General features: G+C 70.8%; 54 protein-coding genes and 1 pseudogene (1 of these 55 cut by a window edge). 34 read left to right on the top strand and 21 right to left on the bottom strand.

Annotation, left to right across the window (positions count from 1 at the left end):
* The 6 genes in view from ACWCPF_RS27480 to ACWCPF_RS27455 are tightly spaced (at most 17 nt apart) and all read left to right on the top strand, a layout consistent with a single transcriptional unit that may run on beyond the window.
* Nucleotides 1-740: the 3' portion of a class I adenylate-forming enzyme family protein gene (locus ACWCPF_RS27480; protein ID WP_451047772.1), read on the top strand. It extends 757 nt beyond the left edge of the window; 740 of the gene's 1497 nt are visible here — the last part of the coding sequence; the start codon falls outside the window, past its left edge; the stop codon is at nt 738-740.
* Nucleotides 737-1975 (top strand): FAS1-like dehydratase domain-containing protein, encoded by a 1239-nt coding sequence (locus tag ACWCPF_RS27475; RefSeq protein ID WP_451047771.1) that lies wholly within the window; start codon nt 737-739, stop codon nt 1973-1975. The genes ACWCPF_RS27480 and ACWCPF_RS27475 overlap by 4 nt, the downstream gene beginning before the upstream one ends.
* A 17-nt stretch (nt 1976-1992) precedes the next feature.
* Nucleotides 1993-2757, top strand: coding sequence for a crotonase/enoyl-CoA hydratase family protein (locus ACWCPF_RS27470; protein WP_451047770.1), 765 nt, complete (start codon nt 1993-1995; stop codon nt 2755-2757).
* A gap of 2 nt (nt 2758-2759) precedes the next feature.
* Nucleotides 2760-3956 (top strand): CaiB/BaiF CoA transferase family protein, encoded by a 1197-nt coding sequence (locus tag ACWCPF_RS27465; RefSeq protein WP_451047769.1) that lies wholly within the window; start codon nt 2760-2762, stop codon nt 3954-3956.
* 15 nt (nt 3957-3971) lie between these two features.
* Nucleotides 3972-5117: a thiolase family protein gene (locus tag ACWCPF_RS27460; protein ID WP_451047768.1), complete on the top strand. Its 1146-nt coding sequence runs from the start codon at nt 3972-3974 to the stop codon at nt 5115-5117.
* Nucleotides 5114-6757, top strand: a complete 1644-nt coding sequence (locus tag ACWCPF_RS27455; protein ID WP_451047767.1) for a thiolase C-terminal domain-containing protein — start codon at nt 5114-5116, stop codon at nt 6755-6757. Before ACWCPF_RS27460 ends, ACWCPF_RS27455 begins: the two co-directional genes overlap by 4 nt.
* Here the strand turns inward: ACWCPF_RS27455 and ACWCPF_RS27450 are convergent.
* On the bottom strand, nt 6741-7979 hold the full coding sequence (locus ACWCPF_RS27450; protein WP_451047766.1) for an acyl-CoA dehydrogenase family protein: 1239 nt from the start codon (nt 7977-7979) through the stop codon (nt 6741-6743). The two genes, ACWCPF_RS27455 and ACWCPF_RS27450, sit on opposite strands and share 17 nt — an antisense overlap.
* Nucleotides 7980-8125: 146 nt before the next feature.
* On the opposite strand from ACWCPF_RS27450, the gene ACWCPF_RS27445 reads away from it, so the two are divergent.
* The 5 genes from ACWCPF_RS27445 (at nt 8126) to ACWCPF_RS27425 (ending at nt 13775) form a co-directional block, all read left to right on the top strand.
* Nucleotides 8126-9598 carry a FadR/GntR family transcriptional regulator gene (locus ACWCPF_RS27445; RefSeq protein WP_451047765.1) on the top strand — a complete coding sequence of 491 codons (1473 nt, stop codon included), beginning with the start codon at nt 8126-8128 and terminating at the stop codon, nt 9596-9598.
* 95 nt (nt 9599-9693) lie between these two features.
* Nucleotides 9694-10842 (top strand): acyl-CoA dehydrogenase family protein, encoded by a 1149-nt coding sequence (locus ACWCPF_RS27440; RefSeq protein WP_451047764.1) that lies wholly within the window; start codon nt 9694-9696, stop codon nt 10840-10842.
* A gap of 10 nt (nt 10843-10852) precedes the next feature.
* Nucleotides 10853-11620, top strand: a complete 768-nt coding sequence (locus tag ACWCPF_RS27435) for an SDR family NAD(P)-dependent oxidoreductase (RefSeq protein ID WP_451047763.1) — start codon at nt 10853-10855, stop codon at nt 11618-11620.
* Complete coding sequence (locus ACWCPF_RS27430; protein ID WP_451047762.1) at nt 11617-12795, top strand: acyl-CoA dehydrogenase family protein; 1179 nt, start codon at nt 11617-11619, stop codon at nt 12793-12795. Before ACWCPF_RS27435 ends, ACWCPF_RS27430 begins: the two co-directional genes overlap by 4 nt.
* Nucleotides 12792-13775 carry an NADPH:quinone oxidoreductase family protein gene (locus ACWCPF_RS27425; protein ID WP_451047761.1) on the top strand — a complete coding sequence of 328 codons (984 nt, stop codon included), beginning with the start codon at nt 12792-12794 and terminating at the stop codon, nt 13773-13775. The genes ACWCPF_RS27430 and ACWCPF_RS27425 overlap by 4 nt, the downstream gene beginning before the upstream one ends.
* Nucleotides 13776-13782: 7 nt before the next feature.
* Here ACWCPF_RS27425 and ACWCPF_RS27420 read toward each other — a convergent pair whose 3' ends face one another.
* The gene (locus ACWCPF_RS27420) at nt 13783-14646 is read right to left on the bottom strand and encodes a mycofactocin-coupled SDR family oxidoreductase (RefSeq protein WP_451047760.1); all 864 of its coding nucleotides are present in this window, start codon (nt 14644-14646) and stop codon (nt 13783-13785) included.
* Nucleotides 14647-14824: 178 nt separating this feature from the next.
* On the opposite strand from ACWCPF_RS27420, the gene ACWCPF_RS27415 reads away from it, so the two are divergent.
* Genes ACWCPF_RS27415 through ACWCPF_RS27400 form a run of 4 tightly spaced genes read left to right on the top strand, consistent with a single transcriptional unit; the run spans nt 14825 to nt 17214 of the window.
* Nucleotides 14825-15970 carry an amidohydrolase family protein gene (locus ACWCPF_RS27415; protein WP_451047759.1) on the top strand — a complete coding sequence of 382 codons (1146 nt, stop codon included), beginning with the start codon at nt 14825-14827 and terminating at the stop codon, nt 15968-15970.
* Nucleotides 15967-16194, top strand: coding sequence for a hypothetical protein (locus ACWCPF_RS27410; RefSeq protein WP_451047758.1), 228 nt, complete (start codon nt 15967-15969; stop codon nt 16192-16194). Before ACWCPF_RS27415 ends, ACWCPF_RS27410 begins: the two co-directional genes overlap by 4 nt.
* 2 nt (nt 16195-16196) lie before the next feature.
* Nucleotides 16197-17009 (top strand): mycofactocin-coupled SDR family oxidoreductase, encoded by an 813-nt coding sequence (locus ACWCPF_RS27405; RefSeq protein ID WP_451047757.1) that lies wholly within the window; start codon nt 16197-16199, stop codon nt 17007-17009.
* A 16-nt stretch (nt 17010-17025) separates the two neighbouring features.
* Nucleotides 17026-17214, top strand: coding sequence for a ferredoxin (locus ACWCPF_RS27400; protein ID WP_451047756.1), 189 nt, complete (start codon nt 17026-17028; stop codon nt 17212-17214).
* A 58-nt stretch (nt 17215-17272) separates the two neighbouring features.
* Here ACWCPF_RS27400 and ACWCPF_RS27395 read toward each other — a convergent pair whose 3' ends face one another.
* Nucleotides 17273-18145 (bottom strand): VOC family protein, encoded by an 873-nt coding sequence (locus ACWCPF_RS27395; RefSeq protein ID WP_451047755.1) that lies wholly within the window; start codon nt 18143-18145, stop codon nt 17273-17275.
* 135 nt (nt 18146-18280) lie between these two features.
* Here ACWCPF_RS27395 and ACWCPF_RS27390 point away from each other — a divergent pair, with 135 nt between their 5' ends.
* The gene (locus tag ACWCPF_RS27390) at nt 18281-19141 is read left to right on the top strand and encodes an alpha/beta fold hydrolase (RefSeq protein ID WP_451047754.1); all 861 of its coding nucleotides are present in this window, start codon (nt 18281-18283) and stop codon (nt 19139-19141) included.
* Nucleotides 19142-19238: 97 nt separating this feature from the next.
* Here the strand turns inward: ACWCPF_RS27390 and ACWCPF_RS27385 are convergent, their stop codons facing one another.
* From ACWCPF_RS27385 to ACWCPF_RS27375, 3 genes are read right to left on the bottom strand one after another with little or no spacing between them, the layout of a single operon-like run.
* Entirely contained in the window at nt 19239-20750 is a 1512-nt protein-coding gene (locus ACWCPF_RS27385) for a hypothetical protein (protein ID WP_451047753.1), read from the bottom strand.
* 38 nt (nt 20751-20788) lie between these two features.
* A complete protein-coding gene (locus ACWCPF_RS27380; protein ID WP_451047752.1) occupies nt 20789-21145 on the bottom strand; it encodes a hypothetical protein in 357 nt (118 codons plus the stop codon).
* Nucleotides 21106-21411, bottom strand: a complete 306-nt coding sequence (locus ACWCPF_RS27375; RefSeq protein ID WP_451047866.1) for a hypothetical protein — start codon at nt 21409-21411, stop codon at nt 21106-21108. The genes ACWCPF_RS27380 and ACWCPF_RS27375 overlap by 40 nt, the downstream gene beginning before the upstream one ends.
* Here ACWCPF_RS27375 and ACWCPF_RS27370 point away from each other — a divergent pair.
* A pseudogene (locus tag ACWCPF_RS27370) lies at nt 21353-21477 on the top strand (bifunctional 5,10-methylene-tetrahydrofolate dehydrogenase/5,10-methylene-tetrahydrofolate cyclohydrolase); the annotation flags it as partial. The gene ACWCPF_RS27375 and the pseudogene ACWCPF_RS27370 overlap by 59 nt on opposite strands.
* A gap of 8 nt (nt 21478-21485) precedes the next feature.
* On the opposite strand, the gene ACWCPF_RS27365 reads toward ACWCPF_RS27370, so the two are convergent.
* The 9 genes from ACWCPF_RS27365 to ACWCPF_RS27325 form a co-directional block, all read right to left on the bottom strand.
* A complete protein-coding gene (locus ACWCPF_RS27365; RefSeq protein ID WP_451047751.1) occupies nt 21486-22784 on the bottom strand; it encodes an aldehyde dehydrogenase family protein in 1299 nt (432 codons plus the stop codon).
* Nucleotides 22781-23107 (bottom strand): SDR family oxidoreductase, encoded by a 327-nt coding sequence (locus tag ACWCPF_RS27360; protein ID WP_451047750.1) that lies wholly within the window; start codon nt 23105-23107, stop codon nt 22781-22783. Before ACWCPF_RS27360 ends, ACWCPF_RS27365 begins: the two co-directional genes overlap by 4 nt.
* The gene (locus tag ACWCPF_RS27355) at nt 23073-23288 is read right to left on the bottom strand and encodes a hypothetical protein (protein WP_451047749.1); all 216 of its coding nucleotides are present in this window, start codon (nt 23286-23288) and stop codon (nt 23073-23075) included. The genes ACWCPF_RS27360 and ACWCPF_RS27355 overlap by 35 nt, the downstream gene beginning before the upstream one ends.
* Nucleotides 23289-23297: 9 nt before the next feature.
* The gene (locus tag ACWCPF_RS27350; protein ID WP_451047748.1) at nt 23298-23468 is read right to left on the bottom strand and encodes a hypothetical protein; all 171 of its coding nucleotides are present in this window, start codon (nt 23466-23468) and stop codon (nt 23298-23300) included.
* Nucleotides 23469-23564: 96 nt separating this feature from the next.
* Complete coding sequence (locus ACWCPF_RS27345) at nt 23565-23717, bottom strand: hypothetical protein (RefSeq protein WP_451047747.1); 153 nt, start codon at nt 23715-23717, stop codon at nt 23565-23567.
* A gap of 158 nt (nt 23718-23875) precedes the next feature.
* Entirely contained in the window at nt 23876-24607 is a 732-nt protein-coding gene (locus ACWCPF_RS27340; protein ID WP_451047746.1) for an ABC transporter ATP-binding protein, read from the bottom strand.
* Nucleotides 24604-27384 (bottom strand): ABC transporter permease subunit, encoded by a 2781-nt coding sequence (locus ACWCPF_RS27335; protein WP_451047745.1) that lies wholly within the window; start codon nt 27382-27384, stop codon nt 24604-24606. Before ACWCPF_RS27335 ends, ACWCPF_RS27340 begins: the two co-directional genes overlap by 4 nt.
* Nucleotides 27385-27414: 30 nt before the next feature.
* Nucleotides 27415-28683, bottom strand: coding sequence for an ABC transporter substrate-binding protein (locus ACWCPF_RS27330; RefSeq protein WP_451047744.1), 1269 nt, complete (start codon nt 28681-28683; stop codon nt 27415-27417).
* A 745-nt stretch (nt 28684-29428) separates the two neighbouring features.
* Nucleotides 29429-31072, bottom strand: coding sequence for an FAD-dependent oxidoreductase (locus ACWCPF_RS27325; RefSeq protein WP_451047743.1), 1644 nt, complete (start codon nt 31070-31072; stop codon nt 29429-29431).
* Between the two features lie 395 nt (nt 31073-31467).
* On the opposite strand from ACWCPF_RS27325, the gene ACWCPF_RS27320 reads away from it, so the two are divergent.
* From ACWCPF_RS27320 to ACWCPF_RS27305, 4 genes are all read left to right on the top strand, one after another.
* Nucleotides 31468-32301 (top strand): 2-keto-4-pentenoate hydratase, encoded by an 834-nt coding sequence (locus ACWCPF_RS27320; RefSeq protein ID WP_451047742.1) that lies wholly within the window; start codon nt 31468-31470, stop codon nt 32299-32301.
* Nucleotides 32298-33272, top strand: a complete 975-nt coding sequence (locus tag ACWCPF_RS27315) for an acetaldehyde dehydrogenase (acetylating) (RefSeq protein WP_451047741.1) — start codon at nt 32298-32300, stop codon at nt 33270-33272. Before ACWCPF_RS27320 ends, ACWCPF_RS27315 begins: the two co-directional genes overlap by 4 nt.
* Nucleotides 33269-34282 carry a 4-hydroxy-2-oxovalerate aldolase gene (gene dmpG / locus ACWCPF_RS27310; protein ID WP_451047740.1) on the top strand — a complete coding sequence of 338 codons (1014 nt, stop codon included), beginning with the start codon at nt 33269-33271 and terminating at the stop codon, nt 34280-34282. The genes ACWCPF_RS27315 and dmpG overlap by 4 nt, the downstream gene beginning before the upstream one ends.
* A 191-nt stretch (nt 34283-34473) precedes the next feature.
* Entirely contained in the window at nt 34474-35298 is an 825-nt protein-coding gene (locus ACWCPF_RS27305; protein ID WP_451047739.1) for an IclR family transcriptional regulator, read from the top strand.
* A 52-nt stretch (nt 35299-35350) separates the two neighbouring features.
* On the opposite strand, the gene ACWCPF_RS27300 is transcribed toward ACWCPF_RS27305, so the two are convergent.
* Entirely contained in the window at nt 35351-36121 is a 771-nt protein-coding gene (locus ACWCPF_RS27300; protein WP_451047738.1) for an SDR family NAD(P)-dependent oxidoreductase, read from the bottom strand.
* Nucleotides 36122-36124: 3 nt separating this feature from the next.
* Nucleotides 36125-37654, bottom strand: coding sequence for an acyl-CoA synthetase (locus tag ACWCPF_RS27295; protein WP_451047737.1), 1530 nt, complete (start codon nt 37652-37654; stop codon nt 36125-36127).
* A gap of 234 nt (nt 37655-37888) precedes the next feature.
* Here ACWCPF_RS27295 and ACWCPF_RS27290 point away from each other — a divergent pair, with 234 nt between their 5' ends.
* The 3 genes from ACWCPF_RS27290 to ACWCPF_RS27280 all read left to right on the top strand — a co-directional run bounded on the left by ACWCPF_RS27290 (nt 37889) and on the right by ACWCPF_RS27280 (nt 40950).
* Complete coding sequence (locus ACWCPF_RS27290) at nt 37889-38614, top strand: enoyl-CoA hydratase/isomerase family protein (RefSeq protein WP_451047864.1); 726 nt, start codon at nt 37889-37891, stop codon at nt 38612-38614.
* A 121-nt stretch (nt 38615-38735) separates the two neighbouring features.
* A complete protein-coding gene (locus ACWCPF_RS27285) occupies nt 38736-39794 on the top strand; it encodes an alcohol dehydrogenase catalytic domain-containing protein (protein ID WP_451047863.1) in 1059 nt (352 codons plus the stop codon).
* 1 nt (nt 39795) lies between these two features.
* Nucleotides 39796-40950, top strand: a complete 1155-nt coding sequence (locus ACWCPF_RS27280) for an acyl-CoA dehydrogenase family protein (RefSeq protein WP_451047736.1) — start codon at nt 39796-39798, stop codon at nt 40948-40950.
* 42 nt (nt 40951-40992) lie between these two features.
* Here the strand turns inward: ACWCPF_RS27280 and ACWCPF_RS27275 are convergent, their stop codons facing one another.
* The gene (locus tag ACWCPF_RS27275; protein WP_451047735.1) at nt 40993-41700 is read right to left on the bottom strand and encodes a TetR family transcriptional regulator; all 708 of its coding nucleotides are present in this window, start codon (nt 41698-41700) and stop codon (nt 40993-40995) included.
* Nucleotides 41701-41905: 205 nt separating this feature from the next.
* Between ACWCPF_RS27275 and ACWCPF_RS27270 the strand changes: the two genes are divergently transcribed.
* Nucleotides 41906-43915 (top strand): alpha-ketoacid dehydrogenase subunit alpha/beta, encoded by a 2010-nt coding sequence (locus tag ACWCPF_RS27270; protein ID WP_451047734.1) that lies wholly within the window; start codon nt 41906-41908, stop codon nt 43913-43915.
* Nucleotides 43916-44040: 125 nt separating this feature from the next.
* Here ACWCPF_RS27270 and ACWCPF_RS27265 read toward each other — a convergent pair whose 3' ends face one another.
* Nucleotides 44041-45087, bottom strand: a complete 1047-nt coding sequence (locus ACWCPF_RS27265) for a cyclase family protein (RefSeq protein ID WP_451047733.1) — start codon at nt 45085-45087, stop codon at nt 44041-44043.
* Between the two features lie 164 nt (nt 45088-45251).
* On the opposite strand from ACWCPF_RS27265, the gene ACWCPF_RS27260 reads away from it, so the two are divergent.
* Nucleotides 45252-45650: a nuclear transport factor 2 family protein gene (locus tag ACWCPF_RS27260; protein ID WP_451047732.1), complete on the top strand. Its 399-nt coding sequence runs from the start codon at nt 45252-45254 to the stop codon at nt 45648-45650.
* Nucleotides 45651-45674: 24 nt separating this feature from the next.
* Entirely contained in the window at nt 45675-46070 is a 396-nt protein-coding gene (locus ACWCPF_RS27255) for a nuclear transport factor 2 family protein (RefSeq protein ID WP_451047731.1), read from the top strand.
* A gap of 79 nt (nt 46071-46149) precedes the next feature.
* Here ACWCPF_RS27255 and ACWCPF_RS27250 read toward each other — a convergent pair whose 3' ends face one another.
* Nucleotides 46150-47787, bottom strand: coding sequence for a flavin-containing monooxygenase (locus ACWCPF_RS27250; RefSeq protein WP_451047730.1), 1638 nt, complete (start codon nt 47785-47787; stop codon nt 46150-46152).
* 178 nt (nt 47788-47965) lie between these two features.
* On the opposite strand from ACWCPF_RS27250, the gene ACWCPF_RS27245 reads away from it, so the two are divergent.
* The 6 genes from ACWCPF_RS27245 (at nt 47966) to ACWCPF_RS27220 (ending at nt 53023) form a co-directional block, all read left to right on the top strand.
* Entirely contained in the window at nt 47966-48358 is a 393-nt protein-coding gene (locus ACWCPF_RS27245) for a carboxymuconolactone decarboxylase family protein (RefSeq protein ID WP_451047729.1), read from the top strand.
* Between the two features lie 80 nt (nt 48359-48438).
* Entirely contained in the window at nt 48439-49179 is a 741-nt protein-coding gene (locus tag ACWCPF_RS27240; RefSeq protein WP_451047728.1) for an SDR family NAD(P)-dependent oxidoreductase, read from the top strand.
* 91 nt (nt 49180-49270) lie between these two features.
* Entirely contained in the window at nt 49271-50476 is a 1206-nt protein-coding gene (locus ACWCPF_RS27235) for an NAD(P)/FAD-dependent oxidoreductase (RefSeq protein ID WP_451047727.1), read from the top strand.
* 17 nt (nt 50477-50493) lie between these two features.
* Nucleotides 50494-50688 (top strand): ferredoxin, encoded by a 195-nt coding sequence (locus tag ACWCPF_RS27230; protein WP_450953602.1) that lies wholly within the window; start codon nt 50494-50496, stop codon nt 50686-50688.
* Between the two features lie 47 nt (nt 50689-50735).
* A complete protein-coding gene (locus ACWCPF_RS27225) occupies nt 50736-51974 on the top strand; it encodes a cytochrome P450 (RefSeq protein ID WP_451047726.1) in 1239 nt (412 codons plus the stop codon).
* Nucleotides 51975-52081: 107 nt separating this feature from the next.
* Nucleotides 52082-53023 carry an SDR family NAD(P)-dependent oxidoreductase gene (locus tag ACWCPF_RS27220; protein ID WP_451047725.1) on the top strand — a complete coding sequence of 314 codons (942 nt, stop codon included), beginning with the start codon at nt 52082-52084 and terminating at the stop codon, nt 53021-53023.
* A 288-nt stretch (nt 53024-53311) separates the two neighbouring features.
* Here the strand turns inward: ACWCPF_RS27220 and ACWCPF_RS27215 are convergent, their stop codons facing one another.
* Nucleotides 53312-54772, bottom strand: a complete 1461-nt coding sequence (locus ACWCPF_RS27215; protein WP_451047724.1) for an MFS transporter — start codon at nt 54770-54772, stop codon at nt 53312-53314.
* A 346-nt stretch (nt 54773-55118) separates the two neighbouring features.
* Between ACWCPF_RS27215 and ACWCPF_RS27210 the strand changes: the two genes are divergently transcribed.
* Nucleotides 55119-55733, top strand: coding sequence for a hypothetical protein (locus ACWCPF_RS27210; protein WP_451047723.1), 615 nt, complete (start codon nt 55119-55121; stop codon nt 55731-55733).
* The last annotated feature ends 98 nt before the right edge of the window (nt 55734-55831 follow it).

Here is a 55831-nt window from a genome sequence, read left to right as displayed (position 1 = left end):
CCGTACTCGACGCGGGCGTGCCGAAGGCGCGACTGGCCGGCCTTCAGGTCGTCACGTCCGGCACCGCGCCCTGCCCGGCCGAACTCGCCGACGCCTTCTTCCGCACGTACGGCATCCCCGTGCTGATGACCTACGGGGCCACCGAGTTCGCCGGAGCGGTGGTCGGCTGGACCCTGCCGCTGCACGAGCGGTGGTGGCAGCGGAAGGCGGGCAGCGCCGGACGGGCCTTCGACGGCGTCGAGTTGAGGGTGACCGGCGAGAACGGAGCCGAGCTGCCCGTCGGCAGGACCGGCCGCCTTGAGGTCAGGACCGAGCAGAGCACCCGGGGCGGCCGGGCGTGGACACGGACCAGCGATCTGGCCCGGATCGACACCGACCTGTTCGTCTGGATCGAGGGACGCGTGGACGACGTCATCGTCCGCGGCGGCTTCAAGGTCCAGCCGGAGACCGTCAAACGCGTCCTGGAGACCCACCCGGCCGTGCGGGAGGCGGCCGTGGCGGGGCTCCCGGACACACGGCTGGGCGAGGTGCCGGTCGCGGCGGTCGAGGTCGAACCGGCTTGGCCCGCCCCGGACATCGCCGAACTGATCGCCCTCTGCCGCGGCCGGCTCACCCCGTACGAGGTCCCGGCGCACATCGTCGTCCTGGACGCACTGCCCCGCACCCCGTCGAGCAAGGTCAGCCGCGTGGAGCTCATCGAACTGGTCCGCGCCGCACTCACCGAGGAGCCTCAGCGATGACGACCACCGAGGAACGCTTCGGCGTGCTGACCGACGAGGCCGTCGAGCGCTCCCGCCGCCGCCTCGGCATCCCCCAGCCCCAGCGCAACCCCCCGCACAACTACGAGGTGACCTGGGACGGCGTACGCCACTTCGCGTACGGCTACGGCGACGACAACCCCCTGTACTGCGACCCGGACCACGCGGCCGGAACCCGCTGGGGCTCGCTCGTCGCACCGCCCACCTTCCTCTACACGATGGGGGAGGACGCGGCCCCCGAGCCGGACCCGGAGACCAAGGCGCTGCTCAAGGGCGACCCCTTCGCCGGACTCGGCTCCTACCAGGCGGTGATGGAGTTCGAGTGGTGGCGGCCCCTCCAACTCGGCGACCGCTGCCGGGTGTTGCAGACCCAGGTGGGCGTCCACCTCAAGCCCAGCCGCTTCGGCGGGCGCACCGCGCACGTGGTCCGCGACTACTTCTACTCCAACGGACGCGGCGAGATGCACGCACTGAGGCGCGGCACCTGGATCAACGCCGAACGCCACACATCGAAGAAACGGGCCAAGGAGCGGCTTGCACAGGAGCCCTACACCGCCGGGCAGCTCGCTGAGATCGACGCAGCGTACGCGGCAGAGACCCGGCGTGGCGCCGAGCCCCGCCACTGGGAGGACGTCGAGATCGGCGAGGAGCTCCAACCCCGGGTCAAGGGCCCGCTGACCACCACCGACGTGGTCGTCTGGCATCTGGGCTGGGGCATGCAGCTCACCCCGCCGGGCACGTTCGGGATCGCCGCGAAGGTACGGCGCCGGGCCCCCGGCCTCTACCCGCCGAACCCCCTGAACATCCCGGACACCGTGCAGCGCCTGCACTGGGAACCCGAGCGGGCACGGGAACTCGGCCTGCCCGGCCCCTACGACTACGGCGGGATGCGCGAGACCTGGCTGTGCCATCTGCTCACCGACTGGATGGGCGACGACGGCTGGCTGTGGCAACTCCGCTGCGAGCACCGGAAGTTCAACTACCTCGGCGACACCACCTGGGTGCGCGGCACCGTCGTCGACAAACGACAGGTGGACGGGCGCGCCGAGGTGCACATCGAGATGCGCTGCGAGAACCAGCGGGGCGAGATCACCACCCCGGGCACGGCCGTCGTACTCCTGCCGACCCGCGACCGCGCCGTCGAGCTCCCGACGCCGCCCGCCGACGACCTGGACGGCATGGTCGCCCACGAACTGGCCAGGTTCGCCGTCAACTGACAATCCAGGAGGCATACGTGTCGGACGAAGTACTGGTGGAACGCCGTGGCGCGGTCCAGGTCATCACGATCAACCGTCCGGCGGTGAAGAACGCCCTGGACGCCGGGGTGGCCGCCGGAGTGGCGGCCGCGGTGGACGAACTCGACGAGTCGGACGAGCTCCGGGTCGGCGTCCTCACGGGAGCGGGCGGCACGTTCTCGGCCGGGATGGACCTCAAGGCCTGGCTGCGCGGCGAGACTCCCGCGATCGAGGGCCGCGGCCTGTGCGGGATCAGCATGACACCGCCGCGCAAGCCGCTGATCGGCGCGGTCGAGGGCTGGGCGCTGGCCGGCGGCTTCGAACTCCTGCTGGCCTGCGACCTGGTGGTGGCCGCCCGCACGGCGCGGCTCGGCGTGCCCGAGGTGACCCGGTCCCTGGTCGCCCGCGCGGGCGCCGCCCTCCACCTGCCCCGCCGGATCCCGTACGCGATAGCCCTGGAACTGCTGCTCACCGGCCGACCTGTCGACGCCGAACGGGCCGCCGCGTACGGCCTGGTCAATCGGCTCACCGACGAGGGCGGTGCCCTCGACGGCGCACTGGAACTCGCCGAGACCATCGCGGCGAACGGGCCCCTGGCCGTCGCGGCGACCAAGGAGATCGCCCGCTCCACCGCCGACTGGACGCTGGAGGAGGCGTGGGGCCGGCAGTTCGACATCGCCGAGCCGGTGTTCCGGTCGCAGGACGCCCGGGAAGGCGCGGCGGCCTTTGCCGAGAAGCGGTCGCCGGTCTGGAAGGGCCGCTGACGATGACGACCGGACCCCTCGCCGGCTGCCGGGTCGTGGAGCTCGGCGGCATCGGCCCGGGGCCGTTCGCCGGGATGCTGCTGGCCGACCTCGGCGCGGACGTCGTCCGGGTGGACCGGCCCGAGCGGGCGGACGAAGCCGACGCGGGCGGACCGGCGGACGTCCTCAACCGGGGCAAGCGGTCGGTCGTCCTCGACCTGAAGCACCCGGCCGGATCCGCCGCGCTCCTGCGCCTCGTCGAGCGCGCCGACCTGCTGATCGAAGGCTTCCGCCCGGGCGTCACCGAACGGCTCGGCATCGGACCGCACGACTGCCTGGCCCGCAATCCCCGCCTGGTCTACGGCCGGATGACCGGCTGGGGCCAGGACGGACCGCTGGCCGCGACGGCCGGACACGACATCACCTACATCGCGCTGACCGGCGCGCTCGCCGCCATCGGCGACGCGGACGGCCCGCCGCAGATCCCGCTCAACCTCGTCGGCGACTTCGGGGGCGGCGGCTGCTACCTCGTGATCGGCGTGCTGGCCGCCCTGCACGCCGCCGCGCGCACCGGCCACGGCCAGGTCGTCGACGCGGCCATCGTCGACGGCACCGCCCACCTGCTCGCCAGCACCTTCGCCAAACTCGCCCGCGACGAGTGGACCGACCGGCGGGGAAGCAACCGCTTCGACGGCGGCTGGCCCTTCTACGCCGTGTACGGAACGAAGGACGGCCGTCATGTGGCCGTCGGCGCGCTGGAACGCAAGTTCTACCGCAGCCTGGTCGAGCTGCTCGACCTGGGGGTGGATCCGGACCGGCAGCACGACCGGTCGACGTGGCCGGCGCTGCGGCGGCTGCTGACGAAGCGGTTCGCGCAGCGCACCCGGGACGAGTGGGCGGAGCTGTTCGAGGGCACCGACGCCTGCGTGGCACCCGTCCTGAGCCTCACCGAGGCCGCCGCGCATCCGCATCTCGCCGTGCGCGCAAGCCTGTTCACCCGCGACGGAGTGGTCCAGCCGGCCGCCGCACCCCGCTTCTCGGCCACCCCGTCGCGCCCCGGCCGCACGGCGCCGCCGGTCGGCGCCGACACCCGGGCCGTCTTCCGGGACTGGGGAGCCGACGCCCCCGTGCCGGACGCCCCCGTGCCGGACGCCCCCGTGCAGGACGCCTCCACGCAGGACACCCCCGTGCAGAACGCCCCCGTGCGGATTCCCGACTGAACTCAAGGAGCCTTCATGCGAGACGCCGTCATCGTCGACGCCGTACGCACCCCGATCGGCAAGCGCAACGGCTCACTGGCCGGCGTGCACGCGGCGGATCTCTCGGCACAGGTACTCAACGCCCTCGTCGAACGGACCGGCGTGGATCCCGGCACCGTGGACGACGTGATCTGGGGCTGCGTCACCCAGGTCGGCGACCAGTCCAGCAACGTCGGCCGGTTCGCCGTACTCGCCGCCGGCTGGCCCGAACACGTCCCGGCCGTCACGGTCAACCGGGCCTGCGGCTCCAGCCAGCAGGCGGTCGACCAGGCCGCGCACGCCGTCATGGCCGGCCAGTACGACCTCGTGGTCGCGGGCGGCGTCGAGACCATGAGCCGGGTGCCGCTCGGCTCACACCGGACCATGGGCCAGCCGTTCGGGCCCGGCGCGCTGGCCCGCTACGGCGGGGTCGAGTTCAACCAGGGCATCGGCGCCGAACTGATCGCCGAACGCTACGGGTTCAGCCGCACCCGCCTCGACGAGTTCGCCTCCGCATCGCACGCCAAGGCCGCCGCCGCGATCGACGCGGGCGTCTTCGACGACCACCTCGTGCCGATCGAGGTCGACGGCGCCAAGTTCACCCTGGACGAAGGGCTGCGGCGGGGGACCTCGGTCGAGAGACTGGCCGGCCTCAAACCGTCGTTCAAGGAGGACGGCGTCATCCACGCCGGGAACTCCTCCCAGATCTCCGACGGCGCCGCGGCTCTCCTCATCACCACCCCCGAGCGGGCCCGTGAACTCGGCCTCACCCCGATCGCCCGCTACCACGGCGGCGCGGTCAGCGGCGCGGACCCGGTCACGATGCTGCTCGGCCCGATCCCCGCCACCGAGAAGGCGCTGCGCCGCTCCGGGCTCTCCCTCGACGACATCGGCGTGTACGAGGTCAACGAGGCGTTCGCGCCCGTCCCCCTGGCCTGGCTGGCCGAGACCGGCGCCGACCCCGACCGGCTCAACCCGCTGGGCGGGGCCATCGCGGTCGGCCACCCGCTCGGCGGCTCGGGCGCCATCCTGCTGACCCGGCTGCTCGCCCGGATGCGGCGCGAGAACCTGCGCTACGGGCTCCAGACCATGTGCGAGGGCGGCGGCACCGCGAACGCCACGATCGTCGAGCTGCTGCGATGACCGGACGCCCACTGCCTCAACCGACTCTCGCCAGCGCCGAGTTCTGGCGCTCGGGGGCCGACGGCGTGCTCAGGATCTCCCACTGCGCCGACTGCGGGCGGTACTTCCATCCGCCGCTGCCGGTGTGTCCTTCCTGCCGCAGCCGCGCGGTGGCTCTCGCCCCCGTCTCGGGCCGGGCCGTGGTGGTCGGCTTCAGCGTCAACCACCAGACCTGGCTGCCGAGTTTCCCGCCGCCGTACGTCGTCGCCGTGGTCGCCCTGGCCGAGGACGACCGGGCGCGCCTCACGACCAACGTCGTCGGCTGCGCGCCGGACGACGTGTACGTCGGCATGCCGGTCAGGGTGCGCTTCGAACAGCAACAGGACGTCTGCCTACCGCTGTTCGAGCCGGATCCGGCCGCCGAGGGCCCGGGCCCACTGCCTGAGCCGCGCGACCTGCGCGCCTCGGTACGCCCCATGGCCTCGCCCCGGAAGTACGAGGACCGGGTCGCGCTGACCGGTGTCGGTCAGTCCCGCGTGGGCCGGCGCCTGATGGTCGACCCGCTGTCCCTGACGGTCGACGCCTGCCTGGCCGCCGTCGCGGACGCGGGACTCGAACTCGACGAGATCGACGGCCTCTCCACCTACCCCGGACCGAGCCCCGACGGCATGAGCGAAGGGGGGATCACCGCCCTGACCGAGGCCCTGCAACTGCGTCCCACCTGGGTCAACGGGGCCCGCGAAGTGCCGGGCCAGATCGGCTCGATCACCGCCGGCATGCTCGCGGTCGCCGCCGGACTGTGCCGGCACGTGCTGTGCTTCCGCACCGTGTGGGAGTCCTCGCACGGCGCGCTGCTGCGGTCCGGGCAGTGGCAGTCCCACAGCGGGCGCGCCACCGGAATGTTCGAGTTCCGGGCGCCCTTCGGCGCGATGTCCGCCGCCCAGTGGATCGGCTGCAACGCCTCCCACTACCTGCACCGCTACGGCGTCGGCCGCGAGGTCCTGGGCGCGATCGCCGTCACCGCACGGGCGAACGCGGCCCGCAACCCCGAGGCCCTGCACCGCGGCCCGATGACGCTCGACGACTACTTCGACGCCCGGATGATCACGACCCCGTTCGGCCTCTACGACTGCGACGTGCCGTGCGACGGCGCGGTGGCCGTCGTCGTCTCCGCGATCGAGACGGCGCGGGACCGCCCCCGACCGCCCGTCCTGGTGGAGGCCGTCGGCACGGCCGTCCTCGAACGGCTCAGCTGGGACCAGGACACCCTGACCCACCTCCCGCAGTCGCACGGCCCCTCCGCACACCTGTGGACCCGCACCGACCTCACCCCCGCCGACGTGGACGTCGCCCTGCTCTACGACGGGTTCACGTTCAACGCCCTGTCCTGGATCGAGGGCCTCGGCTTCTGCGGTCCCGGCGAGGCGGCCGACTTCCTCGCCGGCGGCAAGACCATCGCCCTGGACGGCGACCTCCCGCTCAACCCGCACGGCGGTCAGCTCTCGGCGGGCCGCCTGCACGGCTACGGCTTCGTCCGCGAGGCCATGCTGCAACTGCGCGGGGACGCCGACGGTCGCCAGGTCGAGGACGCCCGGGTCGCCGTGGTCACCGCGGGCGGGGGAGTGCCGTCCGGGGCGATGCTGCTCAGGCGCGCACCCTGAGAGCCTGTGTCGCAGGCTCTGACTGGCGGGGCTCTCTCGGGAGCCCCAACCCGCGCTCGGCGACCTGGGTGCGCAGCACCTCGTTCGCTCCGCCCGCGATCGTGTACGCGCGCGAGTACAGGTGTGCGTCCTGCCACCAGCCGTCCGCCACCGCCTCCGGGTCGTCCTCGGTGAGCAGGCCGTCCGTGCCCTGGAGGCGCAGCCCGAAGTCGGCCAGGTCGTGGTTGAGCTCGCTGAAGAAGATCTTGCCCAGGAGGGCGTCCGTCGGCCCCTCCGTGCCGTGCAGCATCCGTGACTGCGCGAGGCCGATCAGTGCGGCGTTCACCCGCACCCGCGCGGCGAGTTCACCGATCGCCTGCCAGGTGGCGGAGTCTTCCCGTGCCGGGCGGCCGGCGATCGTCGTCCCCTCGGCGAGCAGCAGCAGGTCGTCCAGCACGGCGGACAGTTCGGCGCCGCGCGCGGCCACGCCGGAACGCTCGCGGCCGAGGCTGCTCATCGCCACCCGCCAGCCGTCGTTCACCCGGCCGATGACGTTCGCGGCCGGGATCCGGACGCCGTCGAGGAAGACCTCGTTGAAGTCGGTGGTCCCGGTGATCTCGCGCAGCGGCCTGACGTCGACCCCCGGGCTGCGCATGTCCAGGGCGAACGCCGTGATGCCCTGGTGTTTCGGCGCGTCGGCGTCGGTGCGCGCGAGCAGGTAACCCATGTCGGCGTGCTGGCCGTTGGTGGTCCACACCTTCTGGCCGTCGACGACGAACACCGCGTCCCCGCCCTCGCCCTCGCGCCGGGCCCGGGTGCGCAGCGACGCCAGGTCGCTGCCCGCCTCCGGCTCGCTGAACAGCTGGCACCATACGTCCTCGCAGCCGCGGATGCGGGGCAGGAAGCGCGCCCGCTGGGCGTCGGTGCCGAAGTCGAGCAGGGCGGCCGAGGCCAGCGAGGCCGCGCCGACGGGCGGCCAGGTGCGGGCGCGGGCGATCTCCTCGGCGACCACGGACGCCTCCAGGGGATGGGCGTCGGGCCGCCCGCCGTGTTCGGCGGGCCAGTCGATCCCGAGGAAGCCCGCCTCGTACAGCTTCGCGGTCCACTCCCGGATCGCCGGCATCAGGCCGGGGCCGGGAGCCCGCACGCCGGAGTGTGCCTTGACGCCGGGCGCGTGCTCCGCGACGAAGGCGCGCACCTTCCTCCGGAACGCCTCGAGCTCGGGCGGGGACTCCAGTCGCATCGCTGTCGGCTCCCTGTCGTCGTGCGGTCGCGCGGGTAGCTGCTAAATGAGGATACTCTAAGTGTGGTGTGGGCCCGGATGCCAGTGTCCTGACCCGGTGGCGAATAGACTGGGGATCCGCAATATCCCCCTGGAGGAGTTGGCCCATGGCGACTGCCGTCGACCGCGAGCCCGCCGACGGCGAGACCGGCAACCCGGTCGACAAGCTGGCCGCGCAGACCGCCCGACGCATCGAGGCGACCGTGATCCGCCAGGGCTGGCCCGTCGGCGAGTCCCTGGGCTCCGAAGTGGACCTGCGCGAACACCTGGGAGTGAGTCGCGCGGTGCTGCGCGAGGCGGTGCGACTGGTCGAGCACCACCAGGTCGCCAGGATGCGGCGCGGCCCCAACGGCGGCCTGATCGTCTGCGCCCCCGACGCCGGACCGGCGACCCGGGCCATGGTGATCTACCTCGAATACGTCGGCACCAGCGTCACGGATCTGCTGGAGGCCCGCCAACTGCTCGAACCGATCGCCGCGGGACTCGCCGCCGACCGCGTCACCGAAGAGGGGATCGCCACCCTGCGCGCCACCCTCGACGCCGAACTCGCCCACCGGGACGACCCGTCGGTCCACTCGCAGGACCCGCTGCACCCGGTGCTCGGGCAACTGTCGGGCAACCCGGTGCTGCACCTGTTCATCGACGTCCTCACCCGCCTCACCGCCCGCTACGCGCACACCTCCCGGCGGATCTCCAAGGCGGAGATGCATGCGGCGAAGGACATTTCGCACCGGGCTCATCGTGCCGTCGTCGACGCCGTGATCGCCGACGACGGCGCACGCGCGCAGACGGAGCTCACCGCGCACCTGGAGTCGGTGGCCGCCTGGATCGAGAAGCACCGGGTGCGCCGTGGCCAGCGGATCGCGGGGAACGTGATCGAGCCCGAACTGGTCGAGGGCCCGCGCGCCAAGCTCGCGGAGGTCCTGGCCGCGCGGATCCACGACGACATCGCCGCACGGGGCTGGCAGATCGGGATGGTGCTCGGTTCGGAGTCCGATCTGCTGGCTCGCTACGGCGTCAGCAGGGCCGTTCTGCGCGAGGCCGTCCGGCTGCTCGAATACCACTCGGTCGCCCGGATGCGCCGGGGTCCCGGCGGCGGGCTGATCGTCACGAAGCCCGAGTCCCAGGCCAGCATCGAGACGATGGCGCTCTTCCTCGAATACCAGGGCGTCGCGGCCGACGACCTGCGGATCGTCCGCAACGCTATCGAACTCGGCATCATCGCCAGGGTGACCGCCCGGCACGCCGAGGGTGACCCGGAGGTCGCCGAGCGCCTGGCGAAGGCCGTCCGCTGGGCCACGGAAGGACCGGCCGACGACGCCCGCAAGGCCGACCTCTTCCACTCCGAACTGGCGGCCCTGGCCGACAACCCGGTGCTGTCGCTCTTCCTCGCCATCATCACCGAGCTGTTCCGCCGGCACGCCTCCGGCCATGACCGGCCGCTGCCCGGGGACACGGCCGCCGACGAGGTCCAGCACGTCCATCAGCGCATTCTCGACGCGATCGTGCAGGGCGACGCAGGTGTCGCCCGCCACCGGATGCGGCGGCATTTGGATGCACTCATTCCTTGGTGGCACTGACCCAAAGCCGGACGAATGCCCGATGTACGCGCGATCTTCTGGACCGGAGAGGGTAATTACGTATACTGAATAGGGTCAAGGTCGAAGGAGATCCGATGCGCCGGACCCTGTTCGAAGAGACCCACGAGGACTTCCGCCTGCTGGTCCGGGACTTCCTCGCCCGTGAAGTGCTTCCGGTGTACGAGGACTGGCGGCGCGCCGGTCTCGTCCCGCGTGACCTGTTCACCGCGCTCGGCAAGCTCGGCATCATCGGCACGGCCCTGCCGGAGGAGTACGGCGGGGGCGGCCAGGAGGACTACCGCTTCAACGTCGTCATCCAGGAGGAGTGCGCCCGCGTCGGGGTCACCCTGGGCGGCCTGCGGACGCATCTCGACATCGTCGTCCCGTACTTCACGGGCCTCGCCACCGCCGAGCAGCGTGCGCGCTGGTTCCCGGGACTGGCCTCGGGCGAGTTGTACACCGCGATCGCGATGAGCGAACCCGGCACGGGCTCCGACCTCGCGGGCATCACGACCCGAGCCGTCCGCGACGGCGACCACTACGTACTCGACGGCGCCAAGACCTTCATCACCGGCGGCCACCACGCCGACCTGGTGATCGTCGTGGCCCGTACCGCCGCCGACCCGGACGACCGGCGGGCCGGCCTGTCCCTGCTGGTGGTGGAGAAGGACATGCCCGGGTACACGGTCGGGCGCAGGCTGGAGAAGATCGGCCTGGCCGTCCAGGACACCGTGGAACTGTCCTTCGCCGGCGTCCGCGTGCCCGTCGCCAACCTCCTAGGCGAGGAGGGCGGCGCGTTCACCCATCTCGGCCGCAACCTGGCCCAGGAACGGCTGGCCATCGCGGTCGGCGCCGTCGCCCAGGCCCGCGCCGCGATCGAGCTGACCGTCGCCTATGTCCGCGACCGGACGGTGTTCGGCAAGCCGGTCGCCCACTTCCAGAACACCAAGTTCGAACTGGCCGCCATGGCCACGGAGCTGGCGGCCGCGACGGCGTTGCTGGACGCGGCGATCACGGCGCTCGTCGACGGCGGACTCAGCCCCGTCGACGCCGCGAAGACCAAGTTGTTCTGCACGGAGACGCAGGGCCGGGTCGTCGACCGCTGTCTCCAATTGCACGGCGGCTACGGCTACATCCTCGAATCGCCGATCGCCCGGCTGTACGCGGACGCCCGGGCGACCCGTATCTACGGCGGCACCAGCGAGGTCATGAAGACCATCATCAGCAAGTCCCTGGGCCTGTGAGGAGTTTGATGTGAACATCGACGGTGCCTCGGCACTGGTCACCGGCGGCGCCTCCGGACTCGGACTCGCGACCGCCCGTCGGCTCGTCGAGCGCGGCGGCCGCGTCGTCCTGGCGGACATCTCCGAGGAACAGGGCGTCAAGGCGGTGGCCGACCTGGGCGACGCCGCGCGCTTCGTCCACGCCGACGTCACCGACGAGGCCGCGGTCGACGCCGCCCTCGACGCCGCCCAGGAACTCGGCACGCTGCGCTGCGTCGTGCACTGCGCGGGGCGCGGCGGCGACCGGACCCGGATCATCGACCGGGACCGGACCCCCGGCGAACTCGCCACCTTCGCCGAGGTCGTCCGGGTCAACCTGATCGGCACCTACAACGTCCTGCGCCTCGCCGCCGCCCGCCTCTCCGGCAACGACGTGGTCGACGGCGACCGCGGCGCCGTCGTCCTGACCGCCTCGGTCGCCGCCTTCGACGGCCAGATCGGCCAGACCTCCTACACCGCCGCCAAGGCCGGGGTGCACGGCATCACCCTCGTCGCCGCCCGCGATCTGGCCAGCTGGCAGATCCGGGTGAACACCATCGCCCCGGGCGTCATGGAGACCCCCATGCTCGGCCGGCTGCGCGAGGACATCCGCGACGGGCTCGCCGCGTCCGTCCCCCACCCCAAACGCCTCGGCCACCCGGACGACTTCGCCCGTCTCGTCGTCGAGATGCTGGAGAACCCCTACCTCAACGGCCAGACCGTCCGCCTCGACGGCGCCATCCGCATGGCACCGCGATGACAGCCACCGCGACCGACGAACAGTTCCGTGCCGACCTGCGCGCCTTCCTGACGGAGCAGCACCCCGGCCGACGCCCCAGGGACCCCGCCGAGCGTCTCGCCTGGCAGAAGAAATGGCTCGCCACGCTGTACGACGCCGGATACGCCGGCCCGAGCTGGCCGCGCGCGTACGGCGGCATGGACCTGTCCTTCGCCCGCCAGGTCGGCTACCAGGAGGAGTACGCGCGCGCCCGGGTCCCCGGACCCCTGGGCACCGGACTCGGCATCGCCGCCCCCACCCTCATCACCTACGGCACGACAGAGCAGAAGGAACGCTTCCTGCGGCCCATGCTGCGCGGCGACACCGTCTGGGCACAGGGCTACTCCGAACCGGAGGCGGGCTCGGACCTCCCCGCACTGCGCACGACGGCACACCGCGCGGGCGCGGAGTACATCGTCAACGGGCAGAAGGTGTGGACCAGTTCCGCCGACATCGCCGACATCCTCTTCACGCTGGTGCGCACCGGCCCTCCCGACTCCCGCCAGGACGGCATCAGTTACCTCCTGATCGACGTCCACGCCCCCGGCGTGACCGTGCGCCCGCTGCGGGACCTGACCGGGGAGGCCCACTTCTGCGAGATCTTCCTCGACGACGTAAGGGTGCCGTTGGCCGACCGGATCGGGGCGGAGAACGGCGGCTGGCCGCTGGTCCGCACGAGCCTCGGCCATGAACGCGCGGCCGGCGCGATGAACCAGGCGGCCCGGTACCGGCGCGTGCTCGACGAACTGATCGAGCTGGCACGCGAACGCGGCGCGACGGCGGACCCCTTGGTGCGCGACCGGCTCGCGGACTTCGAGATCCGGGTGTCGATCATGCGGCTCACCGGGATGCGGACCATCGCCGACATCATGGCGAAGGGCGAACCCGGTCCCGCCTCCTCGACCGCACGGCTCTTCATCGCGACGTTCGAGCAGGAACTGCACGAGTTCGCCCTGGAGTTGCTCGGGCCGTACGCACTCCTGGGCCGACGCGATCCGCACGCCGTCCAGCGCGGCCGCTGGGTCTGGGGCTTCCTGCGCACCCGTGCCTCGACGATCGGCGCGGGCACCGCCGAGATCCAGCGCAACACCATCGCCGAGCAGGTGCTGGGTCTGCCCCGGGACCCGGCGATGCCGACCGCCGGGAGGGCGCGATGAGAGCCGCACGCTGCACGGAGTACGGGCCGCCGGGCTCCCTCTCGGTCGTCGAGCTCGACGACCCCGAACCCGGCCAGGGGGAGGTCCTGGTCCGGGTGCACGCCGCCGCGGTGAACTTCCCCGACGTCCTGCTCGTGGCCGACCGCTACCAACTGCCCGCGCCCCTGCCGTTCACGCCCGGCAGCGAGTTCGCCGGAGTCGTGGCCGCGCTGGGGCCGGGGGTGACGGGCCCTCCCGTGGGCTCACCCGTGGCCGGGGCGGTGCTGACGGGCGCCTTCGCCGAGCAGGTGGTGGTGCCCGTGTCCGGTCTGCGCCCCGTCCCCGACGGACTCGACATGGTCCATGCCGCCGCGTTCCACGTGACCTACGCGACCGCCTACCACGCCCTGACCACCGTGGGGCGGGGCGAGGCGGGGGAGTGGGCCGCCGTGCTCGGGGCCGCGGGCGGCGTCGGGTCCGCGGCCGTCGACGTCGCGACCCGGCTCGGGATGCGCGTGGTCGCGGCGGCGTCGAGCCAGGAACGGATCGCGGTCGCCCGCAAGCTGGGCGCGCAGGCGGGCGTCGACTACACCCGCGAGGACCTGAAGACCGGCATCCGGGAAGCGACCGGCGGCGAGGGCGCCCACCTCGTGGTCGACCCGGTGGGCGGCGACCATGCGGAGGCCGCCCTGCGCGCACTGCGCCGGGGCGGCCGGTTCGTCACCGTGGGCTACGCCGACGGGAAGATCCCGCGGATCCCGCTGAACCTGGTGCTGCTCAAGGATGCGGTCGTACGCGGCTTCGAGATCCGCATGCTGCGCCGGTACGCCCCGGACGCGGTGGCGGCCGGCGACCGGGCGCTCGCCGGGATGGTCCGGGACGGCATGCGCCCGCTCGTCTCCCGCGTCCACCCCCTCGCCGACGTGGCGTCCGCCCTGACCGACGTGGCGGAACGCCGCACGACCGGGAAGGTCGTCCTCGACATGACCGGCGGGGCGTGAACGCCCGTCAGAACGTGGGGAGTTGTGGACGCCGCTTGACGTAACCGGCGGCGTCCACCCGCATCTGCATGCCAGTGACGTAGCGGGACTCGTCGGAGACGAGGAACAGGACCATGTCGGCGATGTCCTCGGGTTCGACATAGGGGATGCCGAAACCGGTCGTCGCGGGGAAGGAGGGCAGCGCGTCCTCGCGGCTCGGGTTCTCCAGGTCGGGCCGGAACGAGCGGTACATGAGATCGCTGTTGAGCATGTCGGTGTTGACGTTCGTCGGGTGCAGCGCGTTGACCCGGATCCGCCGGGACGCGAGGACCGTCGCCAAGTCATGGACGAACGCGGCGACTTGGCGCTTGGCGAACGAATAGCCCAGCCCGCCGGGCCCGTTGGCCGGATTGTCGGTCGTCGCCGGGATCAGCCCGGCGATGGACCCCGTCGCGACGATCGAGGCGCCGTCGGGCAGCTGCGGCAGCGCCGCGTCCACCGCGTGGACCACGCCGTTGAAGTCGACGGTGATCGCGTCGAGGAAGGCCTGCGCGGACTGCCCGGGCCCCAACGGGCAGATACCTGCCTGAGCGACCACGGCGTCCAGGCGGCCCAGTTCGGCCACACCGTCGGCCACGGCGGCCTTGAGCGCCGCGGGATCGCGTACGTCGGCCTTCCGGGCGACGATGCGCCGGCCGAGCTTCTCGACCTGGCGCACGGTTTCGTCCAGGTCGTCCGCGGTGGCCAGCGGGTAGCCGTTGGTGGCGATGTCCTCGCAGAGGTCGACGGCGATGATGTCGGCGCCCTCCGCGGCGAGCCGGACCGCCTGGGCCCGGCCCTGTCCGCGCGCGGCCCCGGTGATGAAGACGACCTTGTCCTGCACTCGACCCATGGGGTCTCCTTCCGTCACATAAAAGAGTAGCCTGAATAGAGTGTCATGGAGTTGGTTCGTCGCCCATGATCCGCGCAGACCAGTGGGTCTTGGTGCCGCGCCTCCCATTCAGTGGGATGCGTTCAGTGCACGCAATCGACCTGCTGCTAGAGAGTCTCCGAGACCGAGGGAGCGCACGATGCCGTTGCAGCCATGGATGAAGTTGCTGTCGACCGACGACCATCTGATCGAACCCCCGCGCCTGTGGTCGGACCGACTGCCGGCCAGGCTCCGGGAGGCGGGCCCGCGGATCGTCGAACAGTCGCGCGGGGAGGGCAAGGCGCCCGCCGAGGTATGGGTCTACGAGGACCGGGTCTACCCCTACATCGGCCTGAACGCCGTCGCGGGAAAGAAGCCGGAGGAGTTCGGCCTGGAACCGACGCGCTACGACGAGATGATCCCGGGCTGCTACGACCCGAAGGCCCGCCTGCGCGACATGGACCTCGACGGGGTGTGGGGCGCCCTGTGCTTCCCGTCCTTCCCCGGGTTCGCGGGCACTGTCTTCCTGGAGGGCAAGGACCGCGAGCTGGCCCGGCTGTGCGTCCAGGCGTGGAACGACTTCGTACTGGACGAATGGTGCGCCACCGCCCCCGGCCGGCTCATCCCCCTGGTCGTCCTGCCGCTGTGGGACGTCGAGGCCTGCGTCGCCGAGATCCACCGGACCGCCGCCAAGGGCGCCAAGGCGATCTCCTTCCCGGAGAACCCGGCCCCGCGCGGCCTGCCTTCCTTCCACACCGACCACTGGGACCCCGTGTTCTCGGCGGCCGAGGAGACCGGGCTGCCGCTGTGCCTGCACTTCGGCACCTCGGGCAAACCGCCCGTCACCGCCCCGGAGGCCCCGTTCGCCGTGACGATCGCCCTGTTCGGCTGCAACGCCATGTTCGCCACCGCCGACCTGCTGTTCTCCCCGGTGCTGCACAAGCACCCCAAGCTCAAGATCGGGCTGTCCGAGGGCGGCATCGGCTGGATCCCGTATCTGCTGGAGCGCAGCGACGGCACCTGGGAGCGGCACCGCTTCTACCAGAACGTCAACCAGAGCGTGCGGCCCTCGGAGCTGTTCCACCGGCACTTCCACGGCTGTTTCATCGACGACCGGTTCGGCGTGGAGGTCCGCCACCACGTCGGCATCGACAAGATCACCTGGGAGTGCGACTACCCGCACTCCGACTCGTACTGGCCCAAGAGCCGCGCCTACGCCGCCGAGGTGCTCGCCGACGTGCCCGACGACGAGGTGCACCAGATCGTGGAACTCAACACCCGCCGCCTCTACAACCTCCCCGCATGAACCGCCGCCCGGAGTCCGAGCGGTCCGACTGGACCGACCTGGACCTGCTCACCCGCGAAGAGGCCCACGGCCGCCTCCGCGCGGAGATCACCGAGACGGACGCACGCCTCGCCGCGCTCGGCGACGCCGACAGGGCCGAACGCGAGCTCCTGCGGACCCGGCTGCGTGCTCTTCGCGAGGCCGCCGACGAACTGACCGACCACAACCCGGAAGAGCCGAGGTAGCCATGGGGCGTGTGGAGGGCAAGGTTGCGCTCATCACGGGAGCGGCCCGCGGACAGGGCCGCTCCCACGCCGTACGACTCGCGGAGGAGGGCGCGGACGTCGTCGTCACGGACGTCTGCCACGACATCAGCGCCGAGCTGCCCTACTCGCTGGCGTCGAAGGAACAGCTTCAGGAGACCGCGGAGCTGGTCAGGGCGACGGGCCGGCGCTGCGTCGCCGTACCGGCCGATGTCCGCTCGATCGCCGAGCTGCGGGCCGCCGTCGACGCGGCGCGCGAGGAGTTCGGCCGGCTCGACGTGGTCGTCGCCAACGCCGGCGTCATGAGCATCGGCGCCGCCTGGGAACTGTCCGAGGAGGCCTGGGACGTCGTCGTCGACGTCAACCTCAAGGGCGCGTGGAACACGGCACGGGCTGCGATCCCCTGGATGATCGAGGCCGCGGCGGGCGGTTCGATCGTCATCACCAGCTCGGCGGCCGGCATCCGCGGCCATGTGCCCTACGCCCACTACGTGGCCGCCAAACACGGGGTGGTCGGTCTGATGAAGGCCCTCTCCAACGAACTCGCCCCGCACCGCATCCGGGTGAACACCGTTCACCCCACCGGCGTCAGCGACACGGGCATCACCGTCGGCGTGCCGGTCGAGGAACTCGCTGCGCGGGAGCCGCTGTTCGCCCTGGCCGCGATGAACCCCCTCGCCCCCTATGTCGAGCCGCGGGACGTGTCGAACGCCGTCCTGTTCCTCGCCTCCGACGAGGCGCGGTACGTCACGGGCCTCCAGTTCACCGTCGACGCCGGGTCGACCAACAAGCCGTAGAACGGAGTCGGGCCGTATGAAGATCACCATCGACACGTCCTCGTGCTCCGGGCACGCCCGGTGCGCCGCGGCGGCGCCGGGGCTCTTCCGCCTCGACGACGACGGCTATGCGCTGCCCTTCGCCGGGGAGGTCCCGGAAGGTCGCGAACAGGCGGCCCATGACGGGGAGTCGGCCTGCCCGGAACGGGCGATCACCGTCGAATGACACGACTGAGCCCCACGGTCCGAAACCGTGGGGCTCAGTCGTTCCCCCGCTCGCCCACTCAGCCGGCCGGCTGAGGCGGTGGCGTGAAGTGGTGGCCCCAGAACGCGCCGTCCGTGATCTCGTAGACGGGCACCGGCTCCGGGACCTTCAGGCCGTTCCAGCCGAACTCGACGGCGTAGTTCTCCGGCGACCAGACGTAGAACGACACCATGTGGTCGTTGGTGTGCTTACCGAGCGAGTGCATCATCGGCACCTCGTACTTGGCGGCCCGGTCCAGGGCCCGCCCCACGTCGTCCAGGGTCGCGCCCTCGACCATGAAGTGCAGCAGCCGCCCGGGACCCGGCATCGGTGTGACACCGAGGGTGTGGTGGCGCGGGTTGCAGCCCATGAACCAGGTCGTGCCGCCGGGCGAGCGCATCGTGTTGCGCTCGATGAAACCGAGGACGTTGACATAGAAGTCGAACGTGCCGCGCGCGTCCTCGGCGGAGATGATGGCGTGTCCGAAGCCCATGTCGCCGGTGACGAACTTCGACACCAGCGGGGTGTGCACGGGCACATGGTCCAGGACGGCGCCGTAGAACAGCTCGACCGGGTTGCCGCCCGGGTCGTTGAACTTGACGAAGCCCGTGACCTTCCGCTCCGCCGCCTCGGCCTCGGTGCCGGCCGTCACCTTGATGCCGGCCTTCTCGACGTCCGCGACCAGCCGCGCCAGCTCCCGCTCGTCGAGGACCTCGAAGCCCAGGGCCGTCATCCCGGGCTGCGCGCCCGCGGAGACCACGATCCGGGCCGGAAGGTCGTCCATCCGGAACGACAGCGACTCCGAGTCGCCGCCCTCGACGGGCATCAGACCGAGGAAGTCGACTCCGAACGTCTTCCACTTGTCGAGGTCGTTGGACTCCAGACGCAGGTACCCGAGTGAGCGAACACCCATCAGGCCCTCCCCTCACAATCGGTGGTATCGGTACGTCCGCGACGGTAGACAGCCGGGACCGCCCGCCGCCGGGACCGTCCCACTGATCGGGAGACGTACGGCGACGAGCCCCGCGCGGGTGCGACGGTGACCGTCATGACACTCAGCTACGAGGACACCCTGCGCGAACTCCCCACCGACGACGGCACGTTGCGCTACCACGAGGCGGGCGACGGACCCCCGCTGCTCCTGCTGCACGGGTCGGGGCCGGGCGTCACCGGCTGGCGCAACTACCGGAGCAACCTGCCCGTTCTCGCCGAGCACTTCCGCTGCCTGGTCCTGGAGTTCCCCGGCTTCGGGGTGAGCGATCCGACGGCCGAGAACCCCATGGCGGCCGGCCCGAAGGCCGTCCTGCGCTTCCTCGACGGCCTCGGGCTCGACCGGGTCGACGTCATCGGGAACTCCATGGGCGGGTTCGTCGCGGTCGGGCTCGCGGTCGCCCACAAAGATCTGTTCCGCAGGGTCGTGACCATCGGCGGAGTCGGCCGCAACATCCTCTCCCCGGCGCCCAGCGAAGGGCTGAACCTGCTGATGGAGTTCGCCGAGAACCCCACTCGGGACAACCTTGTGCAATGGCTGCGCGCGATGGTCCACGATCCGGCCCTGCTCACCGAGGAACTGGTCGAGGAGCGGTGGGCGAGCGCCACCGAGCCTCGGACGCTGGAAGCGTCCCGCCGGATCTACGGCCGGCAGGCGATGGCCGCGATCTTGGCCGCCCAGGCCCACTCCGACCAGCCCGTCTGGGCCGCGCTGCACAAGGTCGCCGCACCCACGCTGCTGACCTGGGGCCGCGACGACCGGGTCACACCGCTGGAGAACGCCCTGCTGCCCCTGCGCACGATTCCCCGGGCCGAGTTGCATGTGCTGCCCGACTGCGGGCACTGGGCGATGATCGAGCAGAAGGAGGCCTGGGAGAGCACGGTACTGGCGTTCCTGACCCGCCCGGAGACCTCCTGAGCACGGTCCGCCGCTGCGAAGCGATCCCCCGGGCACGGTGACGCCGCACCGCGCCCGGCCACGGAATCGCCTGATGAACAGCGGAACCGAGGCTGAGCTACACAAGTGCGATGAGGAAGTCGCCCTGTCTCAGAAGAATAGGCATGCCGTGGACGGAATGGGCCTCGCGTTCCGCGAGTTCGACCTGTTCGTGCTCCAAGCCGAGCGCGCTTGCGAGGAAGTGAACATCGGATCTACGCATACTGAAGGTGTTGGCTATTCCGATGGCGGCAATAGCTGTGAGATTATCGACGTCTCCTTTGAGGAGTGTGAGGATACCCCGCTGGCGGAGGCACGGTATCACGAGAGCGCGAATTTCTTCCGATAGATGAATAGTTGCTGTCTGCTCCCAGATCTCGGCTATAACAGAGCGGCCGCTTTCTTGGAGGTGCCAGCGCCAGATATCGAAAGCCGGCCGCCTGATTGCTTTTTGGAAGGACGACTCCAGCATACTTCCGATGGAGCGGCGGACCTTGGTGAATTGAGCGTGCGCACGAAGACGAGCTTTGATCTCCGGGGAGCAGTCTCCCCAGTTGGCCACCTCGGACGCCTCGCCGGCTCTTGTGTCCCAAATGCTCAGCACCATCTCGCCGGAAGAGAAGAGGATGCTTTGCGTCTCCGACTCGCACACAGAAAATGTGCTGCGATCGTAGAGGGTGTTTATGCGGAGCGCCTTCACGGCCTCGGAGATCTGATCCCCGGACAGGTTGGGAACGTGATCAAGGTGTTCGTCCAGAACCCGCTGCAGGAGGGCATTTGCCCGGTCCAGATCATTATTGCTGATGTGTAGGCCGGCGTACATTCCGTAACCGCCTTTCCTGTCTCCGGCTCGCCACTCATGGACCGTCCGGTTCAGGTCACATGTGAGGAAGGTATTGATTCGTTGGCGAACGCGGTCGGCGATCGCATTGGCGACATCCACCCCGTGCACCGCCGGGTCCAACACGGCATTCACCAAACCGGCGTCCAGATAGAACCAGGAGCGCAGAAAACTAAGGAAGAGCTCTGCGTCCTCCAGTAGCTCGCATCGACCACGCGCGTTGTTCCAGAGTGCTTTAACAGCAAGATAGCCGAGGAGGTAGCCGTCATCCGGCTGTGCAGGCTTCGCCAGTAGGTCTGCCTTGCGATCGCAGAAATGTGGTACCCGTCGGGCAAGTTGCAGCGTATCCGCAACGATTTCGCTGTGCTCTCCCTGATTCCGGCTAGGGATGCCAAAGCATGCAAGAACAGCCTGGTAGAGCGGAGACATGGTTTTCGCCTTGCCAGGACGGAAGTCATATTCAGCGAATAGCGCGATCCCCTCCGACAAGGGTCGCAGCAAGTAGCTGGCCGCCCAGTAGCGGATGAGGTCGTCGGCTACCGCAGAGGCAACTTCGCGGCGGCTCAGGTCGCCAAGGAACGCGCGCTCACGTGCCCCCATGTACAGCCCCGCCAAGGTCGTGCCGACCAGAGAATCGAAACACCAGTGGTGGGTGAACTCGTGAAGAAACACGGGTACAACCGGATTCGCCGTAACAGAGCGATCATGCAACCATGCGCGGTACTCCCCGGCGTCCAGACCTGCGAGCATGGACTCATTGGTAATGGCGTCGACCCAGCTTCGAGAGGTCACAAAAGGCCGGTTATCTCGGGGGGAAGCTCAACACCCGTACCACTGGAGCTTTTTTTCAGGGTGGACACCTTGTACTCGATCTCTGTACCGTCCGGGTGCTTTATGTGGAGGGACGTGTGATGGCTGAGCCTATTTCGATTCTTCGCCAGCCACACCGAGATGGCCGCGACAGCAGGCGGCCCAATTTGGATCAGGGCCTCGACGAGAGATTGATCGCCATGCTGTTCCGCTTTCAATTCCCCGTCGGCGGATCGGATCTGAACCGTGGAGTCCGAGCCGATCGACCGGGTCAGGGACTCGGCTTGAAGAGTGGTCAAACCTGAGAGGCGCAACTGTTCGGCACGTAAGCCCATGGTGCCAGTCTTCCCGCCGAACTCACTGCGGGCAAGGTTCCTGGCAGTGATCCCGCGATGGCATCCGACAGCAGGACCCCGGGCTGGTCGGCCTGCGACATCGCCGGGCTGTTGAGCGCGGCAGGAAGTGGGCAAACCGTCGATTCATGGGGCTGCCGCAGCCGCAGGAACAGCAGATCGGTACCTGCCTGACCGTGTAGCGCACCTGTGGCGGCGCATTCCTTCGCCGCGATGTGCTTCGCGCTGACGGGCTTCGTGTCCTGCACCCCGGGCGGGATCATGCGGTTGCTCTGGAGGCGTACGACGCCGAACTCGCCGGCAAGCAGCTCGTCACGAGCCGTTACTGCGGCTCGATGATCGACACGGTTTTGTAGCGCAGGAACTCGTCGATGCCGGCTCGGCCGCCCTCCTTGCCGTAGCCGCTGACCCCGAGGCCGCCGAAGGGCGTGTGCGGGAGGTTCTGCCGCGCCCCGTTGACATAGACGCCACCGGACTTCAGACGTTCCGCGATCCGGTGGACGCGGGTGAGGTTCGTCGACTGGACGTTGGCGCCGAGGCCGTACTCCGTGTTGTTGGCGAGGGCGACCGCCTCGTCCTCGGTCGAGAACCTGAAGATCAGCAGCACGGGGCCGAAGATCTCCGTCTGCGCGATCTCGTGGTCCGGGTCGACGTCGACGATGACCGTGGGCTCGACGAAGTTCTTGTCGGCGAGGTCACCACCGGCCCGGTTGCCGCCGAGCACGATCCGGCCGGCCTTGTCCTGCCTGGCGCGGTCGAGCATCCCGCAGACCCGCTCGACGGCGGCCTCGTTGATGAGCGGCCCCACCTTGACCGCGGGATCGAACGGATCGCCCATCCGGTACGTCGCGGCGACCGCGGTGACACGTTCGACCACCGCGTCGTAGACGTCCGAGTGCACGATCAGCCGGGTCGGCAGCACACAGCCCTGGCCTGCCAGGATCCCGATGCTGTCCCGTACGGCACGGCTCGCCACCGCATCCAGGTCGCCCGCGTCGGGAAAGACGAGGCTGCCCGTCTTCCCGCCGAGTTCGAGCACGGCGGGCTTGAGCTGTTCGGCGCAGGCGTGCATGATGCTGCGCGCCGCGACGGGTCCGCCGGTGAAGCTCACCTTCTCCACCTTGGGATGGCGCACCAGTGCCTCCCCGGCCTCCGCGCCGCCGCTGAGGATGCTGCAGACGCCGTCCGGCACGCCTGCCTCCCGCAGCAACCGGCCGTACAGGTACGGCGCGAAGGGGGTGAACTCCGATGGCTTGACGACGACGCAGTTGCCCGCGGCCAGCGCCGGGACGACCTTCATCCCCAGCGAGACGACGGGGCCGTTCCAGGTGACGATGACGCCGACGACGCCGTACGGCTCGGGCGCGGTGTAAGAGAGGTATCCGCGGGTGTCGAGCGTCGAGAGCAGTTCGCCGGACAGTTTGTCGGCCCACCCGGCGTAGTAGCGCGTCCAGCCGATCGAGTTGTCGACGATCCGCAGGCCGAAGTGGGTCGGGATGCCGCCGTCGAGCGCCTGGAGGTCGACGAGCTCCTGACGGTGTTCGTCCAGCAGGTCGGCGAAACGCGTCAGGACGTCACGCCGTGCCTCCGGCGTCCAGCGGCGCCAGGCCTGCGCTGTCAACGGACGCTGAACCCTGCGTCGAGCGGGAGTTGGATACCGGTGACGAAAGCGGCCTGATCGGACACCAACCAGGCGACGGCGTTGGCGATGTCCTCAGCCTGGAGGATGTCGATCGGGAGGGCGTTCTTCATCTCACTCAGCGGGTTCTTCTCGCCCCGCGCGGCCTGCGCGTGGAGTTCCTCCATGGCCGCGTTCTGCGTCATGCCCGACACCACACCGGTGGGGTGGATGGTGTTGACCCTGATGCTCTCGCCCGCGTACTCGGTGGCGAGGTTCTGCCGTCCCCGCTCAGACCGCGACGTTGCCGGTGTGGAGCCGGGCAAGTCGCACCCCCTCCTTCGGCGTCGCTGCCTCGACGTTCCACTCCCCGCAGGAGCACCAGCACCGGTAACGGTCGCCGTCGGGAACGATGGCCTGGCCGTCACAGGAACCTCCGCTGTTCGCCACGCTCGCCAGGAATTCGAGCGGCTTCTCCTCCAGCGCGCTCTCGTGGTCGTCGCCCATGCCTCACTCCTACTCGGCGTCGGCCGCCACGCGGAACACGGGCAACAGCCAGCCATCGGTGATCGGATGGAAGTCGACGGTCAACTCCAGCCCGATCCGTACGTTCTCGGGTTCGACGTCGATGACATTGGTGACGAGCCTCGCCCCAGGCGCGTCCGGCAGTTCGACGACGGCGGGCACCAGGGTCACCTCCGGCAGGCCCGGCTACTTCGCCGACGGGGCCGACCGTCAAGACTTTCTGAGATGTGAGCATTACCTTTTACGGTCGGCCGGCGGTCAGGGCTGACCGGGCTTGAGGACGATGAACAGCCCCTCCGCCTCGGCGCAGAGCACTCCGCCGTGGCGGATCTCGGCCCGCAGAACCCGCTTCCTGCCCTCCTCGCTCACGAACCACCCGTGGACGTCGAGTTCGACTCCGATCGGAGTCACCGACCGGTAGTCGGTGTGCAGATAGGCGGTGCGGGCCCGGCTGCGGCCTCCGGAGCCCGAGAGCTTCGTTCCGTTTCCGTGTCGCGATTCCTCCAGCGATCCCTCCGTACCCGAGCCACCTGATGAGTATCCTCATTGTGGAGATCCTGGAAGGTCGGTCACGGCACGGGCTCGGGTGCCTGCTCGCCGAGGTAGGCCCGCTCCAGCAGCCCGGGGTCCGCCGCGAGTCTGGCCGCCGGTCCGCTCAGCACCGTTTCGCCGTGCACCAGGACCACCGCGTGGTCCGCCGTCTCCAGGGCCGGCCGCACATGCTGTTCGACGAGCACGACCGCCGTGCCGGAGTCCGCGGCGATCCGCCGGACGACCGGCAGCAGCTCCTCGACGATCACCGGCGCCAGCCCCATGCTGAGCTCGTCGATGAGCAGCACGCGCGGGTCCTGGATCATGGCCCGGCCCAGGGCCAGCATCTGCTGTTCCCCGCCGGAGAGCATCCCGGCCGCCGTCTTCAGCCGCTTCGCCAGCGCCGGAAAGAAGTCGAGCACCTGGTCCACGGTGCTGCCGTGTCGTCGACGGGCGAGCGTCAGGTTGTCCCGAACGGTCAGCTGGGTGAACAGCGACCGGTCGTCGGGGACCAGGACCAGCCCCCTCCGGGCGACCTCACGGGCCCGCCCGCTGCGGATCGGCCGGCCGTCGAGGGTGACCGTCCCGCCCAGGCGCGGCAGCAGGCCCGCCAGCGTGAGCAACAGGGTCGTCTTCCCGGCGCCGTTGGGCCCCAGCAAGGCGGTGACCTGGCCGGGGAACAGCTTCAGATCGAGCGCCCGCACCACGGGCCGCCCCTTGGTGTAGCCCGCGTCGACACCTTCGCAGTCCAGAAGTTCCCGACCGGTCACTGGACGACCTCCCCGCGCACCCGCTCCGAATCGACCCCGGCCGCACCGAGGTAGGCGGTGGCGACCCGCGGATCCGCCTTGATCTCGGCGGGAGTTCCGTCCGCGATCACCTTCCCGAGGTCCAGCACGACGATCCGGTCGCAGACGTCGAGCACCAACCCCATGTCGTGGTCGATCAGCAGGACCGTCATTCCCGCGCCGCGGACGGCACGCAGCCGATCGCCCAGCCACCGGCTCTCGGAGCTGTCCAGGCCGGCCGCGGGCTCGTCGAGGAGCAGCATCCGGGGACGCCCGGCCAGGGCGCGCGCGATCGACACCAACTGCCGTCTGCCCTGGGACAGTTCACGCGCCGGCTGGTTCCGGAACCGGCTCAGGTGCAGCGTCTCGAACAGCCGGTCGCGCAGCTCCGGTCCCTCCAGGGTGCCGACGTGGTCACCGCCGTGCCGGGCCGCGGCCTCCCCGACCAGCACGTTCTCCTCCACGCTGAGGTCCTCGTAGAGTTCGATGCCCTGGAAGGTGCGTCCGATGCCCGCCCGGCACCGCTGATGCGGCTTCAGCGACGAGATCGGGCGACCGTCGAACTCGACCGTCCCCGTGCTGCGGTGGTATCCGCTGATCGCGTCGAGCAGGGTGGTCTTCCCGGCCCCGTTCGGGCCGATCACACCGACGATCTCGCCTGACCGGACGTCGAAAGACACCGAATCCACCGCCGTCACGCCGCCGTAGCGCACCCCGATGTCGCGCAGCGAGAGCACCACCTCGCCCGGTTCGGGAACCGGCGGGCGGACGGACGGCCCTGTCCCGGTCAGCGTCTCGGCATCCCGGTCGTCGACGACGGCGGGTCGGCGTCTGCTGCGCAGCCTGTCCATCAGCTCGTGCACCGGGCCGACGATGCCTTCCGGGTTGGTGATCACGGTGAGCACCATGCCGATGCCCATGATGACGCCGTACCACTCGCCCATCGACAACGCCCTGTCCAGCAGAATGGGCAGCAGGCCTCCGGCACCCATCACCCCGGCCACCAGCCCGCCGGACAGGGCGGTGATGCCCGCCAGATACGCCGTGGCGAACAACCCCAGACCGCCGATCGCGGTGAACATCTCGGCGTCGGCGACGGTCTGCTGGTAGCCCACCAGAGCACCCCCGAGCCCGGCGACGAACGCTCCGATCGCGAAGGCGACGATCTTCGTCCGGGCGACGTCGATCCCGGCCGCGGCGGCCGACCGCTCGTTGGCCCGCACGGCCAGCATCGCCGCACCCAGCCGACTGCGGCGCAGCCACGCCACTCCCAGGCCGACCAGCAACAGCACCGCCAGACACAGCAACGCGAACGGGATGCGCGGATAGTCCTCTCCGGCGCCGATGCCGAGGTCGATCCCGAACAGGCGCGGCGCGGGGACCTTCGAGCCGTCCAGGCCGCCGTTGAGTTCGGTGTTGCGGAACCAGAAGGCCTCCAGAGCCACCGCCAGCGCGACCGTGACCACCGCCGCCGGCAGACCCCGGATCCGCAGGGCGGGAAGCCCGATCACCACACCGATCACCATCGCGGCCGAGGCCGCCAGCAACGGGGCGAGCGGGAAGGGGACCCCCCACGCCACGCTCAGCTTGCTGAGGCTGAACGCGCCGACCCCCGCCAGGGTCAGCTGCGCCAGCGAGATCTGGCCTGCGAACCCGGTGACGACCACCAGCGACAGCGAGACCACCGCCAGGGTCAGGGAGGTGATCACCGCGGCGCGGATGCTGCCGCGGGTGGCGAGAAGGACGACGACGGCCAGGGCCGTACTCACGAGAGCCGGGACCAGGATGCGGTCGGGCCGCGGTGCGCGGCCCAGCGCCTGCTGGATCAACGAGCCGCGGGTGGGCAGTGGCCGCCCGCGGACCACGAGGTAGGCCAGGATGACGGCCAGCGGCACCAGTTGCGCCAGACCGGCCTGAGGCAGCCACGACCACTTGCCTTGCAGGAACTGGAGTTCGGACTGCAGCATGCCGATGACCAGTCCGGCTCCCACGGCCGGGATCACCGCGGTGAAGTTGCCCACCAGCGCCGCCGCGAGGGCCGGCACGATGAACAGCGTGTAGGAGACCGGGACCAGGGGCACGATGGGCGCGATCAGGATGCCGGACAGACCGGCGATGGCGGAGCTCAACGCCCAGTTCGCCACCGCGATCCGCTCCGGCGACATCCCGCTGACCAGAGCGCCCTTCTCCGATTCCGCCGCCGCCCTGGCCGCCAGGCCGAACCGGGTCAGCCGGAACACCAGCGCCAGGGCGACGGTGAGCACCACGACGACCGCCGCGAACCACAGCCGGTCGCCGGGGATGCGCGACCCACCCCAGTCCACCGGGTCGTTGGGCAGAATGGCCTTGACCGAGACCTGTGCGGTACCCACCCGCGCGGCGAGCACCGCCTGGATCACCAGCATCACCCCGATCGAGGCGACGGCCTTCGCGACGGGCGGCGCGGACCGCAACTGCCGGAAGACCAGCCCGTACAGCAGCGCTCCCAACAGCGCGGCGAGCACCAGCGAGACCGTCATCGCCGGGACGAGCCCCAGCGGCCCGCCGAGCCCGACCGTGGTCGGCAGGCCCGGTATCGGCACCAGCAACTCACCCCGGCGCAGAAACGCGTACGTGTACGCGCTGTACAGCGCGATCGCCCCGGTGGCGAAGTTGACCACCCCGGAACTGCGGTAGGTCAGTACCAGCGCCAGCGCCAGCGCGCCGAACACCGCCCCGCTCCCCACTCCCAGCAACAGAAACACGATGTACTGGCTCATCGGCGAGACCGTTCCTTCCGGCTGTTCCGACTACCGCGCGAACAACGGACTGGGATCGATGACCCGGACCTCGTCCAGCTTGCCGCCGGACATCGTGCCGCTGATCACCTTCGCCGAACAGGCCGACTTCATCCCCGGTACCGCCGAGGAGTCACAGGTGAAGGTGGATCCGTGGCCCACGGGCAGCACGACGTCCTTGGCGGAGCGCAGAGCGGCGGCGATCGTCTTCGGCGTGACCTCGCCGGTCAGGCCGTGCAGCGCACGCACCAGACCGAGCACGCCTTGGTATCCGACCGCCGCGTAACCCTGGGTCGGTGTGTCAGGGCTGTACCGCTTCATCACCTGGCGATAGAGCTGGGCCTCCATGTGGTCACTGGCCGAGTCGAACCCGCTGAACACCTGAGCGCCGTCCAAGCCCGCGCCCACGGCGTCGACGACCTCCGGGGCCACACAGGACTGCACGAGCTCCCGCGGGGTGTCGCCGCCGAGCGTGCCCAGCGCCTGGAGCACGGAGGTGCACACGGTCGACTCGCCGATGACGGCGACGGCATCGGGTTTCTTCGCCAGCGCCGCACTGACCTGAGGCGACGCGTCCGGCGTACCGGCCGCTATCGTCACGAGCTGCAGGTCGATGCCGGCCTTGGCGAAGAACGGCTTGCCGATGGCCTCCATACCGCTCACCGCGGCCGGCACGTCGATCACGAACGCGGCGACCTTCTTGTACCCCTTCTCCTTCGAGTACGCGGCCATCGCCGTCATGTTCGCCGGGAAACCGCCCGTCCAGGAGAAGGAGTCGGCGCTGGTGGCCTCAGCGTTGCTGGCGCCGACAGCGGTTGCCCAGGGAATGCCGGCCTGGGTCACGATCGGCACCATGGAGTCACCCAGACCGCTGCTGGTCAGGACCACCGCGTCGACCTTCTGCTCGACCATCTGGTTCGCGCAGTCCCGTGCCGTCGCCGGCTCCTCCTTCGTCTTGCAGATCACGAACTCGATCGGCCTGCCCGCGATCCCGCCGAGGTGGTCATTGGCGTACTTCCGGGCCGCCTCGGCGGCCTCCCTGTTCTCGGGCTGGCTGGTGTTGGCACCGCCCTCATTGGTGATCAGGCCGATCCTGACCGGCTCGCCGGTGGCTTCCTTGCCCGCGAACGCGCTCGCCAGCGCCGTCGGTATCGCCGTGCCGGCGGTGGCGGCGACGTCACCACCGCCTCCGCATCCAGCCAGCAGGACCGCGGTGGCGGTGAGGGCGACCGATGCGCGTGACCGGCGCGAGGAGAGGACTTGTCTGACCGACTCGATCATGTGTGCTTCCCAAGATGTCGGCGAGCGCCGGGCACTCGCTGCGATCAGCGATCGGCTGCGCAGCGGGAGTCACGGCCACGCTGCCGTCTGAGAAAGTGAAGAGAGAGCCGCGAACGGAATCCGAAGGGCACATGGGCCAGGCGCTGCGGCAGACCGTGCCGACCGATGGGGCGAGAACCTCACGACCGGCGGTGTGGGTGACGCGGTCCCACGGAGTGGGTCACCCGATCGTTCGGATCGGTAAGGGGTTCGTCGTCCCGTCACTCCGCTCGACGTGCATCGGTCGGTGCACTCTGACCGCCTCCTTGTCGAGTTCGCTTGGATCCCGCCTGCGCAGGACACGGCCATCGCGTGCCACGAGGCGTCGACGGTTGGGGCTCGTGCTGGGGGGCGGCTCACTTGCGAAGCTGCGCGAACGGAGTCGGTCTGCCGACAGAAGGGAGAGTGGCCGTAACGCAGAAGAGTATACGTAATTGCCGCGGCGTGGAACCCGTCGAACACGCCCTGATGTGGCTCTCGCTCCCACAAGTACTGGCTGCTGCCGCGTAACGCCCATGGACGGAAGAGCCTCAATGCCTGAAATGAGGGTCCGGAATTCCTGCGCCCGGCCGAGTGTCCCGGCGGGCGCGCCGCCGGACGGCCCGCACCACGTCCTCGTGCAGCTCACTCTGGACACCGAACCCCGGGAGGCCGCCGCAGCGGTGTGCCCGGGACCCCTGCTCGTGTCCCGGGCACAGCCATGACGTCAGCCCGCGGCCCCCGCGATGTCCGTAGCCGCGGCCCCCGCGATGTCCGTCGCCCCCACGATGTCCAGTACCGCGAGGTAGGAGAAGGCGAGGCTGGAACCGATCGGGGTTCCCGCGCCCGGGTACACGCGTCCCGACATCGCCGCCGCGGTGTTGCCGCTCGCGTACAGTCCGGCGATCGGGCGGCCGTCGGGCCGCAGCACCCGCGCGTGGTCGTCGGTCTTCAGACCGCCCTTGGTGCCGATGTCGGACGGAAGGATGGTCGCGACGTAGTACGGCGGGGTGTCGATCGGCAGCAGCAGCGGGTTCGGCCAGTCGGGCGTGGGCGGCGCCGGGAAGCTCAGCTCGGGCAGGGCGGGGAAGCCCAGCACATGGTGAGCCATCCGGTCCCAGGGCGTCTCGCCGCGATGGAACTTCTCGTCGACCCCGGTGTGCGCGTAGCCGTTGAACTCCTCGATCGTCTCGCGCAGGGCCTCGAACGGGACGTCGATCAGCTTCGCCAGTTCCTCCAGGGTGTCGGCCTTCCTGAGCGCGCCCGAGGCGAACCACTCGGGGCGGACCGGCTGGTCGGCCGGGCCGCCGAAGCTGTCCCGGTCGAGCTGCCGCTGGTCGAATATCCAGTGGGCGGGGATGTGCGAGACGCCCGTGGTCGTGTGAAGCCGCACGATCTCGCGCCCGGCCTGGTCGTAGGGCCGTGTCTCGTTGACGAAGCGTTCGCCCGCCGCGTTGACCCAGATCCCGCCCCGGGTGCCCGTGTGGAAGACCGGGAGACCGTCCGGCCACACGAGACCCGGCACGTACCAGGCCTCGTCGAGCAGTTCGGTGGCGGCGCCGATCGCGACACCGGCCTGGAGCGCGTCGCCGGTGTTGCCGGGGGCGCCGTGGGTCCACTCGCCGGCGCGCGCGATCGGCAGGTGCTTCTCCCGGAGCTCGCGGTTGCGCTCGAAGCCGCCGGCCGCCAGGATCACACCCCGCTCGGCGCGGAACGTGACCCGTTCGCCGTCGCTCACCGCCACCACGCCGACGACCCGGCCGTCCTCCACGACGAGGCTCTCCAGCGCGGTGTCGAGCCGGAGCGTTCCGTTGCCGGTCTCCAGGAACGCCGCCAACGCCCTGCCGATCAGCGCACGGCCGCCGTTGAACACCGGACCCTGGTCCACGCCCCATCGCTCCATCGACAGGGGTTCGCGCACCAGTGGGGCGTGCTCTCCCAGCTCGGCCACGGGAATCTCCTGCGGGAAGACGGTGTGTCCGGCCGGGGAGGAGCCGGGGGCCGCCGCGTAGTACTCCGGCACGGGGCCGTACACGAACGACCCGAACCACTCGTTCCGCTCCAGCTCGTCGATCAGCCGCGCGCCGGCCCGCAGATAGGCGTCCTGGAGGGACTCCCGAGAAGGGTCGTCCACGAGAGCGCGCAGATAGGCCCGGGCGCCTTCGACACCGTCGTCCGCCCCGGCCCGCCGCAGCGGCGCGGAGCCCGGAAACCAGAGTCCGGCGCCGGAGTAGGCGGTCGTGCCCCCCACCCGGTCGGTCTTCTCGACGACGAGCGTGCGCAAGCCCCGCGATGCCGCCGCATACGCCCCGACCAGACCTCCGCCCGACCCCACGACGATCACGTCGTAGGCATCCTCGTTGATGCTCATCCGAACCTCCTCATGAGTGCCGACGTGCAGCGGGGCGCGCCGGAGAGACCGTGGCGGTACATCTGAACGCGACGCGCACCGGTCCCGGTCCGCGCCGCGTCGCGTCGCATCGCATGAAGTCGAGAAGGGCGGCCCCGCGCGGTCACGGGCGCCGCACACGGCCGTGACCGGCCGGTCGGGACGTCCCACGGTCCCGCCGGCCGCGGCCTCTCGCCACCCACCGCAGTTCGCGGACGACGGTAACGAGACCGAGCGGCCCTGCAGCTGTGCCATCTCGCTCAGCGAGACCCGCACAACTCCCGGCGCCCGGTCGCCGAGTCCCGGTGAGCGGAACGCTCTGAGCTGCCGTCCGGCACGGCGGCCAGGCTGAGAGCCGACACGAGTTGAGGATGGCAATGACAGACGTTTGGGAACCGACGGCCGTCGCGAACCGTGAGACCGCCGTGTCCGCCGCGGCCGCACGACTCGCCCGCGCCGCCCATGACCACCGGCCCTGCGCGCCCGTACGGGACCTGCTCGGCGCGAGCGACATCAGCCTCGCGTACGCCGTCCAGCGACGCGTCGTCGGCGACCGGATCGCCGCCGGAGCACGCGTCGTCGGGCGCAAGATCGGGCTGACGTCCGCGGCGGTGCAGCGTCAAGTGGGCGTCGACCGGCCCGACTTCGGGGTGCTGCTGGACGACATGGACGTCACCGGCCTGCCGGCCGTGCCCAGCGACCGGCTGCTCCAGCCCAGGGTGGAGGCGGAGATCGCGTTCGTGCTCGCTGCCGATCTCGACGACGACGATCTCGACGTCGAACGGGTCCGGTCGGCCGTCGGACACGCGGTGGCCGCGTTGGAGATCGTGGACAGCCGGGTCGCGGACTGGGACATCGCGATCACGGACACGGTCGCCGACAACGCCTCCAGCGGCCTGTTCGTCCTCGGCCGACAGCGGGTCGCCCTGGGGGAGTTCACCCCCCGGGACGTGACGATGCGGCTGTACGCCGACGGCGAGCTCGCCTCCGAGGGCGACGGCGCGGCCTGCCTGGGCGACCCGCTCGCCGCGCTGCTGTGGCTGGCGCGCACGGCCCGGGAGTTCGGCGATCCGCTGCGCGCCGGACAGGTCGTCCTCTCCGGCGCCCTCGGCCCGCTCGTCCCCACCCCGCCAGGCAGCACCGTCCGGGCCGAGCTGTCGGGCCTGGGTGCGGTGACCGCGACCTTCTCACCCGAGGAACGACAAGGATGACGAAGACCAAGGTGGCCGTAATCGGCTCCGGCAACATCGGCACCGACCTCATGATCAAGGTCCTGCGCCTGTCCGAGACCCTGGAGATGGCCGCGATGGCGGGCATCGACCCGGACTCGGACGGCCTGGCACGCGCCGCGCGCCTCAAGGTCCCCACCACCCACGAGGGCGTCGACGGTCTGATCCGCATGGACGGCTTCGACGACATCGAGATCGTCTTCGACGCCACGTCCGCGAAGGCCCACGTCGAGAACGCCAAGAAGCTCGCCGCGTACGGCAAGCGCCTCGTCGACCTCACCCCGGCGGCGCTCGGACCGTACGTGGTGCCGACGGTGAACCTGGACGAGCACCTCGACGCCACCGACAACGCTGTCGACAACCTCAACATGGTGACCTGCGGCGGCCAGGCCACCATCCCCATCGTCCACGCGGTCAGCCGCGTCACCCCCGTGCCCTACGCCGAGATCGTCGCCTCGATCGCCTCCCGGTCCGCCGGACCCGGCACCCGGGCCAACATCGACGAGTTCACCGAGACCACGTCCGGCGCCATCGAGAAGGTGGGCGGCGCCCGCCGGGGCAAGGCGATCATCGTCCTGAATCCGGCCGAACCGCCGCTGATCATGCGGGACACGGTGTACTGCCTGATCGGCGAGGCGGATCACGACGCGATCCGGACCTCCGTGACGGAGATGGTGGCCGCGGTCGCCGAGTACGTGCCCGGCTACCGGCTCAAGCAGGAGGTCCAGTTCACCGCGGTGCCCGCCGGCGACCCGGTCCACACCCTCCTCGCGGACGGCGCCTCCGTGCGGCCGGCCACCAAGGTCTCCGTCTTCCTGGAGGTGGAGGGCGCCGCGCACTACCTGCCCGCCTACGCCGGCAACCTCGACATCATGACCTCGGCCGCCCTGCGCGTCGCCGAGCGCATCGCCGAGCGCATCGCCGGGCGACCGACCACCGAGGTGACCAAGTGACCGCCACCCGCAGGCTCTACATGCAGGACGTCACGCTCCGGGACGGGATGCACGCCATCCGGCACCGGATCACGCCCGAGTTCGTGGCCAGGATCTCCGCGGCCCTCGACCGGGCCGGAGTGGACGCCATCGAGGTCGCCCACGGCGACGGACTGGCCGGCGGCAGCCTCAACTACGGGCCGGGCAGCAACACCGACTGGGAGTGGATCGAAGCGGCCGCGGACGCCATCGACCGCGCCGTCCTCACCTCCCTGCTCCTGCCGGGGATCGGCACGATCGCCGAACTCAAACGGGCCTACGCCCTCGGCGTCCGCTCGGTGCGCATCGCCACCCACTGCACCGAGGCGGACGTCGCGGCCCAGCACATCGCCACGGCCCGCGAACTCGGCATGGACGTCTCCGGCTTCCTGATGATGGCGCACATGGCCGCGCCCGAGACCCTCGCCGCCCAGGCCAAACTGATGGAGTCCTACGGCGCGCACTGCGTGTACGTCACCGACTCCGGGGGCCGGCTCACCATGGACGACGTGCGCGACCGCATCCGCGCCTACCGGGATGTCCTCGACGCGCAGACCCAGATCGGCATCCACGCGCACGAGAACCTCTCCCTCTCGGTGGCGAACTCCGTGGTCGCGGTGGAGGAGGGGGTGACCCGGGTCGACGCGTCCCTCGCCGGACAGGGCGCGGGCGCGGGAAACTGCCCGATCGAGCCGTTCGTCGCCGTCGCCAACCTCTACGGCTGGAAGCACGACTGCGATCTGCACGCCCTCCAGGACGCCGCCGAGGACCTGGTCCGCCCGCTCCAGGACCGGCCGGTGCGCGTCGACCGGGAGACGCTCACCCTGGGCTACGCCGGCGCCTACTCCAGCTTCCTGCGCCATGCCGAGGCCGCCGCCGAGCAGTACGGCCTCGACGCCCGCACCATCCTGGAGGAGGTCGGCCGACGCGGCCTCGTCGGCGGCCAGGAGGACATGATCGTGGACATCGCCCTGGACCTCACCCACGGCTGACGCCGAGAGCACGTACCCGCTCCCCGGGAAGATCTTCGCGGGGAGCGGGTACGTTTTTACGTCCCGTAAAGAATGGACCGAGCGTCCCAATAAATCGGTGCACGACTCTTTCTCTGCGGCCCGCGCCATTGGTACTTTGACGCCGGCGCTGAACTAGAATTTATTTCAGTTTGATCAGAGAGGCACCGACGATGACGTCTGCCCTTCGCCTGAGCTCGCGATCCTCCGAGGTCGACGGGCAGGTGCTGCCTCCGTCGATGATGGAGCGCGTGACGCTGATCATGGACCTGTTCGAACGTCCGCAGACCCATCTGACGCTCGAGACGGTCTCCCGCCGGACCCACCTGCCCCGCTCCACCACGCATCGGATACTCGACCAACTGGTCCGGCTGGAGTGGCTGCGCCATACCGTGGCCGGATACACGCTGGGACCCCGGGCGCTCGGCCTCGGAGGCCGGGAGACCGGACACGGCGGACTGCGGGCCGCCGCCGCTCCCCACCTTCTGGACCTGGCCGTACGCACCAGGATGGTCGTCCACCTGGCTGTGCTGGACGGGCCGGAGATCTACTACCTGGACAAGGTGGGAGGCCGCGCGGCGGTGGACATACCGTCACGGGTCGGCGGCCGCGCGGTCGCGCACTGCACCGGGCTCGGCAAGGCCATGCTCGCCTGGCTGAGCCCGGAGGAGATCGACCTGCGCTACGCCCAGGCGATCGAGCGCCGCACCCGGCACAGCATCGGCCGGCTCGACCAACTGCACCGCGAGCTGCGCCTGGTACGCCGCCGGGGCGGGCTGGCGATCGACCGGGGGGAGTGCTTCCCCGACCTCGGCTGCGTCGGCCTCGCGCTGCGCGGGCCGGAGGGACCGGTCGGGGCGATATCGGTGGTCGGAGACGGCCGCTCCTCGCTGGAACTCGTGGCCCCGCTCGTGGTCAACGCGGTCAAGGCCGTGACGGAGGAGCTCTTCGGAACCCCGAAGACGGAACGCCGGGACACCCGAAACCTCGTCGGCTGACGAAGCGATCGGGGGCCGGAGCGTCCGCTCCGGCCCCCTCGTCACGCCCCCTTCACCACGCCGTCCAGCCCCCGTCCACGGTGAGGGTCGTGCCTGTGACGAACCGGGAGGCGTCCGAGGCGAGGAACACCGCCGCGCCGCCCAGTTCCTCGACGTTGCCCACCCGGCCCAGGGGAGTGCCCCGGACGATCCGCGCGCCCCACTTGCTGTCCAGCAGGCCCGAGCTGAGGTCCGTCCGGAAGTAGCCGGGCGCGAGGGCGTTGACGCGCACACCGCGGTCCGCCCACTCGACGGCCAGCGCCTTGGTGAGCGCCTCGACCCCGCCCTTGCTGGCGGCGTAGGCGGCGATCCGCTCGAAGCCGGTGCACGCGTGCACCGACGAGACGTTGACGATCGAGCCGGAGCCCTGCTCCAGCATGACCTTGCCGGCCTCGCGGCAGCAGTAGAAGGCGCCCTGGAGGTTGACGTCCAGCACCCGCCGCCAGTCCTCGTCGGTGACGAACTCGCTGCGGGTGAAGTGCGGGCTGATGCCCGCGCAGTTGACGACGGCGTCCAGCCGACCCGTCGCCCCGGTGATCCGCTCGACCGTCGTGCGGACCGCGTCCGAGTCGGCGACGGAGCCGGGCAGCACCAGTACCTTTCCGCCGTACCCGGCGAGTTCGGCCTCCAGGCTCTCCAGGTCGGCGGCCGTCCGCGCGGTCACCGCCACGTCCGCCCCGGCCTGGGCCAGGGCGACCGCGACGGCCCGGCCGAGACCCTTGCCCGCGCCGGTCACCCAGGCGGTTCTGCCGTCCAGGCGCAGATCGGCGTTGACGTCGGCCATGGCTCAGCCCTCCGCGGGGATGTCGCGCAGGGTCCGCTTGAGGACCTTGCCCGAGGGGGTACGGGGCAGCTCGTCGACGATGTCGAAGCGGGCCGGCACCTTGAACTTCGCCAGGCGCTCCCGGCAGAACTCCCGCAGTTCCTCCGGCCCCGCGCTCGCTCCCGGCCGGAAGACCACGAAGGCGCGGGGGACCTCGCCCCAGCGGGGATGCGTCAGGCCGACCACGGCGGCCTCCAGGACGGCCGGGTACTCGTACAGCACCCGCTCCACCTCGGGCGTGGCGATGTTCTCCCCACCGGAGACGATCATGTCTTTCTTGCGGTCGTCGATATAGAGGAAGCCGTCCTCGTCGAGGTGCCCGATGTCCCCGGTGTGGAACCAGCCGTCCCGCAGCGCCGCCGCGGTGGCCTTCTCGTCGCGCCAGTAGCCCGCGAAGACCTTCGGCCCGCGCAGGGTGATCTCGCCCAGCTCACCGGCCGGGAGTTCCTGCCCGGTGTCGTCGACGATCCGCACGCGCGTGTGCGGGACGGGCCGGCCGACCGAGCCCAGCTTGGACAGCGCGTGCTCGCGGTCGAGGAAGGTGTCGCCCGAGACGGTCTCGGTCAGTCCGTAGGCGTCCGCGAACCAGGCGTTCGGGAAGGCGTTCATGATGCGCCGCAGCACCGGCTCGGGCGTCTTCTCGCCGCCGCCCAGGATGAAGCGGACCGAACTCGTGTCGTACGCGTCCCGGTCCGGGACCTCCAGGACCGCGTTGACCATCGCGGGCGCCAGCCACGCGTTGGTGACCCGGTGCTCCTGGATGGCCCGCAGGGCGCCGACCGGGTCGAACTTCCGCTGGAGCACCACACTCCCGCCCGCGTACAGGACTCCGAGGGCCGGCATGTCCAGGCCGCCCACGTGGTAGAGCGGGCCGCAGACCAGCGTGGTGTCGGCCGCGGTCAGGCCGAAGTGGACGATGTGGGCGAGGTTCTTGGCCTGCACGTTCCCGTAGGTGATGCGGACGCCCTTGGGACGTGAGGTGGTGCCCGAGGTGTACATCAGCCGCTGGAGATCGTCCGGCCCGACGACGACCGGCTCCACCCGGGCGCCGGGGTGCCGGTCGAGGAGGGCCTCGTACCCGGTCCAAGCGCCTTCGGCCGCGCCATCCACGAGGATCCGGTGCTCCAGGCCGGTCGGCTTCCCGGCGATACGGTCCGCCGGGCGCACGAACTCCGGCTCGGTGACGAGCACCTTCGCCTCGGAGTGGTCCAGGATGTACGCCCACTCCTCCTCGGACAGGCGGTAGTTCAGCGGGAGGAAGACCGCCCCGACGCGGTTCACGGCGTACAGGAGTTCCAGGAACTCGGGCCGGTTGTAGAGGAGCAGGGCCACGACGTCGCCGCGCCCGACGCCCAGCTCTGTCAGTCCGGCGGCCACCCGGTTCACCCGCTGATGGAGTTCGCGCACCGTCAGGCGGCGATCGTCCTGGGTCACTGCCACGGCGTCGGGCCGCTGGGCCAGGTGGTAATCGAGGATGCTCGAGAAATTGTGCACGGCGACTCTCCGGCTCGGCGGCCGGGATTGTCCCGACCGGTCGGTTGCCCGCTACCAAGATTTAGTGTACCTCTTGGTCTATAAAACGTTGAGCCGCACTCTACGACGGAGCCCACTGGTCGACAACCATCCAGGCGGGCCTGAAGCCGCTTCCTGACCGAGGAGGGCCCCTTGCCTCGCATCCGCCTCGACATCGCCGGACCGGTCGTCACGGTCCGCCTCGACCACCCGCCGATGAACGCCTTCGACACCGCCCAGCGGGAGGAACTCGCCGCCCGCGTGCGCGAGCTGGCCGACAGCCGGGACGTACGGGCGGTGGTGCTGTACGGAGGCGAGCGGCTGTTCGCCGCCGGGGCGGACGTCAAGGCGCTCGCCCTGATGGGGCCCGAGGACGTGCGCGGGTGGAACCGGGCCCTGCAGCGCACCTTCGACGAGGTCGCCCGGCTGCCGATGCCGGTCGTCGCGGCGATCACGGGGTACGCGCTCGGCGGCGGCCTCGAACTCGCCCTCGCCGCCGACTACCGGGTGGCGGCCGAGGACGCGCTCCTCGGCCAGCCGGAGGTGCGGCTCGGGATCATCCCGGGTTCCGGCGGCACCCAGCGGCTGACCCGGCTGATCGGACCGTCGCGGGCCAAGAACCTCCTGATGACCGGACGCCGGGTGGCCGCGGAGGAGGCACTGCGCCTAGGGCTGGTGGACGAGGTAGTGCCCACGGCCGAGGTGTACGACGCCGCCCTCAGCTACGCCCGGCGGTTGGCCGCGGGCCCTGCCGCGGCTCTGGAGGCGATCAAGGAGGCGGTGGACCTCGGCGCCGACAGCTCTCTGTCCGCCGGGCTAGCGCTCGAACGGTCCTTGTTCACAGGTGTGTTCGCTACGACCGACGCCGCGACGGGCATCCGATCCTTCCTGGAACACGGCCCGGGAAAGGCCCGCTTCGAGAAACCCGAGCGAGACAGCTAGTCGGTCAGGTGGCGCCCCCTCAGGGGCGCGGGGCTGTATCTCTTTGCGGCTCCGCCGCGGGGCGCGACCAGCCACGATGGCGCCGCAGCAAACCAACAACCCATAGAAGGCGGTGGAGAAGATGAAGGCACTGCGCTGGCACGGCGCACGCGATCTGCGGCTGGAAGAGGTCCCCGACCCTCCCGCGCCGGAGCCGCACGAAGCAGTGATCGAGGTCTCCTGGTGCGGGGTCTGCGGCACCGACCTGCACGAGTTCCTCGAAGGCCCGCACATGATCCGCAACGATCCGCACCCTCTGACCGGCGCAAGCCCACCCCTCGCGCTGGGCCATGAACTCAGCGGCACCGTGACGGCGTTGGGCGCGGAGGTGCCCGGCATCGCGATCGGCGACCGGGTGACCGCCGACCCCGTCTGGCGGTGCGGGGTCTGCTTCTGGTGCGTGCGCGGCGAGTACCACATCTGCCCCAAGAGCGGCTCGGTCGGCCTCGCCTCGCCCGGCGGGTTCGCCGACCGCGTCACCGTGCCGATCGCGGGCCTCACCCGGCTCCCCGACAACGTCAGCGACGAGATGGCGGCTGCCGCAGAGCCTCTCGCCGTGGGTCTGCACGCCGTCACGAGGGCGGGTGTCCGGCCCGGTGACAACGTCCTGGTCGTCGGCGGCGGCCCCATCGGCTTCGCCGTGGTGCTCGCGGCCCGGCTCGCGGGCGCCGCCGGGCTCTATGTGAGCGAACCCCTGCCGGACCGCCGGGAGAAGCTCCTCGGCCTCGGCGTCACCGAGGCCTACGACCCGCGCGCGACCGACGTACGCCGTGAGGTGTTCCTCAGGACCGGCCGCATCGGCCCGGACGTGGTCGTCGACGCGACCGGCGTCCCCGCGCTCGCCGCGCAGGCGCTGGCCACCGTGCGGCGCGGCGGACGGGTCGTGCTCGCCGGCGTAGGCCACGGCAGCGTCGAGTTCGACATGGGGCAACTGGTCTTCTACGAGCGTTCCGTGCTCGGCACGCTCGGCTACAACTTCGACATCCCCCGTGTGATCGACCTGATGAGCAGCGGGCGCCTGGACGCCTCTCCCCTGATCACCGGACGCTTCTCGCTCTCGGAAGGAGCCGGGGTCTTCGCGGACCTGGCAGCCGACCGCGCACGGCACCTGAAGGTGCTGCTGACCCCGAAGGGACTATGACATGGACTTCGATCTGCCCGAGGAGACGCGGGACCTGCAGGACATGGTCCGTGAGTTCGCGGCCAAGGAGATCGCCCCGAACGCCGCGGAGTGGTCGGAGAAGGAGCAGTTCCCGACCCATGTCTTCACCAAGCTCGGCGAACTCGGCCTGATGGGCATGCTCGTGCCCGAGGAGTACGCGGGCGCGGGTTCCGACACCGTCTCCTACGTCGCCGTCATGGAGGAACTCGGCGCCGCCGACCAGTCGGTGGCCTCCTCCTGGAACGCGCACTCCACCATCGCCACCCTCCCGCTGCTGGCGTACGGCACCGAGGAGCAGAAGCAGCGCTGGCTGGCCCCGCTGGCCAGGGGCGAGGCCATCGGCGCGTTCGGCCTGACCGAGCCCGGCGCCGGCTCCGACGCGGCCGGCATCACCACCACCGCCCGCCGCGCCGACGGCGGTTGGGTGATCAACGGCACCAAGATGTTCATCACCAACGCCGGCACCGAGATCAGCCAGGGCGTCACGCTGCTGGCCACGACCGGCAAGGACGAGGACGGCCGCAAGCGGTTCGCCACCTTCTACGTCCCGACCGGCACTCCCGGCTACGCCTGCGGGGCCAAACTGAAGAAGCTCGGCTGGCACGCCATGGACACCCGGGAACTGGTCTTCGAGGACTGCTGGATCTCCGACGACCACCTCATCGGCGAGGAGGGCAACGGGCTGCGCCAGTTCCTCTCCGTCCTCGACAAGGGCCGCATCAGCGTGGCCGCCCTGGGGCTGTCGCTGGCCAAGGCGGCGCTCGCGCTCGCCGTCAAACACGCCACGGAGCGGCACCAGTTCGGCCGTCCGCTGTCGGCGTTCCAGGCGGTGGCGCACAAGATCGCCGACATCGGCACGGAGTTCGAGGCCGCCCGGTGGATGGTCTACCGGGCCGCCTGGCTCGCCGACCAGGGCCGCCCGTACAGCACGGAGGCCGCCATGGCCAAGCTGTACGCCTCTGAGGTCGCCAACCGGGCCGCGTCCCAGGCGCTGCAGATCCACGGCGGCTACGGCTATGTACGGGAGTCGGAGATATCGCGGTTCTACGCCGACGCCAAGATCCTGGAGATCGGCGAGGGCACGAACGAGATCCAGCGGGACGTCATCGCCAGGGCGCTGGTGAGCCGGGCATGACCGGCGAAGGGGCCCACGGCGCCTGCCGCGGGGCCCCTTCGATCAGCTCGCCAGTGAGGCGGGACGCCACTCGGCCTCGGGGTCGAGCGGCAGATCGGGGCGGTCGCGTTTGAACGCCTCCGCCGCCTCCTCCAGGTCCGGCAGGGCCGCGCCGGGAGCCCCGAAGCCGCGCAGCAGGGTGTCGCAGTACTCGCGCGACAGATACGCGGCGTCCCAGCGGCCCTCCGGCTTCGCCCACTGATAGGTGTGGTTGTGCAGGTTCAGGAACTGCAGGGTGGCCAGGCGCGGGTCGACCGCGCGGAAACTGCCCCGCGCGATGGCCTCGGTGAGCAGTCCCCGGACCAGCCGCTCGAACTCGGCGCGCTGGCCGAGCAGGGTCTGGAGGTAGTCGCCGGTCAGGCTGCGGTAGTCGTGCTCGTAGACCCAGATGTGGTCGAGTCTGCGGAAGATGATGGTCAGCAGCGACTCCGACAGCAGGCGCAGCCGCACCAGCGGATGGGCCTCCAGCGCCGCGATCTGCCGGGCCCGGGACAGCAGCGGGGCCATCACCCGGGACTGGATCTCGATGAGCAGGTTTTCCTTCGAGTTGATGTAGTAGTACAGCGCTCCCTTGGCGAGCCCGACCGCGCGGCCCAGGTCGTTGACGGAGGTCGCCGCATAGCCCTGGCGGGCGAACAGCTCGGCGGCCGTGTCGATGATCTTCTGGCGTCTGACCTCGTAACCCGGCCCGTGGCCCGGTGGTCTGGGCATCGCTCTTCTCCCCGCCTGATGTGTCGACGTTGCGACTGCGACATGCCCCGTCCCCGCATCCGGACGGCCTCGGGCGCATCCGGGGGGAAGCGGATCGGGGACATCTGTCGTGCTGACAGTAGTTTGCTAGACCAGACGGTACATTAAAAGTAGGACTCAGGCGGTGCGGCCTCGTGCCGCCCGGGCGAGCATTGCGAGGACGCGCATGACCACTGAGGCACCGCAGCAGACCACGACCGGCTCCCGGCTCACCACGTCCGCGTACGCGGACGAACTCCTGGAGATGTACCGCCGGATGCGCCGGATCCGGCGCTTCGAGGAACGGGCGTCGGAGCTCTACAAGGCGACCGAGATACCCGGCTTCCTCCATCTGTCGATCGGCCAGGAGGCGAGCGCCGTGGGCGCCTGCTGGCCGCTGCGGCCGCGGGACGGCATCACCTCCACCCACCGCGGTCACGGCCATGTCCTGGCCAAGGGGCTGGACGCGGCGTCGATGATGGCGGAGCTGATGGGCAAGGAGGCGGGGACCTGCCACGGCCGCAGCGGTTCCATGCACATCGCCGACCCGGGCCTGGGCATCTACGGCGCCAACGGCATCGTCGGCGCCGGACTGCCGATCGCCGCCGGCGTGGCGACCGCCGCCAAACTGCGCGCCGCGGGCGACGTGGTGGTGGCGTTCTTCGGGGACGGCGCGGTCGCCCAGGGCATGTTCCACGAGGCGGTCAACCTGGCCGCCGTATGGGACCTTCCGGTCGTCTTCCTCTGCGAGAACAACCACTACTCGGAGTTCTCGCCCGCCGCCGAGCAGCACCGGGCCCCGCTCTCCGCCCGCGCCGCGGGCTACGGCATCGGCTACGCGCACGTCGACGGCAACGACGTCCTCGCGGTGGCGGGCATGATGACCGACGTGGTGGAGCGGCTGCGGCGTGGCGGCGGTCCGGTCCTGGTCGAGGCGGAGACCTACCGCTGGCACGGCCACTACGAGGGCGACCCCGAGCGCTACCGCCCCGCCGAGGAGGTCGCCGCCGCCAAGGAACGCGACCCGCTGCTGGTGGCCCGCCGGCACCTGGCGGCGGCCGGGGTCCCCGCCGCGCGGGCCGACGCGGTCGACGAGGAGATCGACGACGAGATCGAGGCGGCGGTGCGGTGGGCCAGGAGCCTGCCCGAACCGGCCCCCGAGTCGCTGCCCGACTTCGTCACGGCCCCGCGTCCCGTCGTGCCCGAGCCCGCCCCGGCCGACGGCGAGGTCTTCCGCTCCATGGACGCCGTACGCCTGGCCCTGGAGCACGAACTCGCCGCCGATCCCACCGTGTTCGTCGCCGGCATCGACGTCGGCGCGGGCGGCAACGTCTTCGGGCTGACCCGGGGGCTCGCCGAGGCGTTCCCGGGCCGGGTCCGGGACACCCCGATCAGCGAGAGCGCGATCATCGGCACCGCGGTCGGCGCGGCCATGGCCGGCATGAAGCCCGTCGTCGAGATCATGTACATGGACTTCATCGGCGTCTGCCTGGACATGCTGCTCAACCAGGCCGCCAAACTGCGCTTCATGACCGGCGGCCGGGCCTCCATGCCCCTCGTGGTGCGCACCCAGTTCGGGGCCGGCCGCTCCTCCGGCAGCCAGCACTCGCAGAGCCTGGAGGCGCTGCTCGCCCATGTGCCGGGGCTGACCGTGGTGATGCCGTCCAACCCGGCCGACACCTATGGCCTGTTGCGCGCCGCGATCCAGGACCCCAACCCGGTCGTCTTCGTCGAGAACCGGCTGCAGTACGGCTTCAAGGGCCCGCAGCCGCCGGCCGACCATTTGATCCCGCTGGGCAAGGCGAAGGTGGTCCGCGAGGGCACCGACATCACGCTGGTCTCCTGGTCCCGGATGGTCCAGGACGGCCTGGCCGCCGCCGAACTGCTCGCCGCGGAGGGCGTCAGCGTGGAGGTGATCGACCTGCGCACGATCGCCCCGCTGGACCGCGAGACGGTGCTCGCCTCCCTCGCCAAGACCAACCGTCTGGTCATCGCGCACGAGGCGGTACGGGACTTCGGCGTCGGCGCCGAGCTGTCCGCCCTCGCCGTCGACGAGGGCTTCTGGCACCTGGACGCGCCCGTCACCCGGGTGGCGCCGCCCGCCATGCCCGCCCCCTACGCCCCGTCCCTGGAACGGCTGTGGCTGCCCTCGCGCGACACCATCGCCGACACCCTGCGGCGCATCGCGGCGGTGTGAACGCCGGCCGCACGAAGAAAGGCCCCAGGACTTCCGTCCTGGGGCCTCCCCCGTGGGCTCCGCCGTCGCCCCGGCCGTATCGGCAGGACGGGTCGTGGCGGACGGCGGGTCCGCTCGCCGCCGTCTCAGACGGTGGCGACCGGGGTGAGGGGGCTGCCCTGGGTGCCGGGCAGGTTCAGCGGGGGAGCGGTGAGGAGGAAGCGGCTGCGGCGGTGCTCGCGCAGCCAGGCGGCGAGGTCGTGCAGGTACCACAGCTCGCCCATCGGGACGCCCAGCTTGAACAGGCACAGGTGGTGCAGCGGGAGCAGGGTGTGCGGGCCCTGGGCCTGGGTGACGCCCACGCCCTCGATCGCGTAGTTGTCCGACGCGATCGCGGAGATCTGCGACTCGGCGATCCAGTCGAGCAGCGCCGGGTCGTCCGCGTCGAGATAAGCCGCTGTCTGGTGGATGGCGACCGGGTCGGGGTTCTTGTTCCAGGCGAGCACCTGGGTGGCGAAGCCCGTGTGCAGCAGCAGGATGTCGCCGGGCTCGACGACGACCTCGTCGGCCGCCATGATCTCCTGGAGCTGCTGGAAGTTGACCGGCTGGTAGCCGGTGCCCAGGTGGTGGGCGATGTCGATGAGGACGCCCCGGCCCTGGACGCCGTGCTTCGCCATGTGCTCCAGGCCGAGATGGCGGGCGAAGCTGAGGCTTCCGCTGCCGTCGCCCTTGGCGTCCTCGGCGGGCCCGACGAGGTCGGTGTCCGCCCGGTAGCCGTTGTAGTAGACCGGCTCGGCGATCCCGTCGCCGTCGGCGTCGAACTCGGCGCCCTGGTGGGCGAGGGCGTCCCACTGCGTGGAGTACTGCAGCCACAGGGTGACCACGTCGTCGGACCACACGTCGATCAGATCGGGCGAGAAGTGCTCGCTCGCCTTGATGTTGTAGAAGACGTCCTGCTGGTGCTGGAGGTCCTCGGTGGGCCGCAGGATCGGCGGGTAGCGGCGCTGGTTCAGCGAGGTGCCGCCCGGATAGTCGAGCGGCAGGCTCAGGCTGAAGGCGATCCCGTGCTCGACCTCCCGGACGCCCTGCAGCACCTTCTCGGGCGTCAGCAGGTTGATGCGCCCCAGCTCGTCGTCCTCACCGAACTCGCCCCATGTCGAACCCGGCGGTCGCTGCTTCCAACGCTTGGTCACGATAAAACGCCTCCTCAGGCCACAGTCACCGTTGACAGCCATCCGCATGCTATGGAGATTGTACCGTTCGGTCAACAAAAATGATCGGCGGATTTCGGGGCTTCATATTTTCTCGACCCCGGTAATAGACTGACTGGTCGAAACGCCTATCCCTTGGAGATGCAATGAGCGAATCCACACCGGCGTGGGTCGCGGCGGGCGTGCGTGCCGTCATCGGCGCGCACACCCAGGCCCAGGACGCCGGCCGCACCGACGACATCGTCGCGCTGTACACACCCGACGCGGTCCTGGAGCTTCCCGGCACGGATCCCCTTCAGGGTCACGACGCGCTGCGCGCCGCCTTCAAGGGATGGGAACCCACCCAGCCGCAGCAGCACCTGGTCGCCAACACGCTCGTCACCGCCGTCGGCCCCGACGAGGCGACGGCGGTGAGCGACGTCGTCTTCCTGCAGCGCGGCGAGTCGGGCTGGGCGGTGCAGGTCGTCGGGCGCTACGACGACGCGCTGCGCCGGGTCGACGGCAACTGGCTGCTGCACCGGCGCGCGACCACCTACCAGGCCTGAGCCGACCCCCAGGGAGAAGAAACGATGACCGTGACCACCGAAGAGGCCCTGGCCGGCGTGCAGAACGCCATCGCCGCCTACACCCACGCCCTGGACGCGGGCCGCACCGAGGCGATCCCCGAGTTGTTCACCGAGGACGGCGTCGCCGAGATCGTCGGTCAGGGCACGTTCGAGGGCCGCGAGGCGATCGCCAAGGCCTTTGGCGCCTTCGTGCCGCAGGCGCCGCAGCTGCACCTCGTCGGCAACACCGTCCTCACCTCCCCGCCCGGGGAAGAGGTGACGGCCAGCAGCAGCCTGGTGTTCCTCGGGCGCGGCGAGGCGGGCTGGGCCGTACAGCTCGTCGGCGCCTACGAGGACACGCTCGTCCGCGAGGACGGCGTCTGGAGGTTCCGCAAGCGGGTCACGACCTTCAAGGTCTAGGCCCCTGCCCTGCCCTGCCCTGCCCGAACCCGGACGCCCGTGCCGCCTGACCGCAGGCGGCACGGGCGTTCCGTTCGCTTCAGCCCTTCGGATCCTCGGCCTTGGCGAAGGCGAAGGCCGGGAAGTCGTTCGCGGTCGACTCGCGGATCAGCTCCTGGAGCTTCCAGCGTCCCGTCGGGTTCAACAGCTGCTTGACCGGCTTGCCGGGGATGTTGGCCCCGTAGAAGTAGCTGCTCTTGAGGAAGGACGACTGCCCCTCGCTGTCGTTGACCAGGTCCGTCCACTCCTGCTCGGCGGCGGCCGTGACCTCGACGACCTGATGGCCGTGCTCGCGCGCGTGCACGATCAGGTCCATCACGTAGTCCACCTGGTCGCCGGAGTAGCGCGGGTTGTTGCCGAGGGCGCCGTGCGGTCCGCCGGGGAAGTAGAAGTTGGGGAACCCCGCCGTCGTCACCCCGAGGTAGGTCGACGGGCCGTCCGCCCAGTACTCCTCCAGCGGCAGCCCCTGACGTCCGCGCACCCCGAGCCGGTTGAGCGCGCCGGTGCCGAAGTCGTAGCCCGTCGCCCAGATGACGATGTCGAACTCCTGGTGGCCCTCGGAGGTCTCGATCCCGGTCTCGGTGATCCGCACGATCGGCGTCTCGTTGATGTCGACGAGCTCGACGGTCGGCTTGTTGTACGCCTCGTAGTAGCCGGTGCCGAACGGGGGCCGCCGGCCGCCGTAGCCGTGCCCCTTGGGAATCAGCTTCTCCGCCGTCGCCGGGTCCTCGACGATGGAGCGGATCTTGGCGCGGATGAACTCGCACCACTCCTCGTTGACCGTGGGGTTCGTGGTCATGTCGTAGTAGTGCTCGGAGAGCTTGGTGAAGCCGGGGCCGTTCCACTTCGTCTCGTAGAACGCCTGGCGCTCCTCCGGCGTGTCCTCGAGGCCCGAGCGCATCGTGATCTGGTGGAGGAAGCCGCTGGGCGAGGCGTTCAGGGTGTCCCGGACGGACTCGAAGTCCCCCTTGAGATCAGCCTGTTCGGCGGGCGTGATCGGCCGGTTGTTGAGCGGGGTCAGCCAGTCGGCCACCTTCTGGAACACCGTCAGCTGTGCCACCTCGTCGGCGATCGCGGGCACGATCTGGACGCCGCTCGACCCGGTGCCGATCTGGGCCACCCGCTTGCCGGTGAAGTCCACCGGCGTCCTCGGCCAGCGGCCGGTGTGGTGCTGCTCGCCGCGGAAGTCCTCGTGGCCCGGGACGGCGGGGATGAACGGCACGGAGAGGATGCCGGTCGCGGCGACCACGTGGCGCGCCCGGTGTTCGGCGCCGTCCTCGGTGCGCACGGTCCAGACGCCGGCCGACTCGTCCCAGACCGCCGAGGCCACCTTCGCGTCGAAGACGATGTGGCGCCGCAGGTCGAACCGGTCGACCACGTAGTTGAAGTAGCGCTCGATCTCCGGCTGGCCGGCGAAGTGCTCGGACCACTCCCACTCCTGCCACAGCTCCTTGGAGAACAGGTAGCCGTAGGTGTAGCTCTCGGAGTCGAAGCGCGCCTCGGGGTAGCGGTTCCAGTACCAGGTGCCGCCGACCCCGCCGCCCGCCTCCAGCAGCCTGGTCGTGAATCCGCACTCCCGGGCCCGGTACAGCTGGTAGATGCCGGTCACTCCGGCGCCGATCACCAGTACGTCGACCAGGCCCTGGTCCACCGGGCTCGTCTTCGTCGTTTCGCTCATGTGCTCTCCCGCGTGAGCCTTGATTCATATGTCGACCGGTCGATCGAATATTGAGGCGAGGGTAGAGGAGGGGCTGGATTCCTTCAATGGATGCGAATCTCGCCGGGTGGATTGATTGTACCGACCGTCTGGTCTAACTTTCCCTCAGGGACGCGAAGCCGCGCAACAGGAGTCAGTCATGAATGACAAGAGCGTCGAAGAAGCCACCGATCTGCGCGCCGCGGGCTGGAAGGCCATGCGGGCCGCCCTGCCGGGCGTGTTCCCCGAAGGCGACGTGGACCTGCGGGACGGCCGCCTCGGTGAGGAACTCGTCGACATCGGTCTGACGAGTGTATGGGGGGCCCTGTGGGGCCGCGAGGGTCTCGCCCCGCGCGACCGCAGCCTCGTCACGCTCGGCATTCTCATCGCCCTCGGGGCGGAGACCGAGCTGAAGACCCACGTCCGCATCGCGCGGGCGAACGGACTGACCGAGGACGAGATCGCCGAGGTCGTCTACCACTCCAGCGGCTACACCGGCTTCCCGCGGGCGGTCGCCGCCCGCACCGCCGCGCGCGAGGCGCTGGAGAGCTGACGGCCCCGTCCGGGACGACAGCCGGGACGACAGCCGTGACGACAGCCGTAGGGACCCCACCGAACACACGAGGAGCACACATGACACTGCAGGGAAAGGTCGCGGTCGTCACCGGCGGCGCGCGGGGCATCGGACGCGGCATCGCGACCGTGCTCGCCGCCAAGGGGGCCGCCGTGGCGGTCTGGGACCTGAACACCGAGGGCGCCGAGAAGACCGTCGCGGAGATCCAGGCCGCGGGCGGCACGGCCCTCGCGGTGGGCGGCGACGCCGCCGACGCCGAGGCGGTGGCCCGCTCCGCGGCCCGCACCCGCGAGGCCCTCGGACCGGTCACCATCCTCGTCAACAACGCCGGCACGACCGCCTACGAACCCTTCACCGCCATCAGCGAGGTGTCCTGGGACCGCATGATCGCGATCAACCTCAAGGGCCCCTTCCTGGTCACCCAGGCGCTGGTCCCCGACATGCTCGCGGCGGGCTGGGGCCGGATCGTCAACATCTCCTCGTCCTCCGCCCAGACCGGCGCACCCGCCATGGCGCACTACGCGGCCTCCAAGGGCGGGGTCATCGGCCTCACCAAGGCGCTGGCGATCGAGTACATCGAGAAGGGGATCACCGTCAACCACGTCCCGCCGGGGTTCATCGACACCCCGCTGGTGCGCCAGGGCCCCATCGACGTGGAGGCCGCCGCCGCCACGATGCCGATGAAGCGGGCCGGCACCCCCGAGGACGTCGCGCACGCGGTGGCCTACCTCGCCTCGGAGGAGGCGGGCTATGTGACCGGCCAGACGCTCAGCACCAACGGCGGGCGCTACCTCGTCTGACCACGCAACCGGACGTCCCACGGAACACGGAACACGGAACACGGGACTCGGAACACGTAACACCGCACCGACCGTTGCACTGGAGCCGACATTGAGCATCGAGGACGACGTCAGGGCCCCGGCCCACGTCCTGGTAGTGGGCGCCTCCGCGTCCGGACTGACCACCGTGGAGACCCTGCGCCGCAAGGGCTACGAAGGCCGGATCACGGTGCTCGGCGACGAGCCGCACCCGCCCTACGACCGGCCGCCGCTGTCCAAGCAGGTGCTGTCCGGCGCCTGGGAGCCGGAGCGCGCCGCGCTGCGCACCCAGGACCTGCTGTCGGCGCTCGACGCCGAGTTCCTCCTGGGCGACCCGGCGGTCGCCCTGGATCCGGCGACGCACAGCGTCCGTACGCGATCCGGGCGGGAGCTGTCGGCGGACGCCGTCGTCATCGCCACCGGCGTACGCGCCCGGCGCCTGCCCGGATCGCAGGACCTCGTCGGCGTCCACGTACTGCGCACCCTCGACGACGCGCTGGCCCTGCGCACCGAACTGCTGCCCGGCGCCCGGCTGGTGGTCGTCGGCGAGGGCGTCCTCGGCTCCGAGATCGCGGCCACCGCACGGACCCTGGGCCTGGACGTCACCCTCGCCGGACCGCTGTCGGCGCCGATGGCGCAACAGGTCGGCCCCCTGGTCTCCGGCGTCCTGGCCGAACTGCACACCGAGCGCGAGGTCAGGCTCCGGCTCGGCCACGGAGTCGTCGGACTCACCGAGCGCGGCGGCCGGGTCACCGGCGTCCGGCTCGCCGACGACGAGGTGCTGCCCGCCGACGTGGTGGTCGTCGCGATCGGCGCGATCCCGGCGACCCAGTGGCTCGCCGGCAGCGGGCTGGAGCTGGACAACGGGGTGGTGTGCGACTCCCGCTGCCGGGCGGCGCCGGGCGTCTACGCCGTCGGCGACGTCGCCCGCTGGCACCACGAGAACCTCGGCCGGCCGGTCCGCCTGGAGAACCGCACCAACGCCACGGAGCAGGCCATGGCGGTCGCCGGACAACTCCTCGGCGACGACCGGCCGTACGCACCGGTGCCGTACTTCTGGACCGATCAGTACGACGCCAAGCTCCAGGTGCACGGCTTCCTGCCCCCCGACGCCGAAGTGGACGTCGTCGAGGGCGACCTGACGGCCCGTCGGTTCGTCGCCCGCTTCCGCGTCGACGGCCGGGTCACCGGCGTGCTCGGCTGGAACATGCCCAAGCAGGCCCGGCTGCGCCGCCAGGAGATCGTCGACGGTCTCGACACGCCCGCCCCCACCCACTGAAACGTCAGGAGAGACCCATGAAGGTTGTCGTCGACGAAGAGAAGTGCGTCGCAGCCGGACAGTGCGTGGCCGCCGCCATGGACGTGTTCGACCAGCGCGAGGACGACGGCATCGTCGTCCTGCTGGAGGAGAACCCGCCGGCCGAACAGGCCGACGACGTGCGCAACGCCGCAGCGGTGTGCCCCGCCCTGGCGATCCGCATCGAGGAATAGCCCCCGAGCTTCTCCCCATCCCCACCCCCACCACCGGAGGAACACCCATGCCCGAGGCAGACGTCCGGCACGCCGCCGACGAGGCGACCTACTACTACCAGGACGACCGGGACGCCAAGTGCCCCTTCGCCCCGCCGCCCGGGCTGCGCGCCCTCAACGAGCAGGGTCCCGTCTCCCGGGCCCGGATCTGGGACGGCAGCACCCCCTGGCTCATCACCGGCCACGCCGCGCAGCGCGCCATCCTGTCCGATCCCCGGGTCAGCTCGGACGACAAACGGCCCGGATTCCCGTACCCGAACAAGGCCATGGCCGAGACCTCCCCGCACCACCCGCTCACGATCTTCAACTCCGACGGCGCCGACCACACCCGGATCCGCCGCATGATGACCCGCCCGTTCACCCGCCCCCGGATGGAGGCCCTGCGGCCCGACATCCAGCGGTTCACCGACGAGCTCATCGACCAGCTGCTGGCCGGCCCGAAGCCGGTGGACCTGGTCACGGCGCTGTCCCTGCCGCTGCCCTCGCTGATGATCTGCGCCCTGCTCGGCGTCCCCTACGAGGACCACGACTTCTTCCAGGAGCACGCCTCCTTCGCCACCAGGAGCGACAAGACCGCCGACGACGACCGGCGGGCGGGCGACGCCCTGGGCGGCTACCTCGCCGGACTGCTCCAGAAGAAGATGGAGGAGCCCGCCGACGACGTGCTCTCCGACTTCGCCGCCCGGATCAAGGCGGGTGACCTCACCCTCCCCGAGGCCACCCTGCTCGCCATGATCCTGCTGATCGCCGGCCACGAGACCAGCGCGAACATGATCACGCTCGGCACTGCCCTGCTGCTGGAGAACCCCGAGCAGATCGCGCGGCTGCGCGAGATCGAGGACACCCGGGACGCCGCGGGCGCGGTCGAGGAGATCCTGCGCTATCTGACCGTCGCCACCTTCGGGCAGCGGCGCATCGCCGGTGAGGACTTCGAGTTCGAGGGCGCGCAGATCAAGGCCGGGGACGGCATCATCGTCCCGCTGCCCGCGGGCAACTGGGATCCGCAGGCGTTCCCCGAGCCGGAGAAGCTCGACCTCACCCGCAAGGCGAACCACCACCACGCCTTCGGCTGGGGCATCCACCAGTGCCTGGGCCAGCAACTCGCCCGCATCGAGCTCCAGGTGGTCTACGGCACCCTCTACCGGCGCATCCCGACCCTGCGGCTGGCGGTCGGCCAGGGCGAACTCTCCTTCCGCCCGGCCGACGCGCTCGCCTTCGGCATCGGCGAGCTGCCGGTGACCTGGTAGCCGCGGCAGCTCCGGCAGCCCGGCCTCGGCGCCGACCCGCCGGTCCCGCCCGCCCGGGTGGGACCGGCATCCGTATATCCGCAACCGCAGTACAACAGGAGTCAGGCATGAGCGAGTTCAGCTTCGAAGGACGCGTCGCGGTCGTCACCGGCGCGGGCCGGGGGATCGGCCGGGCCCATGCCCGCCTCCTGGCGGAGCGCGGGGCGAAGGTCGTCGTCAACGACCTGGGCGGATCGATGGAGGGCGACGGCTCGGACGTCGGCCCCGCCCAGAGAGTCGTCGACGAGATCGTCGCGGCGGGCGGAGCGGCCGTCGCCGATGCCCACGACGTGTCGACGCCGGCCGGCGGCCAGGCGATCATCGACTCGGCGATCGAGCACTTCGGCCGCATCGACGTCCTCGTCAACAACGCCGGGATCATCCGGTGGGCCGGACTGCCGGAGGTCGACGCCGAGAACCTGGAGCGGCACCTGGCCGTGCACCTCGTCGGCTCGTTCAACACGCTGCGCGCCGCCTGGCCGCACTTCGTCGAGCAGCAGTACGGCCGTGTCGTGCTGACCACCTCCAGCGGGATGTTCGGCCTCGACAACAACCTGTCCTACGCGGCGGCGAAGGCGGGCACGGTGGGGCTCGCCCGCAGCGCGAAGCTGGCCGGCGAACCCCACGGCATCAAGGTCAACCTGATCGCGCCGGCCGCCATGACCCGCATGGGCGGCGGCCCCGAGGAGGAGCCCGCGGAGGCGGTCCCCGGCATGCCGTACATGCCGTCGGACGCGGTGGCCCCGATGGTGGCGTATCTCGCCCACGAGAGCTGCCCGGTCAACGGGGAGATCTACACCGCGGGCGCCGGCCGGTTCGCGCGCCTCTTCATCGCCTCGACCGAGGGCTACGTCCACCAGGGCGACCCCGTCACGGTCGAGGACGTGGCGGGCAACTGGGACGCCATCAACGACGAGAAGGGCTACTACGTGCCGTCGGACCTGATGGCCTGGTCGGGCGCGTTCCTGCAGCACCAGTTCGCACCGATCGCCGACCCCGCGAACTCGTAGGCGGCGGGTGACGGGCAGCCGTCTCGCGGGCAGCAGCGAAACGAGGGCCGGGCACACAGCCCGGCCCTCGCCGTGTGTCGCGGTGTCTTGCGGTGTCCCGCCGTGCGCGCGGCAGCAACTGCCGCCCGCAGACCGGCCGTTGGCCGACCCCGGCGTGGAGGGCGGCGCGCCGCGCGGGACCGGCCCCGCCGCTCCGGCCCCTGCGGCCGAAGGGCCGAGAAGCGGGAAGCGCGCGGAGCCGGTCCCGTGCCGTGCCGCGCTGTGCCGTGCACGCCGAAGCCTGTGCGGTCAGATCGCCGCCTGGCCGACCTCGGCCTCGTCGAGGCGCTTGGCCCTGGGGATGAGGGCGACGAGCAGTGCGCCCACGGCGCAGCATCCGACCACCAGCCAGAGGCCGTTGGTGAAGCCGGTGTCGAGGTAGAACTGGGTGCCGTGCATGACCGCCCCGTGCTGGGCCATCACGACGAAGGCCAGCTGCGAGACGATGATCTGGGCGACGCCCTGTCCGAGGGTCTGGGCGCCGTTGGCCAGGGCCTGCTCCTCGGGGCTGACCACCTCGATGATCATGATGGGGACGACGGCCATGACCACGCCGGTGCCGAGCCCGGCGATGAGACCCATCCCCACGATCTGCGGGGCGCTGTGGTGGAGTTGGGTGCCGATGCCGTAGCCGAGGACGGTGAGCGCGGAGCCGCCGCCGAGCAGGATGCGGGCGTCGACTCGGCGGGCGAGGAAACCGGTGCCGACGGCGGCGATGATGATCATGGCGCTGATGGGGCTGGTGACGATGGCGTTGTGCGTGCCGGACCAGCCGAGGCCCTCGGAGACGTTGGGGATGTTCGGCATCAGGATCAGCATCTGTATGACGACGCCGACGGCGCTGAGCGAGCCGGCCGCCACGGAGGTGGCGAGCAGGACGGTCCACACCGGGCGACGGCGGGTCATGGCCGGCGGGAACAGCGGCTCGGCGACCCGGCGCTCGACCAGGACGAAGGCGACCAGGGTGATCAGCGCCCCGGCGATCCAGGCGGCGAACCTGCCGCTGCCCCAGCCCCAGTGCGTGCCCTGGCCGACGGCGTAGACAAGGGCGGTGATGCCGCCGCCGAGGAGGATGCCGCCGGTCCAGTCCATGCGGCCGCCGGCCGCGCGGATCGGGCTCTCGGGGACGAAGGCCGCGACCAGGGCGAAGCTCACGGCGGTGCTGATGGCCATGAACCACAGGATGCCGCGGAAGCCGTAGTCGTCGAGGAGCCAGCCGGACAGGAAGGGTCCGCCGAAGGCGACGAGGCCGACGCCCCCGGCGAGGATCCCGCTGGCGAGTCCGACCCAGCGGCGGGGGAAGATGTCGCGGGTGATGGCGTAGGCGAGGGGTGCGGTGGCCGCGTAGACGCCCGCGATGCCCCGTCCGATGAGCAGGGTGCGGTAGTCGGTGGCGAGGGCGGCGATCAGGTCGCCGACGAAGCCGAGTCCGGTGGCGACGAGCAGGACCTTCTTCTTGCCGAAGAGGGCCGCGGCCTTGACTGCGAAGGGCAGGAAGAAGGTCCCGGTGAGCAGGGTCATCAGGGTGAACCACGCGATCTCGGTGGTCCGGAAGTGGATGGCGACGTCGGCCTGCGCGATGCCGGACAACGCGGCCATGAGCGCGACCAACTGGACGGTCCACACGAGCGCGACCACGACGAGCGCGTTGCGCGTGGTCGAGAGGGATCTCTCGGAGGCTTGCGGAGCGGCGGTTCGGGTGTGTGACATCGGCGGCCTTCCGTGGATGAGCGGCGCCGCGGTGCGGCTGCCGGAAAGATAGACCCAACGGTCGGTACAATCAACGAAGTGCGCAGAGAAGCGATCCCGGACTCCGACAGGTCCGTGTGATCGGCCGACCGCCGTCCCCGTGACCAGTGACTTCACTCCGACGAGGGACCGGGACGCGCAGCACCGCGCGGTCGTCCCCGGTCCCGCTCAGTGGGATGCCGCGCGGAGTTCCGGGACTTCACTGTCGTGCGCCGAACGGGCCAGGCTTGCGGGCCGGCCCGGCATGGCGGCAGGCCGACGGCTCGACGCGCCGGGATCCTGGCAGCCGAACGAGCCAGGAGAGACCGTGGACGATCCCAGCCCCCGAGAAACCCGGAGCTCGGCAGCCACCGCCGCGGGCCAGGACGCTTCCGGCGAGCCGGGGGTCATCGGCATCGCACTCGCCGCCGTGCTGACGGCCGCGCTCGCCCAGGGGTCGTGGCAGTGGTTCGCCACGTATGTCGGGGCGACGCTGCTCGCGGTGGTCTTCTCCTTCTACCGGCTGCCGGCGCGGACGTCCGGCGCGGGCTCTGCGTATGCGCGGAATCTGGCCGCGTACTCGTTGGTCGTCGGCTTGTGTGCGGCGATCGCGCTGGCCCCGGCGATGCAGCGCTGGGACTGGCTGTTTCCGATGCCCGGCACCCGCGACAGCTGTCCTGCGCTGGGCGCGTACGCGAGCATCAGGACGGAGGCGGAGCTGGGGAACCTGGCCGGTCGGGACCCCGCCGCCCTGGCCCAGGCACAGGACTTCCACCGTCACGACGCCGTCGCCGACTGCCTGTCACACACCACGACCCTGTGGCTGCCGGTCTACGCGGCCGGAGCGGCCGCGCTGGTGGCGCTGGGCGCGTGGGGCATCGATCGCCTTCGGGCGAGGAGGGCGGCGACCGAGGCCGGCCGGAATCCTCGCCCCCAGGGCTGATCGTCCGCGGCCTGCGGCCAGCGGCCTGCGGCCAGCGGCCTGCGGCCAGCGGCCTGCGGCCAGCGGCCTGCGGCCAGCGGCCTGCGGCCAGCGGCCTG

This window comes from Streptomyces sp. NPDC001858, from assembly GCF_053594615.1.
This window is presented reverse-complemented; position numbering and strand designations above follow the sequence as displayed.

What these genes read in the sequence shown, in the direction of transcription:
- ACWCPF_RS27415 (WP_451047759.1), top strand. Translation starts at nt 14,825, where the DNA reads ATGCCGTTGCAGCCATGGATGAAGTTGCTGTCGACCGACGACCATCTG.
- ACWCPF_RS27255 (WP_451047731.1), top strand. Translation starts at nt 45,675, where the DNA reads ATGACCGTGACCACCGAAGAGGCCCTGGCCGGCGTGCAGAACGCCATC.
- ACWCPF_RS27290 (WP_451047864.1), top strand. Translation starts at nt 37,889, where the DNA reads ATGAACGCCTTCGACACCGCCCAGCGGGAGGAACTCGCCGCCCGCGTG.
- ACWCPF_RS27405 (WP_451047757.1), top strand. Translation starts at nt 16,197, where the DNA reads ATGGGGCGTGTGGAGGGCAAGGTTGCGCTCATCACGGGAGCGGCCCGC.
- ACWCPF_RS27445 (WP_451047765.1), top strand. Translation starts at nt 8,126, where the DNA reads ATGGCGACTGCCGTCGACCGCGAGCCCGCCGACGGCGAGACCGGCAAC.
- ACWCPF_RS27250 (WP_451047730.1), bottom strand. Translation starts at nt 47,787, where the DNA reads ATGAGCGAAACGACGAAGACGAGCCCGGTGGACCAGGGCCTGGTCGAC.
- ACWCPF_RS27315 (WP_451047741.1), top strand. Translation starts at nt 32,298, where the DNA reads ATGACGAAGACCAAGGTGGCCGTAATCGGCTCCGGCAACATCGGCACC.
- ACWCPF_RS27280 (WP_451047736.1), top strand. Translation starts at nt 39,796, where the DNA reads ATGGACTTCGATCTGCCCGAGGAGACGCGGGACCTGCAGGACATGGTC.
- ACWCPF_RS27320 (WP_451047742.1), top strand. Translation starts at nt 31,468, where the DNA reads ATGACAGACGTTTGGGAACCGACGGCCGTCGCGAACCGTGAGACCGCC.
- ACWCPF_RS27355 (WP_451047749.1), bottom strand. Translation starts at nt 23,288, where the DNA reads ATGGGCGACGACCACGAGAGCGCGCTGGAGGAGAAGCCGCTCGAATTC.
- ACWCPF_RS27455 (WP_451047767.1), top strand. Translation starts at nt 5,114, where the DNA reads ATGACCGGACGCCCACTGCCTCAACCGACTCTCGCCAGCGCCGAGTTC.
- ACWCPF_RS27380 (WP_451047752.1), bottom strand. Translation starts at nt 21,145, where the DNA reads ATGGGCTTACGTGCCGAACAGTTGCGCCTCTCAGGTTTGACCACTCTT.
- ACWCPF_RS27395 (WP_451047755.1), bottom strand. Translation starts at nt 18,145, where the DNA reads ATGGGTGTTCGCTCACTCGGGTACCTGCGTCTGGAGTCCAACGACCTC.
- ACWCPF_RS27420 (WP_451047760.1), bottom strand. Translation starts at nt 14,646, where the DNA reads ATGGGTCGAGTGCAGGACAAGGTCGTCTTCATCACCGGGGCCGCGCGC.
- ACWCPF_RS27325 (WP_451047743.1), bottom strand. Translation starts at nt 31,072, where the DNA reads ATGAGCATCAACGAGGATGCCTACGACGTGATCGTCGTGGGGTCGGGC.
- ACWCPF_RS27450 (WP_451047766.1), bottom strand. Translation starts at nt 7,979, where the DNA reads ATGCGACTGGAGTCCCCGCCCGAGCTCGAGGCGTTCCGGAGGAAGGTG.
- ACWCPF_RS27245 (WP_451047729.1), top strand. Translation starts at nt 47,966, where the DNA reads ATGAATGACAAGAGCGTCGAAGAAGCCACCGATCTGCGCGCCGCGGGC.
- ACWCPF_RS27260 (WP_451047732.1), top strand. Translation starts at nt 45,252, where the DNA reads ATGAGCGAATCCACACCGGCGTGGGTCGCGGCGGGCGTGCGTGCCGTC.
- ACWCPF_RS27400 (WP_451047756.1), top strand. Translation starts at nt 17,026, where the DNA reads ATGAAGATCACCATCGACACGTCCTCGTGCTCCGGGCACGCCCGGTGC.
- ACWCPF_RS27385 (WP_451047753.1), bottom strand. Translation starts at nt 20,750, where the DNA reads ATGCTCGCAGGTCTGGACGCCGGGGAGTACCGCGCATGGTTGCATGAT.
- ACWCPF_RS27460 (WP_451047768.1), top strand. Translation starts at nt 3,972, where the DNA reads ATGCGAGACGCCGTCATCGTCGACGCCGTACGCACCCCGATCGGCAAG.
- ACWCPF_RS27410 (WP_451047758.1), top strand. Translation starts at nt 15,967, where the DNA reads ATGAACCGCCGCCCGGAGTCCGAGCGGTCCGACTGGACCGACCTGGAC.
- ACWCPF_RS27465 (WP_451047769.1), top strand. Translation starts at nt 2,760, where the DNA reads ATGACGACCGGACCCCTCGCCGGCTGCCGGGTCGTGGAGCTCGGCGGC.
- ACWCPF_RS27390 (WP_451047754.1), top strand. Translation starts at nt 18,281, where the DNA reads ATGACACTCAGCTACGAGGACACCCTGCGCGAACTCCCCACCGACGAC.
- ACWCPF_RS27475 (WP_451047771.1), top strand. Translation starts at nt 737, where the DNA reads ATGACGACCACCGAGGAACGCTTCGGCGTGCTGACCGACGAGGCCGTC.
- ACWCPF_RS27270 (WP_451047734.1), top strand. Translation starts at nt 41,906, where the DNA reads ATGACCACTGAGGCACCGCAGCAGACCACGACCGGCTCCCGGCTCACC.
- ACWCPF_RS27440 (WP_451047764.1), top strand. Translation starts at nt 9,694, where the DNA reads ATGCGCCGGACCCTGTTCGAAGAGACCCACGAGGACTTCCGCCTGCTG.
- ACWCPF_RS27215 (WP_451047724.1), bottom strand. Translation starts at nt 54,772, where the DNA reads ATGTCACACACCCGAACCGCCGCTCCGCAAGCCTCCGAGAGATCCCTC.
- ACWCPF_RS27305 (WP_451047739.1), top strand. Translation starts at nt 34,474, where the DNA reads ATGACGTCTGCCCTTCGCCTGAGCTCGCGATCCTCCGAGGTCGACGGG.
- ACWCPF_RS27330 (WP_451047744.1), bottom strand. Translation starts at nt 28,683, where the DNA reads ATGATCGAGTCGGTCAGACAAGTCCTCTCCTCGCGCCGGTCACGCGCA.
- ACWCPF_RS27275 (WP_451047735.1), bottom strand. Translation starts at nt 41,700, where the DNA reads ATGCCCAGACCACCGGGCCACGGGCCGGGTTACGAGGTCAGACGCCAG.
- ACWCPF_RS27300 (WP_451047738.1), bottom strand. Translation starts at nt 36,121, where the DNA reads ATGGCCGACGTCAACGCCGATCTGCGCCTGGACGGCAGAACCGCCTGG.
- ACWCPF_RS27335 (WP_451047745.1), bottom strand. Translation starts at nt 27,384, where the DNA reads ATGAGCCAGTACATCGTGTTTCTGTTGCTGGGAGTGGGGAGCGGGGCG.
- ACWCPF_RS27220 (WP_451047725.1), top strand. Translation starts at nt 52,082, where the DNA reads ATGAGCGAGTTCAGCTTCGAAGGACGCGTCGCGGTCGTCACCGGCGCG.
- ACWCPF_RS27430 (WP_451047762.1), top strand. Translation starts at nt 11,617, where the DNA reads ATGACAGCCACCGCGACCGACGAACAGTTCCGTGCCGACCTGCGCGCC.
- ACWCPF_RS27230 (WP_450953602.1), top strand. Translation starts at nt 50,494, where the DNA reads ATGAAGGTTGTCGTCGACGAAGAGAAGTGCGTCGCAGCCGGACAGTGC.
- ACWCPF_RS27285 (WP_451047863.1), top strand. Translation starts at nt 38,736, where the DNA reads ATGAAGGCACTGCGCTGGCACGGCGCACGCGATCTGCGGCTGGAAGAG.
- ACWCPF_RS27425 (WP_451047761.1), top strand. Translation starts at nt 12,792, where the DNA reads ATGAGAGCCGCACGCTGCACGGAGTACGGGCCGCCGGGCTCCCTCTCG.
- ACWCPF_RS27240 (WP_451047728.1), top strand. Translation starts at nt 48,439, where the DNA reads ATGACACTGCAGGGAAAGGTCGCGGTCGTCACCGGCGGCGCGCGGGGC.
- ACWCPF_RS27225 (WP_451047726.1), top strand. Translation starts at nt 50,736, where the DNA reads ATGCCCGAGGCAGACGTCCGGCACGCCGCCGACGAGGCGACCTACTAC.